The organism is Staphylococcus sp. HMSC055C03 (assembly GCF_001809385.1).
Classification (GTDB): Bacteria; Bacillota; Bacilli; order Staphylococcales; family Staphylococcaceae; genus Staphylococcus; species Staphylococcus simulans.
Map to the genome: position 1 here is coordinate 1 of NZ_KV797487.1, position 57,671 is coordinate 57,671.

The 57,671-nt window shown below is 35.7% G+C and carries 54 protein-coding genes (1 of these 54 running past the window's edge); 44 read left to right on the forward strand and 10 right to left on the reverse strand.

Going from position 1 to position 57,671, the window contains the following annotated elements; genetic code table 11:
- Positions 1-44 precede the first annotated feature (44 nt).
- Entirely contained in the window at positions 45-335 is a 291-nt protein-coding gene (locus HMPREF2603_RS04720; protein ID WP_002480648.1) for a hypothetical protein, read from the reverse strand.
- A 189-nt stretch (positions 336-524) separates the two neighbouring features.
- Here HMPREF2603_RS04720 and HMPREF2603_RS04725 point away from each other — a divergent pair, with 189 nt between their 5' ends.
- The 9 genes from HMPREF2603_RS04725 (at position 525) to HMPREF2603_RS04765 (ending at position 9,421) form a co-directional block, all read left to right on the forward strand.
- Positions 525-1,013: a peptide deformylase gene (locus HMPREF2603_RS04725; protein WP_060803484.1), complete on the forward strand. Its 489-nt coding sequence runs from the start codon at positions 525-527 to the stop codon at positions 1,011-1,013.
- A complete protein-coding gene (gene fmt / locus HMPREF2603_RS04730; RefSeq protein ID WP_057511034.1) occupies positions 1,006-1,938 on the forward strand; it encodes a methionyl-tRNA formyltransferase in 933 nt (310 codons plus the stop codon). Before HMPREF2603_RS04725 ends, fmt begins: the two co-directional genes overlap by 8 nt.
- Positions 1,938-3,242 (forward strand): 16S rRNA (cytosine(967)-C(5))-methyltransferase RsmB, encoded by a 1,305-nt coding sequence (rsmB, locus tag HMPREF2603_RS04735; protein WP_060803485.1) that lies wholly within the window; start codon positions 1,938-1,940, stop codon positions 3,240-3,242. The genes fmt and rsmB overlap by 1 nt, the downstream gene beginning before the upstream one ends.
- Positions 3,243-3,245: 3 nt before the next feature.
- Complete coding sequence (rlmN, locus tag HMPREF2603_RS04740; RefSeq protein ID WP_060803486.1) at positions 3,246-4,340, forward strand: dual-specificity RNA methyltransferase RlmN; 1,095 nt, start codon at positions 3,246-3,248, stop codon at positions 4,338-4,340.
- Positions 4,341-4,346: 6 nt separating this feature from the next.
- A complete protein-coding gene (locus HMPREF2603_RS04745; protein ID WP_060803487.1) occupies positions 4,347-5,090 on the forward strand; it encodes a Stp1/IreP family PP2C-type Ser/Thr phosphatase in 744 nt (247 codons plus the stop codon).
- On the forward strand, positions 5,090-7,084 hold the full coding sequence (pknB, locus tag HMPREF2603_RS04750) for a Stk1 family PASTA domain-containing Ser/Thr kinase (RefSeq protein WP_060803548.1): 1,995 nt from the start codon (positions 5,090-5,092) through the stop codon (positions 7,082-7,084). Before HMPREF2603_RS04745 ends, pknB begins: the two co-directional genes overlap by 1 nt.
- A gap of 134 nt (positions 7,085-7,218) precedes the next feature.
- Entirely contained in the window at positions 7,219-8,094 is an 876-nt protein-coding gene (gene rsgA / locus HMPREF2603_RS04755; RefSeq protein WP_060803488.1) for a ribosome small subunit-dependent GTPase A, read from the forward strand.
- Complete coding sequence (rpe, locus tag HMPREF2603_RS04760) at positions 8,094-8,756, forward strand: ribulose-phosphate 3-epimerase (protein WP_060803489.1); 663 nt, start codon at positions 8,094-8,096, stop codon at positions 8,754-8,756. Before rsgA ends, rpe begins: the two co-directional genes overlap by 1 nt.
- A gap of 14 nt (positions 8,757-8,770) precedes the next feature.
- Positions 8,771-9,421: a thiamine diphosphokinase gene (locus tag HMPREF2603_RS04765; RefSeq protein ID WP_060803490.1), complete on the forward strand. Its 651-nt coding sequence runs from the start codon at positions 8,771-8,773 to the stop codon at positions 9,419-9,421.
- Positions 9,422-9,618: 197 nt separating this feature from the next.
- Here HMPREF2603_RS04765 and rpmB read toward each other — a convergent pair whose 3' ends face one another.
- Complete coding sequence (gene rpmB, locus HMPREF2603_RS04770; RefSeq protein WP_000517908.1) at positions 9,619-9,807, reverse strand: 50S ribosomal protein L28; 189 nt, start codon at positions 9,805-9,807, stop codon at positions 9,619-9,621.
- Between the two features lie 347 nt (positions 9,808-10,154).
- Here rpmB and HMPREF2603_RS04775 point away from each other — a divergent pair, with 347 nt between their 5' ends.
- From HMPREF2603_RS04775 to HMPREF2603_RS04870, 20 genes are all read left to right on the forward strand, one after another.
- Complete coding sequence (locus tag HMPREF2603_RS04775) at positions 10,155-10,529, forward strand: Asp23/Gls24 family envelope stress response protein (protein ID WP_070501966.1); 375 nt, start codon at positions 10,155-10,157, stop codon at positions 10,527-10,529.
- A gap of 12 nt (positions 10,530-10,541) precedes the next feature.
- Positions 10,542-12,188 carry a fatty acid kinase catalytic subunit FakA gene (gene fakA, locus HMPREF2603_RS04780; protein WP_060803491.1) on the forward strand — a complete coding sequence of 549 codons (1,647 nt, stop codon included), beginning with the start codon at positions 10,542-10,544 and terminating at the stop codon, positions 12,186-12,188.
- 239 nt (positions 12,189-12,427) lie between these two features.
- Entirely contained in the window at positions 12,428-13,090 is a 663-nt protein-coding gene (sdaAB, locus tag HMPREF2603_RS04785) for an L-serine ammonia-lyase, iron-sulfur-dependent subunit beta (RefSeq protein WP_060803492.1), read from the forward strand.
- A gap of 19 nt (positions 13,091-13,109) precedes the next feature.
- The gene (gene sdaAA / locus HMPREF2603_RS04790; RefSeq protein WP_070501968.1) at positions 13,110-13,979 is read left to right on the forward strand and encodes an L-serine ammonia-lyase, iron-sulfur-dependent, subunit alpha; all 870 of its coding nucleotides are present in this window, start codon (positions 13,110-13,112) and stop codon (positions 13,977-13,979) included.
- 1 nt (position 13,980) lies between these two features.
- Positions 13,981-16,035 (forward strand): ATP-dependent DNA helicase RecG, encoded by a 2,055-nt coding sequence (gene recG / locus HMPREF2603_RS04795; RefSeq protein ID WP_070463259.1) that lies wholly within the window; start codon positions 13,981-13,983, stop codon positions 16,033-16,035.
- Between the two features lie 177 nt (positions 16,036-16,212).
- A complete protein-coding gene (gene fapR, locus HMPREF2603_RS04800) occupies positions 16,213-16,770 on the forward strand; it encodes a transcription factor FapR (RefSeq protein ID WP_002480663.1) in 558 nt (185 codons plus the stop codon).
- Positions 16,771-16,777: 7 nt separating this feature from the next.
- Complete coding sequence (plsX, locus tag HMPREF2603_RS04805) at positions 16,778-17,764, forward strand: phosphate acyltransferase PlsX (protein ID WP_060803494.1); 987 nt, start codon at positions 16,778-16,780, stop codon at positions 17,762-17,764.
- The gene (gene fabD, locus HMPREF2603_RS04810) at positions 17,757-18,683 is read left to right on the forward strand and encodes an ACP S-malonyltransferase (RefSeq protein ID WP_002480665.1); all 927 of its coding nucleotides are present in this window, start codon (positions 17,757-17,759) and stop codon (positions 18,681-18,683) included. The genes plsX and fabD overlap by 8 nt, the downstream gene beginning before the upstream one ends.
- Positions 18,676-19,413, forward strand: coding sequence for a 3-oxoacyl-[acyl-carrier-protein] reductase (gene fabG, locus HMPREF2603_RS04815; RefSeq protein WP_057511044.1), 738 nt, complete (start codon positions 18,676-18,678; stop codon positions 19,411-19,413). Before fabD ends, fabG begins: the two co-directional genes overlap by 8 nt.
- Before the next feature lie 124 nt (positions 19,414-19,537).
- A complete protein-coding gene (locus HMPREF2603_RS04820; RefSeq protein WP_002480667.1) occupies positions 19,538-19,771 on the forward strand; it encodes an acyl carrier protein in 234 nt (77 codons plus the stop codon).
- 159 nt (positions 19,772-19,930) lie between these two features.
- Positions 19,931-20,638 carry a ribonuclease III gene (gene rnc, locus HMPREF2603_RS04825; RefSeq protein WP_371106790.1) on the forward strand — a complete coding sequence of 236 codons (708 nt, stop codon included), beginning with the start codon at positions 19,931-19,933 and terminating at the stop codon, positions 20,636-20,638.
- A 40-nt stretch (positions 20,639-20,678) separates the two neighbouring features.
- Entirely contained in the window at positions 20,679-24,248 is a 3,570-nt protein-coding gene (gene smc / locus HMPREF2603_RS04830) for a chromosome segregation protein SMC (RefSeq protein ID WP_060803495.1), read from the forward strand.
- Positions 24,245-25,480 (forward strand): signal recognition particle-docking protein FtsY, encoded by a 1,236-nt coding sequence (gene ftsY, locus HMPREF2603_RS04835; RefSeq protein ID WP_002480670.1) that lies wholly within the window; start codon positions 24,245-24,247, stop codon positions 25,478-25,480. The genes smc and ftsY overlap by 4 nt, the downstream gene beginning before the upstream one ends.
- Positions 25,467-25,799, forward strand: a complete 333-nt coding sequence (locus HMPREF2603_RS04840; RefSeq protein ID WP_002480671.1) for a putative DNA-binding protein — start codon at positions 25,467-25,469, stop codon at positions 25,797-25,799. The genes ftsY and HMPREF2603_RS04840 overlap by 14 nt, the downstream gene beginning before the upstream one ends.
- 13 nt (positions 25,800-25,812) lie before the next feature.
- Positions 25,813-27,180: a signal recognition particle protein gene (ffh, locus tag HMPREF2603_RS04845; protein ID WP_002480672.1), complete on the forward strand. Its 1,368-nt coding sequence runs from the start codon at positions 25,813-25,815 to the stop codon at positions 27,178-27,180.
- Between the two features lie 161 nt (positions 27,181-27,341).
- Positions 27,342-27,620: a 30S ribosomal protein S16 gene (gene rpsP, locus HMPREF2603_RS04850; RefSeq protein WP_002480673.1), complete on the forward strand. Its 279-nt coding sequence runs from the start codon at positions 27,342-27,344 to the stop codon at positions 27,618-27,620.
- 112 nt (positions 27,621-27,732) lie between these two features.
- Positions 27,733-28,236 (forward strand): ribosome maturation factor RimM, encoded by a 504-nt coding sequence (gene rimM / locus HMPREF2603_RS04855; protein WP_002480674.1) that lies wholly within the window; start codon positions 27,733-27,735, stop codon positions 28,234-28,236.
- Positions 28,233-28,970, forward strand: coding sequence for a tRNA (guanosine(37)-N1)-methyltransferase TrmD (gene trmD / locus HMPREF2603_RS04860; RefSeq protein ID WP_060803497.1), 738 nt, complete (start codon positions 28,233-28,235; stop codon positions 28,968-28,970). Before rimM ends, trmD begins: the two co-directional genes overlap by 4 nt.
- Positions 28,971-29,075: 105 nt before the next feature.
- Positions 29,076-29,426: a 50S ribosomal protein L19 gene (gene rplS / locus HMPREF2603_RS04865; protein ID WP_002480676.1), complete on the forward strand. Its 351-nt coding sequence runs from the start codon at positions 29,076-29,078 to the stop codon at positions 29,424-29,426.
- A 180-nt stretch (positions 29,427-29,606) separates the two neighbouring features.
- Positions 29,607-29,921 carry a YxeA family protein gene (locus HMPREF2603_RS04870; RefSeq protein WP_060803498.1) on the forward strand — a complete coding sequence of 105 codons (315 nt, stop codon included), beginning with the start codon at positions 29,607-29,609 and terminating at the stop codon, positions 29,919-29,921.
- A 316-nt stretch (positions 29,922-30,237) separates the two neighbouring features.
- Here the strand turns inward: HMPREF2603_RS04870 and HMPREF2603_RS04875 are convergent, their stop codons facing one another.
- The 5 genes from HMPREF2603_RS04875 to blaR1 all read right to left on the reverse strand — a co-directional run bounded on the left by HMPREF2603_RS04875 (position 30,238) and on the right by blaR1 (position 35,444).
- Complete coding sequence (locus tag HMPREF2603_RS04875) at positions 30,238-31,053, reverse strand: AAA family ATPase (RefSeq protein WP_000164963.1); 816 nt, start codon at positions 31,051-31,053, stop codon at positions 30,238-30,240.
- Complete coding sequence (locus HMPREF2603_RS04880; RefSeq protein WP_000790705.1) at positions 31,046-32,488, reverse strand: Mu transposase C-terminal domain-containing protein; 1,443 nt, start codon at positions 32,486-32,488, stop codon at positions 31,046-31,048. The genes HMPREF2603_RS04875 and HMPREF2603_RS04880 overlap by 8 nt, the downstream gene beginning before the upstream one ends.
- Entirely contained in the window at positions 32,460-33,053 is a 594-nt protein-coding gene (locus tag HMPREF2603_RS04885; RefSeq protein ID WP_000690628.1) for a recombinase family protein, read from the reverse strand. Before HMPREF2603_RS04885 ends, HMPREF2603_RS04880 begins: the two co-directional genes overlap by 29 nt.
- A gap of 263 nt (positions 33,054-33,316) precedes the next feature.
- Positions 33,317-33,697 (reverse strand): penicillinase repressor BlaI, encoded by a 381-nt coding sequence (blaI, locus tag HMPREF2603_RS04890; protein ID WP_001284656.1) that lies wholly within the window; start codon positions 33,695-33,697, stop codon positions 33,317-33,319.
- Positions 33,687-35,444, reverse strand: a complete 1,758-nt coding sequence (blaR1, locus tag HMPREF2603_RS04895; protein WP_070501970.1) for a beta-lactam sensor/signal transducer BlaR1 — start codon at positions 35,442-35,444, stop codon at positions 33,687-33,689. Before blaR1 ends, blaI begins: the two co-directional genes overlap by 11 nt.
- A 106-nt stretch (positions 35,445-35,550) precedes the next feature.
- Here blaR1 and HMPREF2603_RS04900 point away from each other — a divergent pair, with 106 nt between their 5' ends.
- Positions 35,551-36,396 carry a BlaZ family penicillin-hydrolyzing class A beta-lactamase PC1 gene (locus tag HMPREF2603_RS04900; RefSeq protein WP_000733283.1) on the forward strand — a complete coding sequence of 282 codons (846 nt, stop codon included), beginning with the start codon at positions 35,551-35,553 and terminating at the stop codon, positions 36,394-36,396.
- Between the two features lie 286 nt (positions 36,397-36,682).
- On the opposite strand, the gene HMPREF2603_RS13215 is transcribed toward HMPREF2603_RS04900, so the two are convergent.
- Positions 36,683-38,161: a hypothetical protein gene (locus HMPREF2603_RS13215; protein WP_060803500.1), complete on the reverse strand. Its 1,479-nt coding sequence runs from the start codon at positions 38,159-38,161 to the stop codon at positions 36,683-36,685.
- A 191-nt stretch (positions 38,162-38,352) separates the two neighbouring features.
- Positions 38,353-40,965, reverse strand: a complete 2,613-nt coding sequence (locus HMPREF2603_RS04910) for a YfhO family protein (protein ID WP_070501972.1) — start codon at positions 40,963-40,965, stop codon at positions 38,353-38,355.
- Positions 40,966-41,203: 238 nt separating this feature from the next.
- Between HMPREF2603_RS04910 and HMPREF2603_RS04915 the strand changes: the two genes are divergently transcribed.
- Positions 41,204-42,058 (forward strand): ABC transporter substrate-binding protein, encoded by an 855-nt coding sequence (locus tag HMPREF2603_RS04915; protein ID WP_002480680.1) that lies wholly within the window; start codon positions 41,204-41,206, stop codon positions 42,056-42,058.
- A 97-nt stretch (positions 42,059-42,155) separates the two neighbouring features.
- Here HMPREF2603_RS04915 and HMPREF2603_RS13005 read toward each other — a convergent pair whose 3' ends face one another.
- The gene (locus tag HMPREF2603_RS13005) at positions 42,156-43,145 is read right to left on the reverse strand and encodes a M48 family metallopeptidase (protein ID WP_142351480.1); all 990 of its coding nucleotides are present in this window, start codon (positions 43,143-43,145) and stop codon (positions 42,156-42,158) included.
- Positions 43,146-43,765: 620 nt separating this feature from the next.
- On the opposite strand from HMPREF2603_RS13005, the gene HMPREF2603_RS04925 reads away from it, so the two are divergent.
- The 13 genes from HMPREF2603_RS04925 to rpsB form a co-directional block, all read left to right on the forward strand.
- Positions 43,766-44,254, forward strand: a complete 489-nt coding sequence (locus HMPREF2603_RS04925; RefSeq protein WP_060803503.1) for a GyrI-like domain-containing protein — start codon at positions 43,766-43,768, stop codon at positions 44,252-44,254.
- 145 nt (positions 44,255-44,399) lie between these two features.
- Positions 44,400-45,269, forward strand: a complete 870-nt coding sequence (gene ylqF / locus HMPREF2603_RS04930) for a ribosome biogenesis GTPase YlqF (protein ID WP_023015701.1) — start codon at positions 44,400-44,402, stop codon at positions 45,267-45,269.
- Complete coding sequence (locus HMPREF2603_RS04935) at positions 45,269-46,039, forward strand: ribonuclease HII (protein ID WP_060803504.1); 771 nt, start codon at positions 45,269-45,271, stop codon at positions 46,037-46,039. Before ylqF ends, HMPREF2603_RS04935 begins: the two co-directional genes overlap by 1 nt.
- Positions 46,040-46,267: 228 nt before the next feature.
- Positions 46,268-47,434 carry an ADP-forming succinate--CoA ligase subunit beta gene (gene sucC / locus HMPREF2603_RS04940; protein WP_002480685.1) on the forward strand — a complete coding sequence of 389 codons (1,167 nt, stop codon included), beginning with the start codon at positions 46,268-46,270 and terminating at the stop codon, positions 47,432-47,434.
- A 20-nt stretch (positions 47,435-47,454) separates the two neighbouring features.
- Positions 47,455-48,369, forward strand: coding sequence for a succinate--CoA ligase subunit alpha (gene sucD, locus HMPREF2603_RS04945; protein ID WP_023015699.1), 915 nt, complete (start codon positions 47,455-47,457; stop codon positions 48,367-48,369).
- Between the two features lie 220 nt (positions 48,370-48,589).
- Positions 48,590-49,480 (forward strand): DNA-processing protein DprA, encoded by an 891-nt coding sequence (gene dprA / locus HMPREF2603_RS04950; RefSeq protein ID WP_070501974.1) that lies wholly within the window; start codon positions 48,590-48,592, stop codon positions 49,478-49,480.
- Positions 49,481-49,622: 142 nt separating this feature from the next.
- On the forward strand, positions 49,623-51,689 hold the full coding sequence (gene topA, locus HMPREF2603_RS04955; RefSeq protein ID WP_023015697.1) for a type I DNA topoisomerase: 2,067 nt from the start codon (positions 49,623-49,625) through the stop codon (positions 51,687-51,689).
- Positions 51,690-51,772: 83 nt separating this feature from the next.
- Complete coding sequence (trmFO, locus tag HMPREF2603_RS04960) at positions 51,773-53,080, forward strand: FADH(2)-oxidizing methylenetetrahydrofolate--tRNA-(uracil(54)-C(5))-methyltransferase TrmFO (RefSeq protein WP_060803506.1); 1,308 nt, start codon at positions 51,773-51,775, stop codon at positions 53,078-53,080.
- Positions 53,081-53,201: 121 nt separating this feature from the next.
- Positions 53,202-54,092 (forward strand): tyrosine recombinase XerC, encoded by an 891-nt coding sequence (gene xerC / locus HMPREF2603_RS04965; protein WP_060803507.1) that lies wholly within the window; start codon positions 53,202-53,204, stop codon positions 54,090-54,092.
- A gap of 2 nt (positions 54,093-54,094) precedes the next feature.
- Positions 54,095-54,634, forward strand: a complete 540-nt coding sequence (gene hslV, locus HMPREF2603_RS04970) for an ATP-dependent protease subunit HslV (protein WP_023015696.1) — start codon at positions 54,095-54,097, stop codon at positions 54,632-54,634.
- 78 nt (positions 54,635-54,712) lie between these two features.
- Positions 54,713-56,119, forward strand: coding sequence for an ATP-dependent protease ATPase subunit HslU (hslU, locus tag HMPREF2603_RS04975; protein WP_002480692.1), 1,407 nt, complete (start codon positions 54,713-54,715; stop codon positions 56,117-56,119).
- 33 nt (positions 56,120-56,152) lie between these two features.
- Positions 56,153-56,926, forward strand: coding sequence for a GTP-sensing pleiotropic transcriptional regulator CodY (codY, locus tag HMPREF2603_RS04980; protein ID WP_070501976.1), 774 nt, complete (start codon positions 56,153-56,155; stop codon positions 56,924-56,926).
- Between the two features lie 186 nt (positions 56,927-57,112).
- Positions 57,113-57,671, forward strand: partial view of a 30S ribosomal protein S2 gene (rpsB, locus tag HMPREF2603_RS04985; RefSeq protein ID WP_002480694.1) — the 5' portion only. It continues 224 nt past the right edge of the window; 559 of the gene's 783 nt are visible here — the first part of the coding sequence; the start codon lies at positions 57,113-57,115; its stop codon lies beyond the right edge, outside the window.

Sequence of the window (57,671 nt, forward strand, 5' to 3'; positions counted from 1 at the left end):
TTAGAAGTCAGAACATTTATGTCCCGACCCCTTTACTGTTTGTTCTATTTACTTAATAAGTTCGTGTTCACTTCATCAAAGCCTTTGTCTGATAAGCGAACATCATTAATTTTAGTGCCGTCCCATTTACCGTCTACATATCCTTTATCAAATAAGACTTTCAAATCGTCTAAGAATGGGTCTCGATCCTTATCACAGAAATAGTTTTCTTGTAATGAATAAGAATCCTTGAAATCATTCGCTTGTTCAGGTGTCATGTCAGCGTTACGTTTTTCTGTATAATATTTATACAACACCGCAACGATGAATGCCTGATCACGTGTGATATCATCCAAGAATATTCACCACCTTTAATCAATACGCGTATAAACCCTAAATTTATACAATATTAATACTTTACCCATTTTGTTTTGTTTTAAATCTTAATTTTATTAGGAATTTGTTGTTTGTTTTTGTGGATGTATCGCTTTTCTGAGTGTTTTACGATATAATGATTAGATGAATTTTTTAAGGAGTCGATGAATGTGGCAGTGAAACCTTTAGTGTCTGCATCAAGCGCAATTTTGCGTCAACAAGCAGAGGATGTTAAAACGTTTGATAGTCAGTTGAAACAGTTATTATTAGATATAGAGGATACTTTATATGAAACAGAAGCATCTGCTTTGTGTGCACCACAAATTGGGGTTTCACAACAAGCAGCGATTATCGATATGGAAGCGGACGGATTACTTCAATTAATCAATCCAAGTATTGTCAGTGAATCAGAAACGAAAGTGACTGAACTAGAAGGCGATGTATCGTTTCCAGATATCTTTGGGACAGTTACACGCAGTCAAATGATTGTCGTTCAAAGTAATGATGTTGAAGGCAATACAGTAGAATTAACCGCATATGATGATATTGCACGCATGATTCTTCATATTATAGATCAATTAAATGGCGTGCCTTTTACAGATAAGATGGAAAAACAATTGACTGAAGAAGAATTGGAGGCGTATTTAGAAGATGAGTAGAATTATATTTATGGGAACACCAGATTTCTCCACAAAAGTATTAGAAATGTTAATCGCGAAAGAAGATGTGATTGCGGTTGTAACACAACCAGATCGTCCAGTAGGGCGTAAGCGTGTTATGACACCGCCGCCAGTAAAAGAAGTGGCATTACAAAATGGGATTGAAGTCTATCAACCTGAAAAAATTTCACAATCAGAAGATTTACAAACATTAATTGATTTAAAACCAGACTTAATCGTGACAGCAGCATTCGGTCAAATTTTACCGAAAGCATTGTTAGATGCGCCACGTTTAGGCGCAATTAATGTGCACGCTTCATTATTACCAAAATACCGTGGCGGTGCCCCGATTCATCAAGCGATTATCGATGGCGAAAAAGAAACAGGCGTTACGATTATGTATATGGCACCAAAACTAGATGCAGGCGACATCATTTCACAACAAGCCATTGACATCGAAGCGAATGATGATGTAGGTTCTATGCACGATAAATTAAGCTTCTTAGGTGCAGATTTACTTGCGAAAACTTTGCCAGACATTATTAATGGTACAAATGAACGTATTGAACAAAATGAGGAAGAGGCAACATTCGCTTCAAATATCAGTCGTGAAGATGAACGTATCGATTGGTCAAAATCTGCACAAGATATTTACAACCATATCCGTGGTTTATCACCATGGCCAGTGGCATATACAAAACTAGATGATAAAAATATGAAGTTATATCAAGCACATATAGTAGAAGGAAAAGAAGGCAAACCAGGTGAAATTATTGAAACGACAAAGAAAGCAATCATTGTCGGAACAGGTTCATCTGATGCGATTGCGTTAACAGATATTCAATTATCAGGTAAAAAACGTATGCCGACTGCGAACTTCTTAAGCGGCTACCAAGATGACTTAGTTGGGAAGGAATTAAATTAATGCAGACAGTGAGAACACTCGCATTTGACACATTACAAGCAATTATCCAAGACAAAGCGTACAGTAACTTAAAGATTAATGAAGTTTTAAAAGAAAATGAATTGAGCCGTACGGATAAAGGGTTATTAACAGAATTAGTCTATGGTACGTTGAAACATCAATATACACTTGATTATTATTTGAAGCCTTTCGTAAAAACGAAGATTAAAGGGTGGATGCGCCGTTTACTATGGATGAGTATCTACCAATATCAATATTTAGATAAAATCCCAGATCACGCAATTATCAATGAAGCAGTTGAAATCACTAAACAACGTGGTGGGCTGCATAACAGTAAAGTTGTGAATGGTATTTTACGTAATATGATGCGCAGTGATTTACCAAACCCTGCAGATATTGAAAATGACCAACAACGTATTGCGATTATGTACAGCTTGCCTAAGTGGATTGTTAAACATTGGGTGACACACTTTGGTTTAGAAACAACTGAAGCAATTGCTCAGTCGTTGCTTGAACGACCAGGTCAAACAGTACGTGTCAATACACATAGAACAACGATTGAAGATGCGATAGCACGCTTAGAAAAAGAAGATTATGAAGTATTACAAGATTACGATATTCACTATTGTTTACATGTGTCAGGACGTCCAGTAGTAGAAAGCCGTGCATTTAAAGATGGTTATGTTTCTATCCAAGATAAAAGTTCTATGTTTGTAGCTGAAATCTTAGCACCTGTTGAAGGTGAAAATATTTTAGATGCTTGTAGTGCTCCAGGTGGTAAAGCGTGTCAGACTGCTGAATTATTAAAAGGCAGCGGTCATGTCGATGCGACGGATATCCATGAGCATAAAATTGATTTAATTGAGCATAACATTCGTAAGTTGCGTTTAAAGAATGTCACAGCGTTTCAACACGATGCGACAAAGCCATATGACGCAAAGTATGATAAAATTTTAGTGGATGCTCCATGTAGCGGTTTAGGTGTGTTACGCCATAAACCAGAAATTAAATATACACAAAATCCGGAAACGGTCGATGGATTAGTCGACTTACAGTTAGAAATTATGAATAATATTAAAGATTCTGTAAAACCGGGTGGCGTGATTGTCTATTCAACATGTACAATAGAACAGATGGAAAATGAAAATGTGATTTATACATTTTTAAAACAAAACAAAGACTTTGAATTTGAACCATTCCCACATCCTAGAACAGGAGAGGAAGTAAAGACCTTACAAATCTTACCGCAAGACTTTGACTCAGATGGTTTCTTTATTACAAAGATTAGAAGAAAGGAAAGTTAATTCATGATTACACCTCAAAAGAAGAAAAAGAATCGTTTTCTTCCTGATTTTGAAAAGCAATCAATTTATTCACTACGCTATGAAGAGATGCAAGCGTGGTTAGTCGAACATGGCCAACAGAAATTCAGAGCAAAACAAATCTTTGAATGGCTCTACGAGAAACGTGTCGATACAATCGACGAAATGACAAACTTATCTAAAGACTTGCGCGCATTATTAAAAGACAACTTTACTATCACGACTTTAGAAACTGCCGTTAAACAAGAAAGTCGTGATGGGACAATCAAGTTCTTATTTGAATTACAAGACGGTTATACAATTGAAACTGTGTTGATGCGCCATGAATATGGTAATTCTGTCTGTGTAACAACACAAGTAGGTTGCCGTATCGGATGTACATTCTGTGCGTCTACACTCGGTGGATTGAAACGTAACCTAGAAGCAGGAGAAATCGTATCCCAAGTGCTTACTGTTCAAAAAGCCTTAGATGCGACAGATGAGCGTGTCTCTTCAATCGTAATTATGGGTATTGGTGAACCATTTGAGAACTATGATGAAATGATGGACTTCTTAAAAATCGTAAACCACGACAACGGTTTAAATATCGGTGCACGTCATATCACGGTTTCAACGTCAGGCATTATCCCTAAAATTTATGATTTCGCAGATGAAGAAATCCAAATCAATTTTGCGGTCAGCTTACATGCGGCGAACGATGAAATTCGTTCTAAATTAATGCCGATCAACCGTGCATATTCAATTGATAAATTAATGGAAGCTATTCAGTACTATCAAGAAAAAACGAATCGTCGTATTACGTTTGAGTATGGTTTATTCGGCGGTGTAAACGATCAGCTTACACATGCGAGAGAACTGGCACATTTAATTCAAGGCTTGAACTGTCATGTCAACTTGATTCCAGTGAACCATGTGCCTGAAAGAAATTACGTGAAGACATCTAAAGAAGATATCTTTAAGTTTGAAAAAGAACTCAAACGTTTAGGTATTAATGCGACAATCAGACGTAACCAAGGCTCAGATATCGATGCCGCATGCGGACAATTAAGAGCGAAGGAACGTCAAGTAGAAACGAGGTAGGAACCTATGTTAAATGCACAATTTTTTACAGACACAGGACACCATAGGGAAAAGAACGAAGATGCTGGCGGCATCTTCTACAACATGACTGATCAACAGCTGTTGGTTTTATGCGACAGTATGGGCGGACATAAAGCAGGCGAAGTTGCGAGTCAATTTGTAGTCAACCGCTTCCAAGAACTCTTCGAACAAGAAAACCTTGTCGAAGAATCTCAAGCGGAAGAATGGCTGCGCAGCACCCTGCAGCTCATCAACCGAGAGCTCTATAACTACGCCGCAGCTAACGAAGATTTTAGAGGCATGGGCACCACTACAGTTGTCGCCCTGATTTACGATAAGCGCGTCATCATCGCCAACATCGGCGACTCTCGTGCCTATCTCATCAACAGCCGTGAAATCGAACAAATCACAAGCGACCATTCCTTTGTCAATCATCTCGTGATGACAGGACAAATTACCGAAGAAGAAGCCTTTACGCATCCACAACGTAATATCATTACCAAAGTGATGGGTACAGATAAATTCGTAGTCGCAGATATCTATGTGAAACGTTTGAACTTCAATGATTACTTATTATTAAATTCAGACGGCTTAACAGACTTTGTCCGTCCGCATTTAATTCAAGAACAATTGAATCAAGATTTACCGCTAGAAACACAAGGTCAAGCCTTATTAGATTTAGCACAAGCCTATGATTCAACCGATAACGTCAGCTTCGTATTGGCAGAAATAGAAGGTGACCGCGTATGATGATTGGTTCAACTATCAGCGAACGTTATAAAATTATAGAATTCTTAGGTGGAGGCGGCATGAGTAATGTCTACCTCGCTGAAGATTTGATCTTAGAAACTAAAGTTGCGGTCAAAATGATTCATATTGCGCCACATGAAAAAGAAGACATGGTGAGACGATTTGAACGTGAAGTGCATAATACATCTCGTCTCTCTCATGATAATGTTGTCAGTGTCAAAAATGTCGGAGAAGACCACGAATATTTCTACTTAGTCATGGAATATATCGAAGGTCCGACACTCTCCGAATATATAAAAACACATAGTCCTTTAAGTATTGAAACAGCGGTTAACTTCGCACAACAGATACTTGAAGGCATTCAACATGCACATGAAATGGGTATCGTACATAGAGACATTAAACCTCAAAATATTTTAGTAGACCGACATAAGACATTAAAAATCTTAGACTTCGGTATTGCTAAAGCGTTAAGTGAAACAGCCATGACCCAAACCAGCCATGTGCTCGGTACTGTGCAATATCTTTCACCTGAACAAGCGAAAGGTGAAGCAACAGACAAACGTACGGATATTTATTCAATCGGGATTGTCTTATATGAAATGTTAGTCGGTGAACCGCCATTCACTGGAGAAACAGCTGTCAGTATCGCCATTAAACATATTCAAGATCAAATGCCGAACCCGACAGATATCCGTTCTAATATCCCGCAAGCACTCAGCAACGTGATTTTAAAAGCGACTGAAAAAGATAGAGACAAACGCTATCAAGATATTGAAAGTATGCAACGTGATTTAAGCAGTGCGTTAGAAAAATGTCGTGAAGATGAAACACCTTATGTTTCAGATGAAGCAGATACTAAAACCATCGCGATTGATAAAGCAGCAATCGCAAAAGAAACTAAAGATAATGAACCGATTCATCAAACAATGGAAATTCCAATTGTGAATCAACAACGTTTCCAAAGTACAGAAGGACCTGTTTACGAAGTACCTAAAAAACGTCGGTCTAAAAAGAAAAAGTTCTTCTTTGCGTTAATTTTCGCGTTATTGTTAATCAGTCTTATCAGCTTTATTGCGTACGGCTTATTAGGAAATAAATATATCGAAACACCAGACTTGCGCGGTAAAACAGAAGCACAAGCTGAACAGATTTTAAAAGAACATCACATTAAAGTAGGCAAAACAAAACGGGCTTATAGTGATAAGTATCAAGAAAATCAAATTATCACAACAGATCCAGCACCAGGTGAACGTGTAGAAGAACATGGCACCGTAAATATCGTGTTGTCTAAAGGTCCGCAAAAAGCACAAATGCCTAACTTATACGGTACAAGTAAAACGGAAGCATTGAAGCTATTAGATGAACTTGGTTTCAAACATATTTCAGTAGAACAAGCTTACTCTAAGACTAAATTAGAACGTGGTTTGATTGAAAACCAAAATATAGCGGCTGATACCGAAGTACCGATTAATGATACACATATCGTACTGACTGAATCTTTAGGTGTGAAACAAGTGTATGTCAAAGATTATACAGGTGAAAGCTATGACAAAGCAGAAAAAGAACTGCAAGATAAAGGCTTGAAACCAGTAAAAGAAAAAGAAGTACACAGTGATAAAGTCGAAAAAGGCAAGATTATTTCGCAATCACCTAAGAGTAAATCTATTGATGAGGATTCTACAGTAACGTTTGTCGTATCATTAGGAAAAGATGATGGTAAAGATGAAGATAAAGCTGACGACAATCCATCAGTCAAAGATGTGACACAAACGGTTCAAGTGCCATATTCTGGTGAAGATAAAGAACGTCAGAAAGTAGAAGTCTTTGTCAGAGATAAAGACCATGACGGTTCTTCAGCAGTTCAAACGTTTCATATCAACAGCAACCGTTCGATTTCAATTCCATTAAAAATCGAAAAAGGCAAAACTGCCGGTTATACCGTACGTGTAGACGATAAAATAGTCGCAGATAAAGACGTCGCATATGACTAAAATATCTCAAAATCCTATCTCATTCATTCAGTTGAATTGAGATGGGATTTTCTTTGTTTCAATCCGTTCGTTTATTAAGGGAACGTTTGGTATAATGTATTAGAGAAAATGAACGAAATAAGAGAGGTGTCTCGGTGAGAACAGGACGTATAATCAAGTCGATCAGCGGTGTGTATCGTGTGGACTCAGATGGTAAGCTTTTTGATACGAAACCGCGCGGCCTATTCCGAAAGAAGAAATTTTCTCCGATTGTCGGAGATATTGTAGATTTTGAAATTGAAAATGTGACAGAAGGCTATATTCATCATGTACATGAACGTCAAAATGAATTGAAAAGACCGCCTGTCAGTAATATTGACCATTTAATTATTGTGATGAGTGCAGTCGAACCTAATTTTTCAACACAATTAGTCGATCGCTTTTTAGTCATTGCGCATTCCTATGAATTGAGACCACGTATTGTGGTAACGAAAAAAGATATGGCATCAGAGACTCAAATCGCACAGATAGAAAAAGATTTAGCTGTATATCAAGCAATCGGCTATCAAACGCAATTTGTCGGAAAAGATGACGATGTCGAAGCGATTTTCGATGCGTGGGGCGATGGTTTAGCAGTATTGAGCGGTCAATCTGGTGTAGGTAAATCGACTTTATTAAATGCCTATCGTCCTGATTTACAATTAGAAACGAATCAAATCTCAAAATCATTAAATCGAGGTAAGCATACAACTCGTCATGTGGAGTTGTTTGAACGTAAGCGTGGCTTTGTGGCAGATACACCTGGATTTAGTGCACTTGATTTTGATCATATTCAAAAAGATGAAGTAAAAGATTATTTTTTAGAGATTCAAGAATACGGACAAGACTGCAAGTTCAGAAATTGTAATCATATGAAAGAACCGAAATGTAATGTAAAAGCGCAAGTAGAAGCTGGCAATATTGCGGAATTCCGTTATGCGCATTATGTACAATTATTTGAAGAGATTGCAGCACGAAAGGAAAGATATTAATGGTTAAAGTATTTCCATCCCTTTTATCAGCGGACTTTTTAAACTTACAACAGGAATTGAAAGACCTAGAAGCAGCAGGTGTAGACGGTGTACATTTTGATGTGATGGATGGTCAATTTGTGCCGAATATTTCAATTGGTCTTCCTATTTTAGAAGCAGTAAATGCGGGTACTGATTTACCGATTGATGTGCATTTGATGATTGAAAACCCAGAAGCATATATCGCAGAATTCGCTTCTAAAGGTGCAGATATGATTTCAGTTCATTTCGAAGCAACACCGCACATTCATCGTGCCATCCAACTGATTCATACACATGGTGCTAAAGCAGGTGTTGTGATTAATCCAGGTACTTCTGTTGCCGCAATTGAACCAATTTTACATGATGTAGACTACGTATTAATTATGACAGTGAATCCAGGCTTTGGCGGCCAAGCGTTTATCTCAAACAGTGTAGAGAAAGTGGTTGCGTTACAAGCATTTAAAGAGAAATTTAATTTAGACTTCGATATTGAAGTGGATGGCGGTATTAACGCGATTACTGGTAAGAAATGTGTAGAAGCAGGTGCGACAATGCTTGTGACAGGTTCTTATTTCTTTAAACAAGCGAGTTATCAATCTGTTGTAGAAGCATTGAAATCAACAGCACAACCATCAGAATAAGGCAGGGTGACGCTATGAAAATTAATCTATTATGCGGCAATCGTCATTTGCCGAAACATTTATTAGAAGATAAATCTGAAGAAGAGTGGGGCGGTATTGATCGCGGCGCTTTAATTTTAATAGAACATGAAATTGAACCGATCTTTTCATTGGGTGATTTTGATTCAGTGACGGACGAGGAACGTTCTGAATTAAAAACGAAGCTAGATATTAACCCAGTTAAAGCAGAAAAAGCGGATACTGATTTAGGGTTAGGTGTCAAAGAAGCAGTGGAATGCGGTTTTGACGAAATTGATATTTATGGTGCGACAGGCGGCAGACTGGATCATTTCTTAGGTGCCGTACAACTTCTGCAAGTGCCTGAATATGTAGAAGCGGGTATTGTGATTCGCATTATTGATACGAATAATGAAATTTCATATTTAGAAAAAGGCGAATATCATATGACGTATGATAAGCATATGCCTTATGTATCGTTTGTGCCGCAAAGACCTAATACAGTGATTTCGCTGACAGGCTTTAAATATCCGCTTCAAAACCAAACACTCCACCAAGGCTCAACCTTAACCATTTCAAACGAAATTGCAGCTTACCGAGGCACAATCGAGGTAGAATCTGGCGGTATCCTAGCTATCAGAAGCAGAGATGCACAACATTCATTATAAAATGAGTTGAATACAAATAAACACACAACCTTCTTTATGACAACACATCAATAAAAAACAGCGGATGATGCATAAACAAACCATCATCCGCTGTTTTTTCGTACAATATATCATTAAAAAGACTAAATCGCTGTTTTAAGACAAGAAAAAAACGACCCGCCACATACGAGTCGTTTTTGTCATGTGCTTAATATTTATTAAACTCTAGTTACTTTACCAGATTTTAAAGCACGTGCAGAAACCCAAACTTTTTTAGGTTTTCCGTCTACTAGGATTCTAACTTTTTGAAGGTTAGCATTCCATCTACGTTTAGTAGAGTTTAAAGCGTGTGAACGACGATTACCAGTCGAAGCTTTACGACCTGTTACGAAACATTGTTTACCCATGAAAGTACCTCCTTTAATAAATATAAACACACTGACTTATGATATACTTTCCTAATTTAGCATATATTTTTCAGATTGGCAACCAAAAATTATAGCTTTCAAGAATATTTTAAGTTATTCTAAACAAGGAACAAAATTGTGTTATAATTTGTAAATGTCTATGTATGCGTTTTTATTAAAAAGCGGCGACGTGGACTTATAACCACGCAATGATTTTATAAGGATGAGCCAAGAGTAAAATCCGGCATTTAAAAGGCAAAATTGTGTTATTCATTATATAATAGTATGTAATGAATCCAAAACATAAATCATAACTGATTAGACCTATATTTAAGGAGGAACTCATAATGACATTAGAAATTACCAATGAATACGGCAATATTGACGTTTCCAACGACGTGATCGCTTCAGTAGTAGGTGGTAAAGCCGTAGAATGTTATGGTATTGTCGGAATGGCATCCAAACAACAAGTCAGAGACGGCATTGCGGAAATTTTAGGTCATGAAAATTATGCACGCGGAATTGTGGTGCGTTCAAATGACAAAGCAATTGACGTTGATATGTATATTATAGTAAGTTATAGCATTAAGATTTCTGAAGTAGCGAATAATGTACAATCTACTGTTAAATATACTTTGGAAAAAACTTTAAATTTGAAAGTCAATTCAATCAACATTTATGTACAGGGTGTACGTATGAATAATTATGGCAAGAAACATTAGGAGGAAGACATGATGATCAGCAAAATAGATGGTAAATTATTTGCCGACATGGTGATCCAAGGGGCACAAAATTTATCAAATAATGCAGAGCTAGTCAATGCATTAAATGTTTATCCAGTGCCAGATGGCGACACAGGGACGAACATGAATCTTACGATGACTTCTGGGAGAGAAGAAGTCGAACAAAATGCTTCACATCACATCGGAGCCTTAGGAAAGACATTTTCTAAAGGTTTATTAATGGGTGCCCGCGGGAACTCAGGCGTGATTCTATCACAAATTTTCAGAGGCTTCTGTCAGAATATGGAAGACTTAGAAACACTAGATGCGAAAGCCTTCGCAGAAAGCTTTGAAGCGGGTATTGAAACAGCTTATAAAGCAGTGATGAAACCGGTAGAAGGGACAATTTTAACGGTTGCGAAAGAAGCGGCTAAAGCAGGTGTTGAGAAAGCACAATCGACTGAAGACTGTGTAGAAGTCTTAGAAGCGATTATCGCATATGGTCAGGTTGCCTTAGAAAACACACCGAACCAATTACCAGTACTTAAAGAAGTCGGCGTAGTCGACAGTGGCGGTAAAGGTTTAATGTGTGTTTATGAAGGTTTCTTAATTGCGATGAAAGGTGAAAAAGTCGAAGCGACAAAACCAAAACTAGATACTGAAACATTTGTGAATGACGAACATGATTTCCATGGTGTCATTAATACAGAAGATATCGTCTATGGTTACTGTACGGAAATGATGGTACGTTTTGACAAACATAAACGTCCATTCAATGAGCAGCAATTCCGTGAAGACATGTCTAAATTCGGAGATTCTTTACTTGTCATCAATGATGATGAAATTGTGAAAGTACATGTGCACTCTGAACATCCAGGTGAAGTCTTCAACTATGGACAAGAGTATGGTGAATTGATTAAAGTCAAAGCTGAAAATATGCGTGAACAACACCGCAATGTGGTCAATAAAGAAAAACAAAAATCTAACGATGAAACACCACAAGTAGAAACTGCGATTATTGCGATTTCTATGGGTAATGGTATTTCAGATATCTTTAAATCAATGGGTGCAACGTCTATTATTAATGGCGGTCAAACAATGAACCCATCAACAGAAGACATCGTTAAAGTGATTGAACAATCTGGCGCGAAAAAAGCTATTATCTTGCCGAATAACAAAAACATTCAAATGGCGAGTGATCAAGCAGCTGAGATTGTTGAAGCTGAAACAGTAGTTATTCCGACGAAATCTATTCCACAAGGGATTGCGGCGATGTTCCAATATCTACCAGATGCGTCATTAGAAGATAATCAATCAAATATGACACAAGCATTAGAAGATGTGACTTCTGGTTCTATTACGAACGCTGTACGTAATACTACAATTGATGGTGTAGAAATCAAAGAAGGCGAATTTATGGGCCTTAAAGAAGGTAAAATTGTTTCAAGTCAGAAAACACAAATAGAAGCAGCGAAAGCATTGTTAGCTGATATGATGGATGATGAAACTGAAATTGTTACAGTAATTACAGGTGAAGATGCTGATGCAGAAACAACTGAAGCATTAACAGAATGGTTAGAAGAAACTTATCCTGATGCAGAAGTCGATGAACAAGTCGGCGATCAACCGATTTATCCATATTTATTCTCTGTAGAATAACGTTGAAAATCATATAAAGTAATGTATATAAAAAAATTCACTTAGACTAAAGCGGTCTAAGTGGATTTTTCTGTGTGTAAGCATAAATATAGAAAACTTATAGTTTGTACATGACAAAAACGATGAAATACAAAAGTTTTGTAAGATTAGTGTAAAAATAAGTGCTTATTTACGAGGATAATTGTTATAATATTTAAAATAGTTGCAATAATCAAAAATTAATGCGAGGGGGAATTAACATGAAATTTAAAAGCGTCTTTGAAATTATCGGACCGACGATGGTCGGACCTTCATCGTCTCATACTGCAGGGGCAGTCAGAATCGGAATGGTTGCACGTGAATTATTCGGGGATTTGCCAGACCGTGTCGATATTTATTTATATGGTTCGTTTATGGAAACCTATCAAGGTCATGGGACAGATGTTGCATTAGTTGGAGGCTTGCTTGGTTATGATACAGACGATGACCGTATCAAGACCAGTTTACAGACGGCAGAAGAATTAGGAATGACTGTTAACTTTATTTCTATGCATGAAGATAAACCGCATCCGAATACGACGGTATTAAGTATGTCGAAAGGTGATCAAACGTTATCTGTTGAGGGTGTTTCTATCGGTGGAGGCAAAATTGAAATTGTCGCTATTAATGGTTTCCCAATCAGTATCTCAGGTAACTATCCAACATTATTAGTCTTTCATCGAGATACCTTCGGAACTATCGGACGAGTCACGAATATTTTAGGAGAAGCCAGTATTAATGTCGGTTCTATGCAAGTTGCGCGTAAAGAAAAAGGAGATTCTGCATTGATGACTTGTGAATTAGATGAAAGACCGGATGAAGCTATCTTAGATCAAATTAGAATGGTTAATGATGTTACAGCGGTATCCTTAATGGAAGATTAGAAAGAGAGGGGGATATAAGATGTTTCAAACAGTAGAAGAATTAGTAAAGAGATGTGAAACTGAAGACAAAGCGATTCATGAAATTATGTTAGAACAAGAAATGGACGTGACGGGTGCGACAGCTGAGGAAGTATATGCGGGGATGTCGCATCATTTTAAAACGATGGAAAATGCCTTAGAAGAAGGATTAAACGGGGTGACTTCTACAACGGGTTTAACGGGTGGCGATGCAGTACTGATTAAAAGATATTTAGAAAGCGGACAAGCTTTATCAGGTCCGATTTTATTAGATGCGGTGAGTAAAGCAGTGGCGACCAATGAAGTGAACGCGGCAATGGGAAAAATTTGTGCGACACCGACTGCGGGTTCTGCAGGGGTTGTGCCGGGTGTATTATTTGCGATTAAGCATCGTTTTAATCCTACGCAACGTGATATGTTGAACTTCTTGTTGACAGCAGGTGCATTCGGCTTTGTGGTTGCGAATAACGCATCCATTTCTGGTGCATCAGGCGGCTGTCAGGCAGAAGTCGGTTCTGCCGCTGCGATGGCTGCAGCCGCAACGGTTGAAATGGCTGGTGGTACGCCGCAGCAATCAGCTGAAGCTTTTGCAATTTGTATGAAGAATATGCTAGGTTTAGTATGTGACCCGGTAGCGGGATTAGTTGAAGTGCCTTGCGTAAAAAGAAATGCGGCAGGTGCTTCGAATGCGCTTGTGTCAGCGGATATGGCACTTGCGGGCGTGACGTCGCGTATTCCGACAGATGAAATGATAGAAGCAATGTATCGTATCGGGCAGACGATGCCTTCTGCACTGCGTGAAACAGGACGTGGCGGCCTCGCTGGAACACCAACCGGCCAACGCTTAAAACAACAAATATTTGGTGATTAACATGTCTAAAGTAAACCTCATTGATCAGCCGTATACGTTAGACCAAATCAAAGGTTTAGGTCCAAAACGTATAGCGGTGTTAAATGAATTAAATATTTATAACGTAGAAGATTTAGTGCTTTATTTACCTGTACGCTATGAAGATAATAGTGTGGTAGATTTAAACGAAGCAGAAGATCAATCAACTGTGACAGTGGTCGGCGAAGTTTACACAACGCCCACTGTCGCTTTTTTTGGCAGAAACCGTTCTAAAGTTACTGTCCATTTAATGGTCAACAATATAGCGGTTAAAGCTGTGTTTTTTAACCAACCGTATTTAAAAAAGAAAATTAATCTCCATGACCATGTGACAATTAAAGGTAAATGGAATCGCGCGAAACAAGAAATCAATGGTATGCGTCTCTTTACGACGAATCAGCCAGAACAAGCACAAGACGGCGAACAATTAGAACCCGTCTATCGTATTAAAGAAGGCATTAAACAAAAGACGCTTCGAGATATCATTCGTAAAGTGTTAGATGATATTGAGATCAACGAATGGCTATCTGAAGATTTACGTCAAAAATATAAACTAGAATCGTTAGCGTCAACAATTAGAACGTTGCATTACGCAGATAATAAAACAGCGTTATTAAAAGCGCGCAGAACATATGCTTTTACTGAGTTGTTTTTATTTGAATTGCGGATGCAGTGGTTGAATCGTTTAGAAAAATCGAGTGATGAAGCGATTGAAATTGATTATGATTTAGCACAAGTCAAAGATTTTATTGACAGTTTACCGTTTGAATTAACGGACGCGCAAAAAACTGCAGTGAATGAAATTTTCAGAGATTTGAAAGCACCGCTTCGCATGCACCGCCTCCTTCAAGGTGACGTAGGTTCTGGTAAAACAGTCGTAGCCGCTTTATGTATGTATGCCTTAAAGACAGCAGGTTATCAATCTGCCTTAATGGTACCGACTGAAATCTTAGCGGAACAACATGCGGAAAGTTTAACGGAGCTATTTGGCGACCGCATGAATGTTGCGTTACTGACAGGTTCAGTTAAAGGTAAGAAGCGAAAACTCTTACTAGAGCAACTTGAAAACGGCACAATTGATTGTCTAATCGGTACACATGCCTTGATTCAAGATGATGTCTCTTTCCAAAATGTCGGACTAGTGATAACCGATGAACAACATCGCTTTGGTGTTAATCAACGCCAAGCATTACGTGAAAAGGGAGCCATGACGAATGTGCTCTTTATGACTGCGACACCGATTCCAAGAACGTTAGCCATTTCTGTTTTCGGTGAAATGGATGTGTCATCGATTAAACAATTGCCTAAAGGGCGTAAACCAATTAAAACGATGTGGGCAAAACATGAAGCCTATGAAACGGTACTAAACCAAATGACAGCAGAGTTAAATAAAGGCAGACAAGCTTATGTGATCAGTCCGCTCATTGAGAGTTCGGAACACTTAGAAGATGTACAAAACGTCGTAGAGTTATATGAATCACTCGAACAACATTATGGTGTTGGTCGCGTCGGCTTACTGCACGGTAAAATGCCTGCAGATGAAAAAGATGATGTAATGCAGCGCTTTAACCAACATGACATTGATATTTTAGTTTCAACTACAGTGGTTGAAGTGGGTGTAAACGTACCGAATGCGACATTTATGATTATTTATGATGCTGATCGTTTCGGTTTATCTACACTCCACCAGTTAAGAGGTCGTGTCGGTCGTAGTGACCATCAAAGTTATTGTGTGCTGATTGCCTCTCCTAAAACAGAAACAGGGATTGAGCGTATGACTATTATGACGCAAACGACAGATGGATTTGAACTGAGTGAGCGTGACTTAGAAATGCGTGGACCTGGTGATTTCTTCGGGGTAAAACAAAGTGGTCTGCCTGATTTCTTAGTCGCAAACATTGTTGAAGATTATCGTATGTTAGAAGTCGCAAGAGATGAAGCGGCAGAACTTATTCAATCAGGTGTCTTCTTTACAGACCAATATGCGATTTTGCGCAACTTTGTAGAACAAAATCTCTTGCATACAAGTTTTGATTAAAAATGAACGCTTTAAATAAAGACAAATCCTTTTGATTTAACAATACATGACACAACAGACTAATTTCGATACACTATACTTAATTAGGCTGTTGTGTTTTTTGTTGAGCAAATTTAAGAGAAAATGATATGATATGTAGGTAGTCTTAAGACTTGGTACTAATTAGGGGGTAAAGCGATGAAGTTGAAGAAACAAGAACGACGTGAAGCTATCAAACAACGACTGCAGGAAAACCCCTTTATGACTGATAATGAACTCAGTGATTTATTTTCTGTCAGTATCCAAACCATCAGATTAGATAGAACGTTTTTGAAGATTCCAGAATTACGTAAACGTATTAAAACCGTTGCTGAGCACAACTATAAGCATATTCGTGCAATAGAAGGAAATGAGATTATCGGAGATTTAATCCGGGTAGAACCAGATGTGACTGCAGAATCTTTAATTTATATTACGGAAGATTCAGTCTTTACACGTAATGACATTGCACGTGGACATATTCTTTTTGCGCAAGCGAATTCATTATGCGTTGCTTTAATCCAAAAGAGTATGGTGCTGACAAGAGAAAGCCAAGTGACGTTTTTAAAACAAGTGAAACTGCATGATACAGTCCATGCCTTTGCGCAAGTGGTTGATTTCGGTTCGAAATATATTACTGTTGCGGTTTCTTCTTATGTGAAAGATAAATGTGTTTTTAAAGGTACATTTAAAATGTATTATTATAACGAGGAGTGATCACGAAATGGTGACATTAGCCATTGATATGATGGGCGGAGATGACGCACCGGGTATCGTGTTAGAAGCGGTAGAGCAAGCGTTGAATGACTTCCCAGATTTACATATAATTTTATTCGGAGATGAAGCACAGTGCACACTGAAACATGACCGTTTGGATTTCCGTCATACGACTGAAGAAATCGAAATGGAAGATGAGCCGGTTCGTGCCATTAAACGTAAGAAAGACAGTTCAATGGTCAGAGCTGCACAAGCAGTTAAAGATGGTGAAGCTTCTGGTTGTGTCTCAGCTGGTAATACCGGTGCTTTGATGTCAGCAGGTTTATTTATTGTCGGCCGTATTAAAGGTGTCGCACGTCCAGCATTAGTTGTAACTTTACCGACAGTTTCAGGTAAAGGTTTTGTGTTCTTAGATGTCGGTGCGAATGCGGATGCGAAACCGGAACATTTATTACAATATGCGCAACTCGGCAACATTTACGCTGAGAAAATTCGTGGTATCGGTGCACCGAAAGTTGCATTATTAAACATCGGAACTGAAGCGAAAAAAGGTAACAGTCTAACGAAAGCGACGTATGATTTAATGAAAGCTGATCCATCATTCTATTTCTCAGGAAATGTTGAAGCGAAAACTTTAATGGAAGATGCGGCTGATGTCGTGGTCACTGATGGCTTTACAGGCAATATGGTCTTAAAGAATTTAGAAGGCACTGCGAAATCAATCGGTAAAATGTTAAAGTCTACATTAATGGCAAGCTTTAAAAATAAATTAGCTGCCTTAGTCTTGAAAAAAGACTTAAGCAACATGAGTAAAAAAATGGATTACGCTGAATATGGCGGATCTGTATTACTTGGCTTAGATGGTATTGTGGTTAAAGCACATGGCAGTTCTAATGCGAGAGCTTTTTATTCTGCGATTCGCCAAGCGAAAATTGCAGGAGAACAACATATTGTTGAAGTAATGAAAGAGACGGTAGGTGAACAAAATGGGTAAAACAGCAATTATTTTTCCAGGACAAGGTGCACAAAAAGTAGGTATGGCGCAAGATTTGTATCAACAAGATACAAAAGCTACTGAAATTTTAGATGCTGCACAAGATGCGGCAGGCTTTGATTTATTAGAAACTATGTTTACAGATGAAGAAGGTAAACTAGGCGAAACTGAAAACACTCAACCGGCATTGTTAACACATAGTATTGCGTTATTAAACGCATTAGGTGATGTTGATGCGGACTATACAATGGGACACAGCTTGGGTGAGTATTCAAGTTTAGTCGCAGCAAAAGTCTTAGCATTCGAAGATGCGGTTAAAATCGTCCGTAAAAGAGGCGAATTGATGGCACAAGCTTTCCCAAGCGGTGTCGGCAGCATGGCAGCGGTACTTGGTTTAGATTATGATGATGTCGCAAAAATCTGTGAAGATTTATCAGAAGAAGGTTCTATTATTGAACCGGCGAACATCAACTCACCAGGTCAAGTTGTAGTTTCAGGCCATAAAACAGCGATTGATCGTATTGTAAAAGAAGGTAAAAGCTTAGGTGCGAAACGTGTCTTACCATTAAAAGTGTCAGGACCTTTCCACTCATCTATGATGCAAGTCATTGAAAAAGACTTCGAAGATTACATCAATCAATTCGAATGGCACGATGCTGAAATTCCGGTTGTTCAAAACTATCATGCGCAAGCTGAAACTGACGCAGAAGTGATTAAACAAAACATGGTCAAACAATTGTATTCACCAGTTCAATTCATTCAATCAACAGAGTATTTAATTGAACAAGGTGTCGATCACTTTATTGAAATCGGACCTGGCAAAGTTTTATCGGGCTTAATCAAGAAAATCAACAGAGACGTTAAATTAACTTCGATTCAAACACTCGAAGATGTTAAAGGATGGAATGAACATGAGTAAAAGTGCATTAGTAACAGGAGCTTCAAGAGGTATTGGGCGCAGTATTGCGTTACAGTTAGCTGAAGAAGGTTATAATGTCGCAGTCAACTATGCAGGCAATAAAGACAAAGCAGAAGCAGTTGTCGCAGAAATCAAGGATAAAGGTGTTGAAGCCTTTGCGATTCAAGCAGATGTCGCAAATCCTGATGAAGTTAAAGACATGATTCAAGAAGTCGTAAAACAATTCGGTTCTTTAGACGTATTAGTCAACAACGCAGGTATTACACGTGATAACTTATTAATGCGTATGAAAGAACAAGAATGGGATGACGTGATCAACACAAACTTAAAAGGTGTGTTCAATTGTATTCAAAAAGCAACACGTCAAATGATGAAACAAAGAAGCGGTGCAATCATCAACTTATCTAGTGTGGTGGGCGCAGTCGGCAACCCTGGTCAAGCAAACTACGTTGCGACTAAAGCAGGGGTTATCGGTTTAACAAAAACTGCAGCACGTGAACTTGCGTCACGTAACATTACAGTTAACGCAGTAGCACCAGGCTTTATCGTTTCTGATATGACAGATGCGTTGAATGACGACCTTAAAGATCAAATGAAATCACAAATTCCATTAGGCCGTTTCGGTGAAGATACAGACATTGCGAACACAGTAGCTTTCTTAGCTTCTGACAAAGCAAAATACATTACTGGCCAAACTATCCATGTTAATGGCGGTATGTTTATGGAATAATAACCATTAATTCACGAGAAGTAGTGGGATTACACTATTTTGTGGGGTAATCCTACTTGTATTCTTGATGATAAAATGGGAAAATAATAGAGTCGTATAGGCTTTTTAAAGGAGGTGAATCGACGTGGAAAACTTCGATAAAGTTAAAGATATCATCGTTGACCGTTTAGGTGTAGATGCTGACAAAGTAACTGAAGATGCATCTTTCAAAGATGATTTAGGCGCTGACTCACTTGATATCGCAGAATTAGTTATGGAATTAGAAGACGAGTTCGGTACTGAAATTCCAGATGAAGAAGCTGAAAAAATCAATACAGTTGGTGACGCAGTAAACTTCATCAATAACCTTGAAAAATAATAACAATATTATCTGAGTCGTCTTAATCAGCGACTCAGATTTTTCTTTTGTTTTGCATTAAATTCACGTAAAATGAGACACATAAGCGCATACAGCGCGATGTTGTATTCTGTAAAATTAAAAGGAGGTCATCTTTTGACCAAGCATAAGAAAGACGCTATGCTGCAGGCTTTTAATCAAAAGTTTGCACAAAAAATGGAGATGTTACATCTCACGTATGACCATTTACCTCTTTATCAACAAGCATTTTCACATTCTAGTTTTATCAACGATTTTAATATGGACCGACTTGCGCATAATGAGCGCTTAGAGTTCTTAGGAGATGCGGTATTAGAATTGACGGTTTCACGGTATTTATATGACAAATATCCAGGATTGCCTGAAGGGAATCTGACAAAAATGCGCGCGACCATCGTTTGTGAACCCTCACTTGTAATATTTGCGAATAAAATCAAATTAAATGAATTAATCCTACTTGGCAAAGGCGAAGAAAAAACTGGTGGACGCACACGTCCGTCGCTCGTATCAGATGCCTTTGAAGCTTTTGTAGGCGCTTTATACTTAGATCAAGGATTAGATGTGGTATGGCAATTTGCGCAAGAAGTTATCTTCCCATACGTTGAAGATGATGCGCTAATGGGTGTCATTGACTTTAAAACACAATTCCAAGAATATATTCATCGCTTGAATAAAGGCAGTGTCACATATCGTTTAATTCATGAAGAAGGTCCAGCACATCACCGTCTCTTTACCTCAGAAGTGTTATTAGAAGGTGAAGCGGTGGCAGAAGGCCAAGGCAGAACGAAGAAAGAATCAGAACAAAAAGCCGCAGAGAAGGCTTATAAAGTGATGAATCAGAAACAATGAACAAGCTGTGTCAAACAGTGATAGGGAGATCGAGTGAAGTATGGTTTATTTAAAATCAATCAATGCAGTCGGATTCAAATCGTTTGCGCAGCAAACTGAAGTCCACTTTGACCAAGGTGTGACCGCAATTGTAGGTCCGAACGGCAGCGGTAAAAGTAACGTAACAGATGCCATCAAATGGGTCTTAGGTGAACAGTCTGCGAAATCTTTACGCGGTTCGAAAATGGAAGATATTATCTTTTCCGGCGCAGAACATCGCAAAGCACAAAACTATGCGGAAGTTCGATTAAAATTAGATAATCATGCACATCAATTAAACGTTGAAGAAGACGAAATCATCGTTACACGCAGGCTGTACCGCAGCGGCGAGAGTGCGTATTATTTAAATAACGAACGTGCCCGTTTAAGAGATATCACAGATCTCTTTTTAGATTCAGGACTAGGTAAAGAAGCATTCAGTATTATCTCACAGGGCCGTGTAGATGAAATCTTGAATGCGAAACCCGCTGACAGACGTCAAATTATTGAAGAATCTGCAGGTGTATTAAAGTATAAAAAGCGTAAAGCAGCATCTGTTCAAAAGTTAGATCAAACAGAAGAAAACTTAAATCGTGTTGAAGATATTTTGTATGATTTAGAAGGTCGTGTAGAACCTTTAAGAGAAGAAGCTGCGATTGCGAAAGAGTATCAACATTTATCTAAAGAAATGAAGAAAAGCGATGTATTGGTGACGGTTCATGATATTAATGAGTATAACGAAGCTATCAGTAAAGCAGATGAACGCTTAAATATCTTAAAGAGCCAACAAGCACAAAAAGAAGCAGACCAAAATCGCTATTCTCGCACGCTAGCGAATTATAAAGCGGAATTAAATCAACAAAACGATGAAATTGAACGCTTGAATTATCAGTTAGTCCAAGCAACAGAAGCAGCAGAAAAATTATCAGGTCAGCTGAATGTATTAGAAGAACGTAAGCGTAACCAATCACAAACGAATGCGCGTTATGAAGAAGAACAAGAAGCATTGCAAGCACAACATGCGCAATTGATTGAAGATCAACAACAAGCTAAAGCAGATAAACAAACGCTGACTGAAAAACAACAAAGTTTAGCTGCAGAAGTGAAAAAGCTTGAAGACCAATTATATGTATCAGATGCAGATCATGAAGAGCAACTAGAAGAGATTAAAAACAGTTATTATGATTTAATGTCTGAACAATCAGAGGTTAATAACGATATTCGCTTCCTCCAACGCACTATCGAAGAAAACGAAGCCAAACAAAATCGTTTAGATAGTCGTTTATTAGATGCGTTCAATCAATTAAAATCAATTCAGTCTGAAATTAATCAAATCACAGCACAACAAAAAGAAAAACAACAACAATTAGCTTCCTTAGAGCAACAACAAAAAGACAATGAAGCACAACTGACTGAAACGAAAAATAAACAAAACGAATACGAAGAAAAGTTATACCAAGCGTATCGTTATACAGATAAATTGAAAGCTAAAATAGAAAGTTTAACCAGTCGTGAAGAAGACTATACGTATTTCTTCAATGGTGTAAAACATGTCTTGAAAGCGAAAAACAATCCATTGAACGGTATCCATGGCGCAGTAGCAGAAGTGATAGATGTACCCTCAGAATTAACCACAGCCATTGAAACAGCATTAGGCGCTTCTATGCAGCATATTATTGTGGATACTGAAAAAGATGGACGCCAAGCGATTGCTTATTTAAAACAAAACCGCTTAGGCAGAGCAACATTCCTACCGTTAAATGTTATTCAACCAAGACGTTTACAAACAGATATTATGAACACTGCCCAACAAGCAACAGGTTTTGTCGGGGTGGCTGCGGATTTAATCGGTGTAGATAACACCTATAGTGCGATTATTTATAATTTGATCGGCAATACCATTATTGTTGATGATTTAAAACACGCAAATGAATTAGCACATGCGATTCGTTATCGCACACGTATTGTGACATTAGAAGGCGATATCGTGAATCCAGGCGGTTCTATGACTGGTGGCGGTCAACGTCAGACGAAAAGCATTTTAGCACAACGTGATGAGTTGACGCAGTTGCGTGAACAGTTGAAACAATTTGAACAGCAGACAACTCAATTTGAAAAAGAAGTTCAAGCAGTCAAAGATGAAGCGAATCAATTGAGTGAAACATATTTAAAAATCAGTCAACAATATAACGAAGCTAAACAAGCGGTGCATAATATCGAACTAGAATTAGACCGTTTGAAGAAAAGTGAAGCACATATTAAGAGTGAACATGAAGAGTTTGAATTTGAGAAAAATGATGGCTATCAAAGTGAAAAGAGCCGTGAAACTTTAGAAGCGAAACAACAACAAAAAGAACAACTCGCGAAAAAGTTAGCCGATTTAGAGCAACAAATCGAAAGTTTGACGCAATTATCTAAAGAAGGTAAAGAAAGTACTGCACAATTACAGCAACAATTGCATCAAAAGCAATCAGATTTAGCTGTGTTGAAAGAACGTAGTAAAACACAACGTCAACAACTTGAACGTATTGATAATCAAATCAAACAAAATCAACTTCAACAAGAAAAATTAGCAGAAGATATTGAGCTGTTTAATTCTGATGAAGTGACAGGACAAAAAGCTTTTGAAACGATTCAAAAAGATATTGAAATCAAACAACAAGAAAAAGGGGATTTAAATGAACGCTTAGACGTATTAAAAGGTAAACGTCAAGAAACGAACGCTTCAATAGAAGAATTTGATGACAAACTTCAAGAAACACATCGTGATATCCTATCAATTGAAAACAGCTATCAAGATATCAAAGCAGAGCAATCCAAATTAGATGTGTTGATTTCACATAGTATGGATCACTTAAATGATGATTATCATTTAACGTTTGAAGCAGCAAAAGACCTCTATGAACAAGATGAGCCGATTGACACTTTAAGACAGAAAGTAAAATTGACTAAAATGTCGATTGAAGAATTAGGTCCAGTTAACCTTAATGCGATTGAACAGTTTGAAGAAGTGTATGAACGCTTTACTTTCTTAGATGAACAACGTACTGATTTAAGAGAAGCGAAAGCGACATTAGAACAAATCATTCGTGAAATGGACCAAGCGGTAATGGATCGATTCAAAACAACATTCCATGCGGTTCAAGGACATTTCTCAGAAGTGTTTAAATCGTTATTCGGCGGCGGCCAAGCTGAACTGAAATTAACAGATGATGACTATTTAACTGCAGGTGTTGAAATTATCGTACAACCACCAGGTAAGAAGCTGCAGCATTTGTCATTACTTAGTGGCGGAGAGCGTGCATTAAGTGCAATTGCTTTATTATTTGCGTTATTGAAAGTACGCTCAGCACCATTTGTTATACTAGATGAAGTAGAAGCAGCATTAGATGAGGCGAATGTGATTCGTTATGCGAATTACTTAAGACAATTATCTGAGAAGACACAGTTTATTGTGATTACACACCGTAAAGGAACAATGGAAGCGGCTGATAGACTATATGGTATTACGATGCAAGAATCTGGTGTATCTAAACTGGTAAGTGTGAATTTAAATACGATAGATGAAGTGTTGAAGGAGGAAGAAAAATGAGCTTTTTTAAACGACTAAAAGATAAGTTTGCGGGCAAACCAACGGAAGAAGAAAAAGAGCTTCAAGACTTAGACCAGACGGAATCGTCAGAAGAAGACAAGAAACCAGCTGAAAAAGAAGAAAAATCAACGTTACCTGAAGCAAAACCTAAAGAAGAACCGAAAGATGATTTCGATTTTGATGACGGTTTAATTTCTATTGAAGAATTTGAAGAAATTGAATCACAAAAATTAGGTGCGAAATTCAGACAAGGTTTAGAGAAATCACGTGAAAACTTCCAAGAGCAATTAAATAACTTGATTGCACGTTATCGTACTGTGGATGAAGATTTCTTCGAAGCTTTAGAAGAAATGTTGATTACTGCTGACGTAGGTTTCAACACAGTGATGGAATTAGTTGATGAACTACGTACAGAAGCACAACGACGTAACATTAAAGAAACAGAAGACTTAAAAGAAGTTATCGTTGAAAAAATTGTAGAAATTTATCAACAAGAAGACGATAATTCTGAAGTGATGAACTTAGAAGATGGCCGTTTGAATGTCATCTTAATGGTCGGTGTCAATGGTGTAGGTAAAACGACTACTATCGGTAAATTGGCACACCGTTATAAAGCAGAAGGCAAGAAAGTCATGCTTGCGGCAGGTGATACATTCAGAGCCGGTGCAATCAACCAATTAAAAGTATGGGGCGAACGTGTCGGAGTAGATGTTATCAGCCAAAGCGAAGGTTCAGACCCAGCAGCTGTGATGTATGATGCGATTAATGCGGCCAAACACCAAGGTGTCGATATTTTAATCTGTGATACTGCAGGACGTTTACAAAACAAAGCGAACTTGATGAATGAGTTAGAAAAAATGAAACGTGTCATCGGACGTGCGGTTCCAGATGCGCCACATGAAGTATTGCTTTGCCTTGATGCGACAACTGGACAAAACGCATTATCACAAGCACGTAACTTCAAAGATGTAACGAATGTCACAGGTATTGTATTAACAAAACTTGACGGTACTGCTAAAGGTGGTATTGTATTAGCCATCCGTAATGAACTGCATATTCCAGTTAAATATGTCGGTTTAGGTGAACAATTAGATGACTTACAACCATTCGATCCTGAAAGCTATGTTTATGGCTTATTTGCGGACATGATTGAACAAACAGTTGAAGAACATCAAGAAGAAGCAGCAGAAACAACAGAAAACGACGGTGACACACCTGATGAGCAAAAATGATTTAGTTAAAACATTGCGTATGAATTACTTGTTTGATTTTTATCAATCTTTATTGACGAAAAAACAACGTAATTATTTGGAATTATTTTATCTTGAAGATTACTCTTTGAGCGAAATCGCAGATACTTTTGATGTGAGTCGCCAAGCAGTATATGATAACATAAGAAGAACTGGTGATTTAGTAGAAGATTATGAAGCGAAATTAGCGCTTTATTCAAAATTTGAACAACGTCGTGAAATTTATACTCAAATGAAAGCATCTATTGAAGATCCGGATGCCTTGAAACAATATATTGAGAAACTAGAAGAATTAGAATAAGGAGGTCACTTGGATGGCATTTGAAGGATTATCCGATCGTTTACAAGCGACCATGCAGAAGATCCGAGGAAAAGGGAAAGTGACTGAAGCGGATATTAAAGCAATGATGCGTGAAGTGCGTCTTGCATTGCTTGAAGCCGATGTTAACTTCAAAGTGGTAAAATCATTTATCAAAACTGTTTCTGAACGTGCTTTAGGTTCAGATGTCATGCAATCTTTAACACCTGGCCAACAGGTTATCAAAATCGTTAAAGATGAATTAACACAATTAATGGGCGGCGAAAATGCGACGGTTAATATGGCAAATAAACCGCCGACAGTTGTGATGATGGTTGGTCTGCAAGGTGCAGGTAAAACGACAACTGCAGGTAAATTAGCATTATTAATGCGTAAAAAATACAATAAGAAACCATTGTTGGTTGCAGCCGATATCTATCGTCCAGCAGCGATTGACCAACTTCAAACAGTCGGTAAACAATTAGACATTCCAGTCTATAGTGAAGGCGACCAAGTCCAGCCGCAACAAATCGTTGACAATGCATTGAAACATGCTAAAGAAGAACATTTAGACTTTGTGATTATCGATACAGCAGGTCGTCTGCATATTGATGAAAAACTGATGAACGAATTAGCTGAAGTTAAAGAATTGTCTAAACCAAATGAAATTATGTTGGTTGTAGATGCGATGACTGGTCAAGATGCAGTCAACGTTGCGCAATCATTTGATGATCAATTAGGTGTAACAGGTGTTACTTTAACAAAACTTGATGGTGACACTCGAGGCGGTGCAGCTTTATCTATCCGTTCTGTTACGCAAAAACCGATTAAATTTATTGGTGTCAGTGAGAAACTTGACGGTTTAGAATTGTTCCACCCAGAACGTATGGCGTCGCGTATCTTAGGTATGGGTGATGTGTTAAGTTTAATCGAGAAAGCTCAACAAGATGTAGATGAATCTAAAGCAAAAGATTTAGAGAAGAAAATGCGTACTGCTTCATTTACATTAGATGATTTCTTAGAACAATTAGACCAAGTTAAAAATCTTGGACCATTAGATGAAATCATGAAAATGATTCCAGGTATGGGCAAAATGAAAGGTATGGATAAGTTGAATATGAGCGATAAACAAATCGATCATATCAAAGCAATTATCCAATCTATGACTTTAGCTGAACGTGAAAGACCAGAAATCTTAAACGTATCTCGTAAGAAACGTATCGCAAAAGGATCAGGTCGTTCACTTCAAGAAGTTAACCGTTTGATGAAACAATTCAATGACATGAAGAAAATGATGAAACAATTTACTGGCGGAGGCAAAGGTAAAAAAGGCAAACGCAGTCAAATTGAAAATATGATGAAAGGCATGAACTTGCCGTTCTAATCGAAAAAGGTGTTGTGAGTAGCGACTTACAACACCTTTTACTGTGTATTAGAGATAAAAAATAAAATTGGTAAAGAGAAACCTCTTTACAAACTTTCTGATACCTGTTATTATTATTTCTTGTAGAAAAGAAAACAAAGACTCAAAGGAGAGAATTATACATGGCAGTTAAAATTCGTTTAACACGTTTAGGCTCAAAAAGAAATCCATTCTACCGTATCGTAGCAGCAGATGCTCGTGCGCCACGTGATGGTCGTATCATCGAACAAATCGGAACTTATGATCCGGTTACTAAAGATGCGTCACAAACAGTTAAAATCGACGAAGAGTTAGCACTTAAATGGTTAGCTAACGGCGCGAAACCAACTGATACAGTTCACAATATCTTATCTAAAGAAGGTATTTTGAAAAAATTCGACGACCAACGTCAATCTAAGTAATTTAAGCTATAAGTTGCTTTAATCTCATAACCCTGAGACAATACACTTGTCTTAGGGTTATTGTTAAGTATTGGAGCTTTTTTCACGAGACCAAATATTGGAGGCAATGTGCATGAAAGTAGAAGTCGGTAAAATTGTAAATACACATGGGATAAAAGGTGAGGTACGTGTGAAATCTAACTCAGATTTTACAGACACACGCTTTCAACCTGGTGAAGTTTTGACATTGAATCACAAAGGCGAAGAAATTGCGTTAACAGTCGCTTCTTATCGTATGCACAAAGGGTTCCATATGTTGACATTTGAAGGTATCAACAACATTAATGATGTGGAGCACTTTAAAGGTGATATTCTGACACAAGAGCGTGATCATGAAGCAATTGAACTTGATGAACATGAGTTTTACTATTCCGACATTATCGGCTGCACAGTTTTTGATGGTGAAACACCGATTGGTCGTGTGAAAGAAATTTTTGAAACAGGTGCCAATGATGTATGGGTCGTTCAAGGTGATAAAGAGTACTTGATTCCCTATATCGCAGATGTTGTCCAAGAAGTAGATGTCTCTGGGCGCCGTATTCAAATTACGCCATTGGAAGGAATGTTCGACGAGTGAAAATTGATTATTTAACGCTGTTTCCAGAAATGTTTGGTGGCGTATTAAATCATTCTATTTTAAAGCGTGCACAAGAGAAAGAGATTCTAACAGTGAACACCGTCAATTTCAGAGATTATGCGGTTAATAAACATAATCAAGTTGATGATTATCCATTCGGCGGCGGTCAAGGTATGGTATTGAAACCAGAACCTGTCTTTAATGCGATGAAAGACCTTGAGACGACAGAAAATACACGTGTGATATTAATGTGCCCACAAGGCAAACCCTTCTCACAAGCAGTGGCAGAAGAATTGAGCCAAGCAGAACACTTAGTGTTTATTTGTGGTCATTATGAAGGCTATGATGAACGTATCAGAGAACATTTAGTGACTGATGAAATCTCAATTGGAGATTATGTATTAACAGGTGGAGAATTGCCTGCGATGAGCATGACAGATGCGATTGTACGCTTGATTCCAGGTGTACTCGGCAATCAACAGTCACATCAAGATGACTCATTCTCTGATGGTTTATTAGAGTTTCCGCAATACACACGTCCAAGAGAATTTGCAGGTATGAAAGTACCAGACGTCTTATTATCAGGTAATCACGCAAACATTGATGCATGGCGACATGAACAAAAATTAATTAGAACATTTGTCAAAAGACCCGATTTACTAACAAAGTATCCATTAACATCAGAAGATGAAAAAATACTTGAAAACTACAAAAACCAATTGAAAACCAAATAGCAGTGTGCTAATATTATTTAAGTGTGCTAAGCACGAAAAATCACTATGATCCGCTGCTATTTTGTTGTCGAGGCAAGAACATAGTTTGAAGGAGAGAATAATAAAATGAGTAATCACAAATTAATCGAAGCAGTTACTAAATCACAATTACGCACAGACTTACCAAACTTCCGTGCCGGTGACACTGTACGTGTACACGTACGTATCGTCGAAGGTACTCGTGAACGTATCCAAGTCTTCGAAGGTGTCGTAATCAAACGTCGCGGTGGCGGAGTTTCAGAAACTTTCACAGTTCGTAAAATTTCATCTGGTGTAGGTGTGGAACGTACATTCCCATTACACACACCAAAAATTGAAAAAATCGAAGTAACTCGTCGCGGTAAAGTTAGACGTGCTAAACTTTACTACTTACGTAACTTACGTGGTAAAGCTGCTAGAATTAAAGAAATTCGCTAATTTTAGACAGATAGACATACGAGTAGACAAGGCTGTTCCTAATCATGGAACAGTCTTTTTTTATGTAAATTGTCGTATGAAAATTCTGAAAAATTAGGTATAATGAAAGCATTCTATAAAATGAAAATCATTATTTTTACAAGTACAACAAGAAAATCATCATAGAAGGAGTAGAAGTAAATGAAAAAGAAGGTTTTAGTAACGATTGCGATATTGTTATTCTTTGCGGTTGTCGCATTCAGTATTGTCAGGAATGAATACACAGATCGTGTTAATCCGTTTCTAACTACAGAAAAATCATATGCGAAGGTTGAAAAAGGTACGCAATACTATGAAAATGTTCAAGCATACTCAAAAGATGGAGAACGTGTGCCTTATAAGCTGACATTCAATGGTTTTGATCCTCAAAAGGAGAATGTTGTGATTATCCATAAAGGCAAGTATGTGAAAGAAATCCATTATCTCGATACATTGCCTAAAGATGTAAAAGAATAAGAACGATAAAAGAATCGCCATTTTAATAGAGAAGGCGATTCTTTTATTTATATAGTTTAGATAGAATTGTCACTATTCCAATCATCTGCACTTGGCTTTTGATGTGTGTGATATTGATGAATGATTTCATTGTATTCTCGTTGGTTATGTCCTCTGTATGCCCATAGTCTCACTTTAGAATAAACAATTTTGACATGTTTTAAAACATGTTTCGTTTTTACATTGTTATACTGTTACTTTACTTGATATATGAGAATGATTTTACCTAGTAAATGAGAAAAGCAATGTCCTATATTAAAGTACATTGCTTTTTCTATTAACGAATACCTATGACTAAACTATCTCTAGCTGTTTCTACAACTTCTGTACTGATTTTATCTAAGCCATTTATATCCATAATTCTATCTATCTGTGCAAATAAACGATGAATCAGCCTAAAATTCCCTTTTGTAATTTTAATAATCGTCGTTATTGCCTCATAATCAGTAAAATCTTCGAGTTTTAGATCAAATCCTAAATCTTGCCACTTATATTCTAATATATGATGCGTCTCGTCTTTACTTAGATTATCAAATTCATGTGCAAAACCTATACGCGAATATAGTTGAGGATAACGAGATAGTTTTTTCTCTATACCTGGCATACCAATAAATATCATTGCTAAATTATGTTCATCATAAATAGCTCTTAATTGCTCTAAATGTTGCACTTTAAGGCGATCAATCTCATCTACTATAATTAAATCAATATATTTAAACATATCACTATAATGTTTACTATGATCATGACCATACTTATTTACGATGTGTAATTTTTGACCCAAATCAATACTTGCACTAATACTATATAGATCATTACTTAATCTTGTTTGTTTTTCAGCCGGTGCAGTATAAAATATCTTATTCACCGATAATATATCATCAGTCGTTTTACTAGCTAGATCTTCCCACCCTCTATGATTAACTTGCTTTTCAATAGTATTCCAATTTGTGTAATACCTAGAAGATAAAGTTTTTCCGACACCAGGTTGACCATAGCAGATCCCAATATATTGATATTTGATACAAGCATCGCAAAATTCAGCAAATCGTTTATACTCTTTCGTTTCAATGAAATTCTGATTTTTAGTCATTACGATACCTCTTTAATTTTTTGACGTTTTTGGTCGTTTCTTGAGGTGAGTAACCATAACTTTTTTCTTCCTTAATTAAATCAGTGGTGCTTGGACTAGCAATGTTTTGTTTTAAGTGTTTTCTTCTCTGACTACGTGCGTGTTGTATCTCTTTTATATCAATTGAATAATCAGCTAAATCAGGGGATATTGCTGTACAAAGAAATTCATCTCTATAAAAAACGCGTATTTCAGCCATATCATTGGGATTGTAACGAATTAATACATACTCACCTACATAAGCAGTTAGGTTTGTATTACTGTATCTAAAGCCTTGAAAATGAATACCATCTGAATGAATTTTTCTAGATTTAGGTATTTCTAATAATAATAAATCAAGTTGTTCTAAACTGCTTGGCATATTAGGAAAAAAATGATTACTGTTCCACCGATTGATAGGAGTGCTCTGGATAGCACTGTGCTCTTTTTGATTATAATCTTCAATTAAAAAGTATCGTAATTTTTCTTCGAAATTTTGAAAATCTATTAAATCGCTAGAAGTATCATTATTGTTTATATATCCAGGAAGTTGTTCTAAGAAAGTTTGGTTAACTGTCTGAAAAAACCGTTCTATTTTCCCGCGACCACGAGGGACACCAACTTTTGAAAACATCAAGTTAATTTTCAAATCAATAGCGACTTGTTCCATGTGGTGCGAGGTAAAGTCACTCCCGTGATCTGTGTAGAATTTTTCGGGTATACCACATACTGGCCAATTGGTATTATTCTTATTCCATATTGCTTGGTGTAGTGTTAATGCTGTGTTTTGAGCATTAGGAGCATCAAAACTTATAAAGTAGCCTGCAATTGCACGACTATAGTCATCCATAATAATGGTTAGCCATGGTCTATTGATATTACCTTTTTGATCTAATATATAAATATCTAGCAAAGTATGGTCGGCTTGCCATATTTCATTGGGTCTTGAGGATTCTCTTATTTGTATTAAATCGTACTTATTTTGATAGTATTTTTCACCTTGGTGAGAGAAATCAATAACAGACTTAGGCATTGCTTTAATAATACTATAAACTTGTTTATAACTTGGTTTATAAAAATTATTCTCTATACAATAATTAGCGATTTTCCTATGAATCGTAGCAATACTATTTCTTTTATTCTTGAGTGCAAGGCGTTTAATCTCGTCTATTATGTTTTGTTTTAATTTATGCTCACCTTTATCAACTCTTGTATTATGAATTAGACCAGTAAGACCTTGTTCCTTATATAATTTATTCCACCTATAAAGTGTACTTAACGCAATACCTTTGCTTTTAGAAATGCTTGATAAAGATTGCTTGCCCAAGATAAAAGGTTTTATAATATTGTACTTTTGAGTAGCTTCTTTACGTTTGGCTTCAGAAAAATTAGTTAGATACTTCTCCTTGTTTTTCATCTTCCTTTTCCTCCAATTTATTGAGGTAACGATAAATCGTTGTACGTGAAACTTGCCACTGCTCTGCAATTGTCTTAATTGGCGTGCCATTATCATAAAGTGTCTTAAGTAAGTTTAAATCTTTTTGATTTAATTTTTCGGGTCTACCTCCATAGCGTCCTCTAGCACGTGCTGCAATTCGGCCAGCTGAAGAACGTTCTAAAATTAAATTTCGTTCAAATTCTGCAAACGCTGCGAATAAATGAAATAATAATTGTCCTGTAGAACTTGATTTATCCATCGTTATATTTTCTTCTAAACTATGGAAACTTACACCTCGTTCGTTAAGCTCATTAACTAATGTGATTAAATCCTCCATATTACGTCCTAGTCTGTCGAGTCTCCAAACAACAATCGTATCTCCTGATCTCGCAAATTCAATTGCTTTATCTAATCCAGGTCTTTTACTTTTTGAACCACTAATATGGTCGCTAAATATCTTTTCACAACCATATGCGTTTAATCGGTCCTCCTGTAAATTCAGATTTTGTAATCCAGTTGAAACTCTTGCATAACCTATTTTCAAAATACAAACCTCCTATATACATATACAGTGTACCATAACTTAATTTCAAGGTCTTTTGTGAACATAGATTTTTTGTTGGGTTTTTGAACACGAAAATATATGTATTACTCACTTATTTCGGCATAAAAAGAGAGTGTACAGAAAATGGTTATTTTCTGTACACTCTCATCTTTAATAATATATTTTAAATGTTATTAACAAAACTAATTTAATAAGAGTCAAGCATAGTTTACATATGTATTATGTTTGAAACATATCTCTAATTACTTTTTACTAATATCATTTAAAATGTCTCGCAATTCTTCAATTTCTTTGTTATTTAATTCTTCATTTTTCGCAAAATTCAGCACTAAACTTTTCATGTCCCCTCCATACAGTTTATTAAGAAAGGTTTTAGCAGTTTTCATTTTAATATCGTCTTCTTTAATATTTGATGAGTAAAAATAAATATTCTCTGATTTGTATCGTTTTATAATCTCTTTTTTATATAGTCTTGTGATTAATGTTCTAATCGTTTTATCGCTAACTTCTTTATATTTTTGAATTTCAACTACAATTTCATTAGCTGATACTGATTTTTTACCCCATATTATATTCATAACATCCCATTCAGCCATAGATATTTCAACTTGCTTATTGGCCATTTAAAACACCCATTTCTTTTAATATTTTTTCACTGATTAATTCAGCATTTTTCCCAGATGGCTTTCCATCTGATAAATGTGTAGCAAAATAATACTTATCATGATTTGTAATTACGTAACCTACAAACCACCCATTATTATACTTCCCGTTTACTATACCTGTACCTGTTTTCCCATACAGTTCATACTTTTCATTTTTCTTAATCAATAATGAAGAAGATAATTGATTCTTTGCTTTTTTACTAAAATGGTTATTTTGTTTCATCATATTTTTAAAAACTATTACTTGTTCAAGATTAGATATTTTCAAACTATCTTCCATCCAATAGCTTTTATAACTTCCCAAATTTTTATTACCATAATTTAATTGCTTGAGTTGAGTCGCAGTATAGTTCTTTGGTATTTGATCGCTAATACGTTCGAAGTACCAATTAACTGAATTTTGCATTGCTGTATTTAAATCTTGTTCCTTATTCCAAGCATCAAAAGGGTAATGCTTATGATTCCATGACATACGTGAATTTTCATCATTTATAATATGTCGGTCAAGTCCAAACATAGCTAAATAAATTTTATAAGTTGAATTAGGAGAATACCTTTTTCTACTTTCTTTTTCGTTATAAATATAGTATTTGTCTTTCTTCATGCTGTACATGACGAAAGATCCACTATTTGAACCAAAAATTTTACTTTTATCTAAAATTTGGTAATCGTTGTGTAAGGGCTTTTTATAATTATAATCAGTTATGGATTGCCCCATCAAAAACTGGCTTTGAATTACCATGAGCAAAAAAGTAAAAATACAAATAAAAATTAGAATTAATTTGGACTGTTTTTTCAGATTGGCTTCTTTTATATTAATTAATCTTCTTTTGAGTAATGACTTTTTACCATTAAATGAATGGCTTAATATATTTTTATTAAAAAATGGAACATTTAATACGGAGTCCATAATAGATTCCGCATAAGTTTTAAATTCATTTTTGTTAATATTATTAAGGACAAATCTATCGGCTTCTACTTCATTGTCATGAATTATCTTTCTTTTTACAATATGTACTAATGGATTGTAACTCATAATAATAGAGAAGATATTAAAGATAATTAAATGTAAAGTATCTCTATTTTTAGCATGAGCATATTCATGCAATATTATATATTTTAGTCTTTTGTCAATTACACTTTTAAAATATGAACTAGGAATCAAAATAATATATTTCCCATACCAAAAAGTTATTGGAGATTGAATAGTCTCTGCTTTTCGAATCACAATATTTTTTTTATATTGATGGTTGAAAAGTATCGTATCTATTTTATTTTTTTCATTTTCGTTTAGATAAAGTGACTGTTTCTTTAAATATTTAAGATATAATAAGGCTTTCAAAAATTTAAAACTTAAAATAATAACTAAAACTATCCAAATAACTGTGCAGATATTATCAATTGAATCCCAATTAAACTTATGGATATCTGTTGCGAACTCTTGAATAGGTTTGGTGGTATTTATGTTATGGTTCAAGTCGTGTGACTTACTTTCAACTGTGGGCGCTTGATTATTCACATTATTAAATTTAAAAAGAGAGAATTTAATAGGAATGAAAGGAATTAATCCTGCAAGAAGAGTTAGATACCAAACTTTATAATTTAACATATAATTAAAATAGCGTTTTAATATGTACCTAAAAAATAATAACAATAGAAATATAAAACAAAAGCTTACTATGCTCATTATTAATAACTTAGCCATTTCAACACCTTCTTTCAAATATTTATAATAAACTATTGACACCGATATTACAATTGTAATATTATTGATTTATAAAAATTACAACTGTAATATCGGAGGGTTTATTTTGAAAAAGTTAATATTTTTAATTGTAATTGCTTTAGTTTTAAGTGCATGTAATTCAAACAGTTCACATGCCAAAGAGTTAAATGATTTAGAAAAAAAATATAATGCTCATATTGGTGTTTATGCTTTAGATACTAAAAGTGGTAAGGAAGTAAAATTTAATTCAGATAAGAGATTTGCCTATGCTTCAACTTCAAAAGCGATAAATAGTGCTATTTTGTTAGAACAAGTACCTTATAATAAGTTAAATAAAAAAGTACATATTAACAAAGATGATATAGTTGCTTATTCTCCTATTTTAGAAAAATATGTAGGAAAAGATATCACTTTAAAAGCACTTATTGAGGCTTCAATGACATATAGTGATAATACAGCAAACAATAAAATTATAAAAGAAATCGGTGGAATCAAAAAAGTTAAACAACGTCTAAAAGAACTAGGAGATAAAGTAACAAATCCAGTTAGATATGAGATAGAATTAAATTACTATTCACCAAAGAGCAAAAAAGATACTTCAACACCTGCTGCTTTCGGTAAGACTTTAAATAAACTTATCGCAAATGGAAAATTAAGCAAAGAAAACAAAAAATTCTTACTTGATTTAATGTTAAATAATAAAAGCGGAGATACTTTAATTAAAGACGGTGTTCCAAAAGACTATAAGGTTGCTGATAAAAGTGGTCAAGCAATAACATATGCTTCTAGAAATGATGTTGCTTTTGTTTATCCTAAGGGCCAATCTGAACCTATTGTTTTAGTCATTTTTACGAATAAAGACAATAAAAGTGATAAGCCAAATGATAAGTTGATAAGTGAAACCGCCAAGAGTGTAATGAAGGAATTTTAATATTCTAAATGCATAATAAATACTGATAACATCTTATATTTTGTATTATATTTTGTATTATCGTTGACATGTATAATTTTGATATCAAAAACTGATTTTCCCTCTATTATTTTCGAGATTTATTTTCTTAATTCTCTTTAACAAACTAGAAATATTGTATATACAAAAAATTATAAATAATAGATGAATAGTTTAATTATAGGTGTTCATCAATCGAAAAAGCAACGTATCTTATTTAAAGTGCGTTGCTTTTTTCTCATTTATAAGGTTAAATAATTCTCATATATCAAGCAAAGTGACAGTTATACAATCCTTGTGCTTTCCACATTTGTACAGCATCCTTCAAGTCATCTTCTTTTGGCACCATTTTGATATTAGGAAGTATGACATCTTCGAAAATAGCGATTTCAACCATATATATAGGAATATCAAAGGATTCTCCTTGAAGGTTGATACTACTTCTTAGAAATAGCAGACTGTCTTCGAAATTCTTATTTTCTATCCAGTCCTCTGAAGTAGCGGCTTTAAACAATGTCATAAGTGTTGAAGGTAAATAATAAGGGACAGTTTCATATAATGCATTTAGGGTTTGGTAAGCTTCTTTTAACGTCGTATGTGTAAGATAATTATCGCTGATAGCAACCATGTGACTTTTATAATCTGTGTTTATCTTATCTTTTATAGATGCGCTGGTTTCATGTGCTTCAAAGTATGAATTATAAAGTTTGACCACAATTTTAATAGGGATAAATCCATATAAGTTTACAAGTGCTTCAAAGAATTTGATTTTAGTTTCAGTGTTTAAATCAGTAAGAATATTTGCCTGGATTTTATTATGCATCAAAGCTGGTAGAACCTTTTTGGCTTCCCCGACTGATAATCGATTATGGCACAAATCTTTTAATAACGCTTGTTGAAGGTCTTCATCTAAGGCTTGATCTGTAAAATCTTCAATCGACTGTTTAAGTATTTCTTCAGGCTGCAGACCACGTAAACTAAAATAACACTTTAAATGTTCAAATAAGTCACAAGGTAAATAAATCATACTGAGTTCAATGTCGCTAAACAAAATAAAGACCGCAATATTTTCACCAGGGAGTTCTGCACCTACAAAACTGTTTCTATCCTCATAAACCATATACGCAAAAAGTATACGTAAAGGTGGCACGATTTGAATTAGTTTTTCAAATAAGCCATAATCTCTTATCACTTTTTTGGTGATTAAGGTACACTTTTCAGTATCAGTCAGTTTATCATAATTTTTAATATTAGCCATCACACATATAAAGTCTAAATTTTTTGTGCTATAACGATCAGCTAAACATGTTTCAAAATCCATGGTTTCATATGATCTACGCTTTTCTTCTATTGAAGCTAAAGTTTCGATTTTTGTATGAACCCAATCTTCAAGCAACGGTAAGGAGGAATATTTTTCATTTAAACAACAGTGGTTATAATCATTTAAAAATTCTGGTGAGAGGTAGTAGCGGTCTTTAGCAATAGGGATGACATAGTGTGTCACTTTCAAATGAGTGAGTTGATAATAATCTTTTCTAGAAAGTGTGATTATCGTAAGTGTGGAATTTAAAACAGACTCAAGTAATGCTTTTTCAGAAGCATTTAGAAGATGATCGAAATGATTCATTAATGTCTGATAGGAAATAGAGTTACTTTGAAGTGCTTTAGTAGAAAGTGAAGTGTTAAATTTTGGAAGTATGTGACTCAGATATTCGTGATTGGTGCTTTGGTAGTTACGTTCTTTCATGTTGTGTTATCAAACCTTTCTAGGCGAATGTTAATGGAGTAGAGATATAAAAATAGTATAAGTAAGAAGATAATAGGCTGTATATGCATAATCACAGACAGTAAAAAAAGCGTAAGTCATTGGTAAAAATAGTGTTGGGGATTAAAAAAACAGTGCGTATCCAAAATATAGAAGGATACACACTGTTTGTTTTATTGTTTCGTTTTGTTTCGTCTGAGTAGATAACGGCACCAGACCACGCTCAACACTAAACCAATTCCTGTGATGACGATTAATGGTTTTAATAATGGCGGTTCATATTTTAAATAAATATCTGTTTGACCTTTCTTAGTTGGAATTACTGTCATAATGCCATTACCTTGTTTAACTTCATGTTTCTTACCATCGATTAACGCATACATTCCATTTCTATAGGCAGCAGGTAAGACAATATAACCTTGTGCTGATTTTGGTTTTTGAATGTGTAAGTTACGGTTATTCTTAGTAACTTTGACAGGTGTTAAAGTATCTTTAGTACGATTTAAAGTACTGTAATCTTCACCATAAATACCTTTAAGCTGTAGACGGTATTTACCTTTTGGTAGTTGTAACTTCAGTTCTGGTGAAGCTTTAATACGCATAGTCACAGGGCTGACAAATCGTCGGTATTTGTAGTCTAAGCGATTACGTTTTTGTTTATATTCATTGATTTTTACGTAGTGTTCTGAAGTTGGTGCGATACGTTCAATATCCATTTCTACATACATATCTTGATACTTATTCGCAACGGATTCAGGCAGCTGCATAGTTAAACCACCATTGTTCTTTTGAACTTGAATATGTTTTTGATCTATTTGTTTTGCATCGCGTAATGTTGTCTTTGCTTTTGGTAGTAAGTTAGGGTTCGTTTTGAATGTTGAATTACCTTTTTTATCATCCCAAACAACGCCTTCTAACATGGCTTGTTCACGATCTAACGGTGATTTTAATTGGTCCATACTAAATGTTTTGTTGGTAATATGTGCACTTGGATAATCAATTTGATTTTTTGAATGAACAAAGATTCTATCATCATGTTTGATTTTATCTTTTAGTTCGAAACCGTATGGTATGTTTTTATCTGATTCCATTTTGAAGTGGTCTGTGACATCCCATAAAACCATTAAGTTAGCTCGGTTATTAAATAAACGATAAGTACTGTTTTTATCAATCGGCATATTAATCTGCATCACATTATCATAATAATTAAGAATTTCACCATCAAAGATGCTTGAATAAAGCGAGATGCCATTGTAGTTGTAAATGAACGGTGAGTTTAAACCATAAACACTCATATAATCAATACGCATTAAATCATCTTGATTTTCTTTTTGAATGGCTTTGATTTTTTTATTTAGCGGGCGACTGAAGTAATCATAATTTGTGACTTGTTTTACTTCTGCTTCATACTCAGACAAGATATTTTCTTTATATTCTTTTAACTGCCAGAATTGTTGGACTAAAATCAATGCGATTAACATAAGTTTCATCCAATGCTTCATCTGACCATTATAGATAATTAATATCAATGCCAATACTGCAATGATGACAGCTGTGCTGATCCACCAATGCCATTCGCCTTCAGCATAACGTGATGAAATGATTAAGACTAAAACAGCTGGAATTGTTGCGGCAATTAAAGAAATGATAGACATTTCCGCTAAATATTGAATCATCAAAGCAACCAATATTGCGGCACTCATTGCCAGCATATAGACCCATCTGCGTTGCGGGATAGAAAAGCCGTTAAAGAAACTATCAAATGGGTTGGTAAATGAACCTAATAAGAAAATCCATGTCATAATCGCAAATAAACGATAGAAATAATGTTTGTATAGTTTAAATTGCAGTAGGGCAATCAAAACTAAAATCGACAATAAAATATGAAAACCTGATATAAATGTTTGTTTATCTGTGTTCAATAAATCTACAAAGAATGGATACTCTAATAATGGATTTTGTTTACGATCATTATGCAAGAATGAGCTGACACCTGTGTAAAATCCAAAACTAGCGACCATCAAACTTAGTAGTATAGTTACCACTGTAATATAAATCTTCTGTATGCGGTTTAAGATATCCTCTTTATAAACTGCGATAGTTCTATAAATTAAATAAGCACCGATAATAATAGCTTCATAGTAACTGAAATAAAAGTTCGACATCAGTGTTAAGCCTAAACCGATAATCAATAAAGCGGCTTTACGTTCTCTAAATAACTTTTCTACACCTAATATTGTCAACGGTAAGTAAATCAATACATCACCATAAAATGACCAAGTGAAGTTGAAATACATCATGACATTAGAAGCGGTGTATAAAATTGTAGCGATCAGTTCGGTATAACGTTTTAATTTAAAATAGCGCATCATATAGTAAGCAGCAATAAATGTCAAAATAGCTTTGACAATCGCAAAGAATAATTGGTTTCCTGGCCAAAATTCAATACTGCTTGGATTCATATGTAAGAGATGTTCGCCTAACCACACAAATAAAAAGTTTAAGTAGGTAAGTGGAGAGGTTGAATAATAATAAGCTAAATCTGCGATATAATCTCCGCCTAAACCGAAAGAAATATCGTAGAAACTTGAAAAGTGTGTGACGTGTTCATATAAGTATTTTTGAAATGGCATCATTTGTCTGAAACCATCGCCTGCACCACTGAATACAATTTGATGTTTCGTATAAGCGCGGATTGCAGGATAGAAAATAATCAGCATTATTAATGTGCCGATACCAGCAATTTTTAAAAAACGCACTAGGTTATGTTTTAGGGTGAATTTCATTTTTTGTCTCTCCTGAAATTAAAATGCATATGTAGAATTAGGTAATATACTACATATACCCTTTTTAATTTTAGCAGTAACGCGATTATAAAGGGAAATAAATCAACTAATATTAAAATTTTGTAAAGTATCATATTAACTTAATATGAATAATGTCTAACATATAGGGAATATAACTACCGGTAACAATTATATGGGAGTACTATCAATAACAAATCAATTTGGAGGTCTTAATCATATGGTTGAAGTAAGAAATGAATCAGGCATCACTCAAGTTGCGGAGAATGTGGACAGAGTTGCCGCATTAGAATTTTCATTCGTAGATGATTTATTAGCTTTAGATATTAAACCAGCTGCGATTGCTGATGATGGGAATAAAGAGAATTTATTTGAAGCAGTCAGAACACAGATTGGTGAATATGTTTCTTTAGGAGATAGAAACAATCCTGATTTAGATGCTTTAAGAGAAGCGGAACCACAATTAATTATTGCTGACGGTGAACGTCATCACAAAATCTATAGAGATTTAGAAAAAATTGCACCGACAATTTTACTTGAAAGCTTTGATGGCGATTATAAACAAAACTTAGAGTCATTCGAGTTAATCGGTAAAGCTGTATCAAAAGAACAAAAAGCGAAAACACGTGTCGCAGTGCATGAACAAAAGATTAAACAAATCGAAGAGGGTATTACGTTAGATAAAAGTTTAGGCACATTGGCTGCAGTAGTGACAGATAATCATATTGTAGGACATGATGCGAACAGTTATGTTGGTCAATTCTTAAAACGTCTTGGCTTCAAAATGGCAATCACTCAAGCGGACTCAAAAACGTATCCAGAATATAAAGATGGGCCATATCTAAAATTAACGGATGAACAATTAAAAACATTAAATCCAGAACGTTTAATTTTAATGGTTGATGATGAAAATGCAGATGCATTAGAAGAATTACGTCAATCAGAAGTTTATAATTCAATCAATGCGAAGAAAAACGGACGTATTCATTTCGTAAACCGTGAATTATGGGCAAAATCACGTGGTTTAGTAGCGTCTGAACACATTGCAGAAGACTTAGCGAAATTCGAAGAATAAGTCTAAGTGAGATTAATACAAGTACCGAAAACATCTACCTTTTTCGGTACTTGTATTTTTTTATGATTTTATTGTAGTTTATGTAATGCATTGTATATTATGAGCGATTGTCGTTATTAATATTTATGTTTAAATTATTTAGTCGCTCATCTAAACTAGGATGACTTGATAAAATACTTCTACTTTTATAGTCAAATATGCCTAACTCAATAAATTTTTCGAATGCACTTTTTATATACTTAGTATTTACATACTCAGATGCATAAGTGTCACATTTTAATTCGCAATTTCTCTTGAACTTAAAGTTCAATGCTATAATGATAAAGTAAACCAGAATAAACAGAAAAACTACAATGAGTAACAAAATAATATTACTAGGCAGTTTGATTATAGGCATTAATAGAAAGAACACAAAAGGTGTTAAAGTGAAAGCACTTAATGAAACCAAATGCATTTTTAATGAGTCATTATCTTTTATATGACTATACTCATGTAAAAGAAAAAATCTGAGTTCATTTTCATTTAATTTTTGAATTAATGAGTCATCAATAATAATAACGGATTCCTTTTTTTTAACAGCGAATAGATTAGGTTTGAAGGGCATACTGACAGAATAAAAACTAATTTTTTTGTTTGTTAATTCAGGAACATACTCCGTTACAAACTTACTAGTAAGTCTCTTTTTGTTTACAAATATCAAATCGACATGCGGTTTTAAAAATGCATAAAAAAATAATCCAAAAGAAAAAGCAAACATATATTTTTTTAAATTGTAACTTAAAAAAGGAGTGCTTAAAACGTCGAATTTTAATAATACAGCTAGTATTAATAATAGCAATGAAATTATTCTCATATATATCAACTCCTTATCTAAATTGATCTTAATTGTAAAAAAAGGGGTTATATAGGTTTCAAATGCGCCTGCGAATATAATCAGTATAATTCCTAAAATAAACAATGATAGGTATTGATTATAATTATTTTTAATATCACCCCAATTTGATAAACCGATATAAGCTCCAATAAATAAACCGAGCATTTCTGGAGTAGCATGAATTAAAAAGCTAAGACCTCCATATTTAATCAAAATAGGTGAAAAACTATGTATTCTTTCGTATTTATCTCTTAATCAAAGTATTCAATAACTATTTGTTGTTTGAACATTTTTCACAGAAAACTTTTTGACTTTTCGCCCAGTTGCTAAGCATTGTATACCCTTTTAATTTGCTTTCGTTTATTTTTATAGTAATTACTTCATTTTCATTTATCTCTTTGTTACAGTTACTGCATCTTAATTTCTCAAGAAACATTAAATCTCCTCCTAATAATATAATATGAATAAGTAATAAGTAGTGAGGTGTCTTATACTTGCAGACTTGTCGATCGTTATAATGAAATAAGAAGGCAAGTGAAACTTTTTAAGTTTCCATAATGGTATTACACTGATTGATATGATGATGATGAAAAGGTATATTACGTTAAACGGATTGTATAAATGATTATTAAAATATAAAGGTACATTGTTAAAGTATAAAATTATTACTTATTAGTCAAGTTATATTTGTATACAAATTTGTGGTTTTATTAAGGTTATGGTAGTAATTTGAATACTGCCTTTTTCGGTGCTTGTTTTTTTATGCCATATTATAGAGAATATAGGGTATTAAACACTAATCAAGTTTAATTGAAATGACGGGAGTGGCGTATATGGAATACGAAGTAAAGCATTTAAATGAATTAAAGGTTATTGGTTATTTGAGTAAATATGCGACGTTGCAAGACGCACAACAAAATTTACCGAAAGCATGGCAAAAATTTCATGAATCAGGTGAAGAACAAACTTTATCTGAATTAAGCAACCACCAATTAGAAGGATACTTAGGAGTGATTGTACCTACAGAAGCAGGGATGAATTACTTAATTGCGGTAACTTCTGATAATCAATTTGGATCAGGCTTGCATCCTTATGCTTTACCTCAAGGCGATTATCTGGTTGTAAATGCTAAAGGACCTGTACCAGAATCAATCCAGCAAGTATGTCAAAAAGTGTTTAACCCTGAGTTCTTAGCAAGCGAAGGTTATCACATGGCTGAAGGACCAGCTTTTGAATTCTATCCACATGGAGATGTGACTTCATCAGATTATGAAGCACAAGTGTATGTGCCGGTGGTAAAGAAAGAAGAATTAAACAACTAATATAAATTTAATTATTGATGTAAGAAACTCAAGCACTTAATCAGTTGTTTGGGTTTCTTTTTTTCATTTTTTCAAGACTTCCAAAATATAGTATAATAGAGAGAATGTAAAATAGAGTAAAGCGATGAATGAAAGGTGATGAAACATGGTTATTCAATGGTATCCAGGGCATATGGCGAAAGCTAAACGTGAAGTGTCCGAACAGTTAAAGAAAGTGGATGTGGTCTTTGAATTAGTAGACGCACGTATTCCTTACAGTTCAAGAAACCCGATGATTGATGAAGTGATTCAAAATAAACCACGTGTGGTTATTTTAAATAAAAAAGATATGGCGAATTTAAATGAAACAGCCAAATGGGAAGACTATTTCAGAAGTAAAGGTTATTTCCCAGTATCAGTAGATGCGAAGCATGGTAAAGGCTTGAAATCAGTAGAACAAGCGGCTGTACAAGCGACAAAAGAAAAATTCGAACGTGATAAAGCGAAAGGCTTAAAACCACGTGCAATTCGTGCCATGATTGTAGGTATTCCAAATGTAGGTAAATCTACGTTAATCAATAAACTTGCGAATAAAGCTATTGCGAAAACAGGTAATACACCAGGTGTAACGAAACAACAACAATGGATTAAAGTAGGTAAGTCACTGCAATTATTAGATACACCAGGGATTTTATGGCCGAAGTTCGAAGATCAAATAGTTGGTAAGAAATTAAGTTTAACAGGTGCGATTAAAGACAGTATCGTACACTTAGATGACGTTGCCATTTTTGGTTTAGAGTTCTATAAAGCACACGCGCTTGAAGCATTACAAAAACATTATAATGTTGATTTAGATGCAGAAGCTGAAAATATTGAATGGTTTGATGCGATTGGACGTCGACGTGGTCTATTACAACGCGGCAATGAAGTGGATTATGAATCAGTCATTGAATTAATTATCAATGATATTAGAAATGCGAAACTTGGTACACAAAGTTTTGATATTTATAAAGAGATGGCAGATGAAATTAAATAATGGGACAGTCAATCAAAGCAATTAAAGAAGCGTTAAAAGATGTTAAAACTTTAGCTGAACTCGAAACACTTCAATGGCATCAAGATGAAAGAAAAGGTGTACAACAAGCTTTATTAAGTCGTAAAAGACAATTAGAAAAGGAAGCGGCACTTGTTGAGCAGTACCAAGAGATGTCGTTATATGAAAATGATATTTTAGCGCATGACAATAAGGCGATTATTTGCGGTATAGATGAAGTCGGCAGAGGACCTTTAGCTGGTCCAGTAGTCGCATGTGCTGTGGTATTAAATGAAGGACATGCATATTATGGCTTAAATGATTCAAAGAAAGTTTCAGCTGCTAAACGTGCACAGCTGAAATCTGCGCTAGAAGCAGAAGCGACATATGCTTACGGAATTGTGACTCCAGAAGAAATCGATGATTTAAATATTTATCAAGCAACGCAAGTGGCGATGATACGTGCGATTGAAGCTTTATCTATCAAACCGACGCATTTATTGATTGATGCGATGGAATTACCGTTAGATATTGAACAAACTTCTATCATTAAAGGTGACGCAAAAAGTGTGTCCATAGCAGCAGCCAGTATCATGGCAAAAGAATACCGTGATGCTTATATGCGTGAACTCGCAAAACAGCATCCAGGATATGATTTTGAACATAATGTCGGTTATGGCACAAAAGCACATTTAGCAGGAATTGATAAATTAGGTGTGATTCCAGAACATCGTAAATCATTTGAACCGATTAAATCTCTTACAATAAAATAGTTTTAAAAATAAGGTTGGTGCAAATTGTAATATTTGTTTCCAACCTTGTGTAATATTCAGGTTAATTTGAAAAAAGCTAGAATAGTTGCAATATCACACTTCGCGAGGATTCGAGATAAAGTCTAAAAGTTAACAAAATTGACAAAAATAGCCGCTTTCAGTTTACAATAGCGCTTACATTTTCTATAATTAACAGTGTACTTAACCTAAGAAACAGGAGGATGGAGAATGAATATCCACGAGTATCAAGGAAAACAAATCTTTCGTTCAATGGGCGTTCCAGTTCCAGAAGGACGTGTAGCATTCACTGCTGAAGAAGCAGTAGACAAAGCTAAAGAATTAGACACTGATGTTTATGTTGTAAAAGCACAAATCCACGCTGGGGGTAGAGGTAAAGCTGGCGGTGTTAAAATCGCTAAGTCATTATCTGAAGTGGAAGCTTACGCTAATGAATTATTAGGTAAAACACTTGTAACTCACCAAACAGGTCCACAAGGTAAAGAAGTTAAACGTTTATACATTGAAGAGGGCTGCGATATTCAAAAAGAATATTATGTCGGATTCGTTATCGACCGTGCAACAGATCGTGTAACGTTAATGGCATCTGAAGAAGGCGGTACTGAAATTGAAGAAGTAGCGGCTAAAACGCCAGAAAAAATCTTCAAAGAAACAATCGATCCTGTTGTTGGTTTAGCACCATACCAAGCACGTCGTATTGCATTCAACATTAATATTCCAAAAGAATCAATCAACAAAGCGGCTAAATTCTTAATCGCTTTATACAATGTATTTATCGAAAAAGATGCATCAATCGTTGAAATCAACCCATTAGTTACAACTGGTGACGGTGATGTTTTAGCATTAGATGCGAAAATCAACTTTGACGATAACGCATTATTCAGACACAAAGACATTTTAGAATTACGTGATTTAGAAGAAGAAGATCCAAAAGAAATCGAAGCTTCTAAATATGATTTATCATACATCGCTTTAGATGGCGACATCGGCTGCATGGTTAACGGTGCAGGTTTAGCGATGGCTACAATGGATACAATCAATCATTTTGGCGGAAATCCGGCTAACTTCTTAGACGTAGGCGGCGGCGCTACGAAAGAAAAAGTTACTGAAGCATTCAAAATCATCTTAGGTGATGATCATGTTAAAGGTATCTTTGTTAATATCTTCGGCGGAATCATGCGTTGTGATGTTATCGCAGAAGGTATCGTAGCAGCAGTTAAAGAAGTCGACTTAACATTACCTTTAGTAGTTCGTCTTGAAGGTACAAATGTTGAAATCGGTAAACAAATCTTAAAAGATTCAGGTTTAGCAATTGAGCCAGCAGCAACTATGGCTGAAGGCGCTCAAAAAATTGTCAAACTTGTCAAAGAAGTCTAAGGAAAGGATGAGACACTAAGATGAGCGTATATGTAGATAAGAACACAAAAGTAATTGTACAAGGTATCACTGGGTCTACAGCCCTTTTCCATACGAAACAAATGCTTGAATATGGTACTCAAATCGTTGCTGGGGTAACTCCTGGTAAAGGTGGTCAAGTTGTTGAAGGTGTACCAGTATTCAACACTGTAGAAGAAGCGAAAAAAGAAACAGGTGCAAACGTATCAGTTATTTACGTACCAGCACCATTCGCAGCTGATGCAATTTTAGAATGTGCTGATGCTGAATTAGATTTAGCAATCTGTATTACAGAACACATTCCTGTATTAGATATGGTTAAAGTTAAACGTTATTTAGAAGATAAACACACTCGTTTAATCGGACCAAACTGCCCAGGTGTTATTTCACCAGATGATTGTAAAATCGGTATTATGCCTGGCTACATCCACAAAAAAGGCCACGTAGGTGTTGTATCTCGTTCAGGTACATTAACTTACGAAGCAGTGCATCAATTAACTGAAGAAGGCATTGGCCAAACTACAGCAGTAGGTATCGGTGGCGACCCAGTCAACGGTACAAACTTTATCGATGTATTAGATGCATTCAATAAAGACGAAGACACTAAAGCTGTCGTAATGATCGGTGAAATCGGCGGTACTGCTGAGGAAGAAGCGGCTGAATGGATTAGTAAAAATATGACAAAACCAGTTGTAGGATTCATTGGTGGTCAAACAGCACCTCCAGGAAAACGTATGGGTCACGCTGGTGCGATTATTTCTGGTGGTAAAGGTACTGCTAAAGAAAAAATCAAAACATTGAATGACAATGGTGTTAAAACTGCAGATACACCTTCTGAAATTGGTTCAACATTAATTGAAGCAGCTAAAGAAGCAGGTATCTATGAAGAGTTATTAACAGTTAAAAAAGACGCGTAATTCACTGCGTTTTATAAATCAGGCATGGATTTGTACTTAGGTATAAGTCTGTGCCTTTTTTCATGTTAAAGTTGAGTATTCACATAGTCATTGAAACATAACTTGATTTTTCATATATAATAGTAGAAACTCTGAATAAGCTTTTGTATAGAAAAGTATTGTTTCCATTATATAAAAGGTCGTATAATAACGAAAAAACCACAAGAAAGCAGGTAAACGATTGAACCTCAAAGAATTAGATTTAGAACTCCTCAGATTACGCTACGCAGGTTACTCCACAAAGCAAATATACGCACTTTTAATTAGGTATCCAGACTATTTTGAACTAAATTTACCAGAAAGAATGACAAAACTTCGACAATTTTCACAAAGTGCTGCTTCTAAAACTATGCTTCTGCATTATCAAACATATTGTCAGATAGAGCCAAATGACATTTATCAATCTTTGGTCTCTCGAAACATCTACTTAATTTCCATTTTTCATCCTGATTATCCTCACTTACTTAAACACATTTATGCACCTCCATTATTATTATTATGTAAAGGCAATAGAACTTGCTTAAAAACACCTCACTATTTAAGCGTCGTTGGTTCTAGAGAAGCGACAAAGTATACACAAAATGTATTAGAATACCTCTTTAAAAATGAAGCATTACATGAGCTCGTTATCGTTTCAGGTTTAGCTAAAGGCGGAGATGCATTTGCACATGAAGCGGCTTTACACTATAATATGGCAACGATTGGCGTTTTAGCATTTGGTCATTATCATCATTATCCTAAAGAAACGCGTGCATTACGAAAACGAATAGAACAAACAGGTTTAACCCTCTCAGAATATATCCCCACAGATAGACCTGCCAGATATAAATTTCCGGAACGTAATCGTATCATTAGCGGTTTATCGCAAGGCGTACTGATTACTGAGTCTAGAGAAAGAAGCGGCGCACAAATCACAGTAGATTTAGCTTTAGAACAAGACAGAAATGTTTATGTGTTGCCAGGTAGCTTATTTCAAAAATTGACCATTGGAAATTTAAAACGCGCACAAGAAGGCGCGAAAATCGTTTTGAGTGCGCAAGATATTATGGAAGATTATGAAACATTAAATTGATTGAAAAAATGAAATAAAGACTTAAATGAAATGATGTCTGTTCATTTTCAGGTGAATTAAAATATTGACAAATGTAAAATAAACCGTTTATCATTTATCTTTGTAACAAGGAACATTTTATTGAAGCAGAGGGGGATCTACTTTGGCAGATAATTTAGTCATAGTTGAGTCGCCTGCAAAAGCTAAAACAATTGAAAAATATTTAGGGAAACGATATAAAGTTATCGCTTCAATGGGGCATGTCAGAGATTTGCCAAGAAGCCAAATGGGCGTTGATGTTGAAGATGATTTTGAACCCAAATATATTACGATTCGTGGTAAGGGACCAGTCGTTCAAGAGTTGAAGAGACATGCTAAAAAAGCAAAGAAAATCTTCCTAGCAAGTGACCCGGACCGTGAAGGTGAAGCAATTGCATGGCACTTAGCAAACATTTTGAAATTAGATGAACATGCGAAAAACCGAGTAGTATTTAACGAAATTACAAAAGATGCAGTTAAAGAAAGTTTTAAAACGCCGAGAAGTATTGAAATTAATTTAGTGGATGCACAACAAGCACGTCGTATTGTAGACAGATTAGTGGGCTATAACATTTCTCCGGTATTATGGAAAAAAGTTAAAAAAGGACTTTCAGCAGGACGTGTTCAATCTGTCGCATTACGTTTAGTCATTGATCGTGAAAATGAAATCCGTAACTTCAAACCAGAAGAATACTGGAAAATAGAAGGGAAATTCCGTTATAAAAAATCTACGTTTACAGCGAAATTCCTTCATTATAAAAACAAACCGTATAAACTACAAAAAAATGAAGACGTTAAATTCATTACAGACCAATTAAATGGTAATGAGTTTGAAGTGACTAAAGTCACACGTAAAGAGAAGAAACGTAATCCAGCAAATCCATTTACAACGTCTACTTTACAACAAGAAGCTTCAAGAAAATTAGGCTTCAAAACAAGAAAGACTATGATGGTTGCACAACAACTTTATGAAGGTATTGACCTTAAACGTCAAGGTACAGTTGGTTTGATTACGTATATGCGTACTGACTCTACACGTATTTCTGCAGATGCGAAAGCAGAAACAAAAGATTTTATCACTGAAAAGTACGGTAAAGAATATGTATCTCATCGTAAACAAACAGGTAAGCAAGGGGATCAAGATGCACACGAAGCTATTCGTCCTACAAAGACTCTGCGTACACCTGACGAAATGAAATCATTCTTAACAAAAGACCAACACCGTTTATATAAATTGATTTGGGAACGTTTTGTCGCAAGTCAAATGGCACCTGCTGTAATTGACACAGTTGCGATGGATGTTGAACAAGGTGATATTAAGTTCCGTGCGAATGGTCAAGCAATCAAATTCAAAGGATTCATGACATTATACGTTGAATCTAAAGATGAAGAAGAAGAACAAAACAAACGCTTGCCGATTATTGATGAAGGTGAAACTGTAATCGCAACAGATATCGAACCTTCTCAACACTTCACACAACCACCTCCAAGATATACAGAGGCGCGTTTAGTTAAAACGTTAGAAGAATTGAAAATCGGTAGACCATCTACGTATGCGCCGACAATTGATACGATTCAAAAACGTAATTATGTGAAGTTAGAAAGTAAACGTTTCGTACCTACTGAATTAGGTGAAATTGTTTATGAGCAAGTCAAAGAATACTTCCCGGAAATCATCGATGTTGAATTTACAGTCAATATGGAAACATTGCTGGATAAAATCGCTGAAGGCGATGAAAACTGGCGTAATGTTGTCGGCAACTTCTACAATGGATTCAAAGACGATGTAGAACGTGCTGAAAAAGAAATGGAAAAAATTGAAATCAAAGATGAGCCTGCTGGTGAAGATTGTGAAAAATGCGGTTCACCAATGGTGATTAAAATGGGACGTTACGGCAAGTTTATGGCTTGTTCAAACTTCCCAGATTGCAGAAACACGAAAGCCATCGTTAAAGAAATCGGCGTGAAATGTCCGAAATGTAAGGATGGCGAAGTGGTAGAACGTAAATCGAAGAAAGGTAGAATCTTCTACGGCTGTTCAAACTATCCAGAATGTGACTTTATCTCATGGGATAAACCAGTCGGCAGAGATTGTCCGAAATGTGATCATCATTTAGTTGTTCGTAAAAAAGGACGTTCTAGTCAAGTCGTATGTTCGAACTGTGATTATAAAGAAGAAGTACAAAAGTAAAGTAAGAGCTGAGAGGTTGGACACAAAAAGCACAACGCTGCTTGCGTCTCGCCTCTTTTCATCTGAATGAGGAGGATTTATTTATGACAGAGACAGTTAACGTGGTCGGTGCAGGTTTAGCTGGTTCAGAAGCTGCATATCAGCTTGCGCAACGAGGCATCAAAGTTAATTTAATTGAAATGCGTCCAGTAAAACAAACACCAGCCCACCATACAGATAAATTCGCGGAATTAGTTTGTTCGAACTCATTACGCGGCAACTCACTGACAAATGCGGTAGGTGTGTTAAAAGAAGAAATGCGTCGCTTAGATTCATTGATTATTAGAGCGGCTGATAATGCACGTGTGCCAGCTGGCGGTGCGTTAGCAGTAGATAGACATGACTTTGCAGGTTATATTACTGATACTTTGAAATCACATCCGAATATTACAGTTATCAATGAAGAAATTGAGAAAATCCCTGAAGGTTATACAATTATTGCGACAGGTCCATTAACGACAGAAGGGCTTGCGAAAGAAATTGTGGATATTACAGGTGAAGATCAACTTTACTTCTATGATGCGGCAGCACCGATTATCGAAAAAGATACGATTGATATGGATAAAGTCTACCTGAAGTCACGTTATGATAAAGGTGAAGCGGCTTACTTAAACTGTCCGATGACAGAAGAAGAATTCGACCGTTTTTATGATGCGGTGTTGGAAGCGGAAGTTGCGCCGGTAAATGAATTTGAAAAAGAAAAATATTTCGAAGGCTGTATGCCATTTGAAGTAATGGCTGAGCGCGGACGTAAAACATTACTATTTGGGCCAATGAAACCTGTAGGATTAGAAGACCCTAAAACAGGTAAGCGTCCATTTGCGGTGGTTCAATTACGTCAAGATGACGCAGCAGGCACACTTTATAATATTGTCGGATTCCAGACGCATTTAAAATGGGGTGCACAAAAAGAAGTTATCCGTTTAATCCCTGGTTTGGAAAATGTTGATATTGTACGTTATGGCGTTATGCACCGTAATACATTTATCAACTCACCGGATGTCTTAAGTGAAACATATCAACTTAAAGGACATGATCAAGTTTACTTTGCAGGTCAAATGACTGGTGTAGAAGGTTATGTGGAAAGTGCTGCCAGCGGTTTAGTGGCTGGTATCAATGTGGCGCATAAACTACAAGGCAAAGCAGAAGTGATTTTCCCGCGTGAAACAATGATCGGCAGTATGGTATATTATATTTCACATGCGAAGAATAATAAGAACTTCCAACCGATGAATGCAAACTTCGGTTTAGTGCCGTCACTTGAGAAAAGAATTAAAGATAAAAAGGAACGTTATGAGCAACAAGCGAATCGTGCTTTAACGTACTTAGAAAACTTTAAGCAAACATTGTGATAAATTATGAATATTTTGATAAAATAGATTTGTGTTTAGAAAACGTTTGCGGTTTCGAGACTTAAATCACTGCAGCTCCCTCTGTCTATATGCTACAATGCAAATGATGGAGGGGTTTTTATTGAATAAAATCCAAGATTCTTTTTTATACATGTTAAAGGTAGAACGCTTTTTTTCTAAACATACTTTGAAATCATATCACGACGATTTGATGCAGTTTAATTCTTTTTTAGAACAGGAGCATTTACAATTAAAATCTTTTGAATATAAGGATGCAAGAAATTATTTATCTTATTTATATTCAAAAGGCTTGAAAAGAACAACAGTTTCTCGTAAAATTTCAACGTTACGGTCTTTTTATGAATACTGGATGACGCAAGATGACACAGTAGTAAATCCTTTTGTTCAACTTGTGCATCCAAAGAAAGAGCAATATTTGCCTCATTTTTTCTATGAAGAAGAAATGAGTGCGTTATTTGAAACAGTTGAAGAAGATGAACATAAAGGCATGCGTGATCGTGTCATTTTAGAATTATTATATGGTACGGGCATTCGTGTTTCAGAATTAGTGAACATTAAGTTAGAGGATTTAGATTTAAATTCACCAGGTGTGAAAGTGCTTGGGAAAGGTAATAAAGAACGCTTTATTCCTTTTGGAAATATGTGCAGTGAGAGTATTGAACGTTATCTTTCAGAATTTCCTCCGCTCAAAAAAGCGTCTCATGATTATTTGCTTGTAAATATGAATGGGCGACCGATTACTGAACGGGGCGTTCGTTATGTGTTGAATGATATTGTGAAACGCACATCGGGCGTGACGGATATTCACCCGCATAAATTGAGACATACTTTTGCGACACATATGTTGAATGAAGGTGCGGATTTAAGAACAGTGCAATCTTTGCTTGGTCATGTCAATCTTTCAACGACAGGGCGATATACGCATGTTTCCAACCAACAATTGCGCAAAGTCTATTTAAATGCACATCCTCGAGCTAAAAAGGAGAAATAGGAATGAATAATTCAATTCATGCGACAACAATCTTTGCGGTCAGACAAAATGGTCATGCTGCAATGGCAGGCGACGGTCAAGTGACATTAGGACAACAAGTCATCATGAAACAAACAGCAAGAAAAGTTCGTAGACTGTATGATGGCAAAGTCTTAGCTGGCTTCGCTGGTAGTGTGGCAGATGCCTTTACACTTTTCGAAAAATTCGAAACTAAGTTGCAAGAATTCAGCGGTAATTTAGAACGTGCTGCAGTTGAACTTGCACAAGAGTGGAGAGGCGATAAACAGCTGAGACAACTTGAAGCAATGCTGATTGTAATGGACAAAAACGCAATATTAGTCGTCAGCGGTACAGGTGAAGTAATCGCACCTGATGATGATTTAATTGCGATCGGTTCAGGCGGTAATTATGCTTTAAGTGCTGGACGTGCTTTAAAACGTCATACAGACATGTCAGCAAAAGATATGGCTTATGCAAGTTTGAAAGTTGCTTCAGAAATTTGTGTTTTCACAAATGACAACATTATTGTCGAAGAATTATAAGTACAACGAAAATTAAGACAACATTATTTTTCCAAAACATTGGAAGAGGTAAATTATATATTGGAGGTTGATCAACGAATGGATGCTAGCGCAATCAAACTTACCCCAAGAGACATTGTATCGCGTTTGAATGAATACATTGTCGGTCAAGATGACGCTAAGAAGAAAGTAGCCATTGCTTTGAGAAACAGATATCGCCGAAGTCAGTTGGACGAAGAATTAAAACAAGAAATCGTTCCGAAAAACATTTTGATGATTGGTCCAACTGGTGTGGGTAAAACTGAAATCGCAAGAAGAATGGCCAAAATCGTCGGCGCACCATTTATTAAAGTTGAAGCAACTAAGTTCACAGAGGTAGGCTATGTTGGACGTGATGTTGAAAGCATGGTACGTGACTTGGTTGATGTTGCTGTCAGACTTGTTAAAGAAGCTAGAAAAGAACAAGTTAAAGACGAAGCGATTAAAAAAGCGAATGAAAAATTGGTTAAATTGCTCGTACCGAGTATGAAGAAAAAAGCGAACCAAAATGCAGGTAATCCTTTTGAATCATTATTCGGCGGAATGATGCCGAACTTTGGCAACCAAGATGATGAAGATGAAGAACCGCCAACAGAAGACGTTAAAACAAAACGTTCTGAAATTCGCCGTCAATTATTAAATGGTGAATTAGAAGAAGAAAAAGTTCGTATCAAAGTTGAACAAGACCCAGGTGCAATGGGAATGTTAGGTACAAACCAAAACCAACAAGTTCAAGACATGATGAATCAATTGATGCCTAAGAAAAAAGTGGAGCGTGAAGTTCCAGTGAAAACTGCACGTAAAATTCTAGCTGATGATTATGCAGATGAATTAATCGATCATGAAACAGCAAACCAAGAAGCGCTAGAATTAGCAGAACAAATGGGCATTATCTTTATCGATGAAATTGATAAAGTAGCCAGCAATAATCATGCAGGCGGCCAAGACGTATCAAGACAAGGTGTACAACGTGACATCTTACCGATTGTCGAAGGCAGTGTCGTTCAAACGAAATATGGTAGTGTCAACACTGAACACATGCTCTTTATCGGAGCAGGTGCTTTCCATGTGTCAAAACCAAGTGATTTGATTCCTGAGTTACAAGGACGTTTCCCAATTCGTGTTGAACTTGAAAGTTTATCAGTTGAAGATTTCGTGAATATTCTTAAAGAACCAAAACTTTCACTGATTAAACAATACGAAGCATTATTACAAACAGAAGAAGTAACGGTTAACTTCACAGACGAAGCGATTACGCGCTTAGCTGAAATTGCTTTCCAAGTTAACCAAGACACTGATAATATCGGTGCACGTCGACTTCATACGATTTTAGAAAAAATGCTGGAGGATCTTTCATACGAAGCACCTGGAATGCCGAATGCGGTGGTAGAGATAACAGCACAATATGTTGATGATAAATTGAAATCTATTTCTACAAACAAAGATTTAAGTGCATTTATCTTATAAACTTATAATTACAAATACAAAAGGAGAAGAAAAATGAGTTTACTTTCAAAAACAAGAGAATTGAATACACTGTTGCAAAAACATAAAGGAATTGCTGTAGATTTTAAAGACGTAGCGCGTAAAATTAGTGAGGTAACTGTAACTAATGTATTTATCGTTTCACGCAGAGGTAAAATCCTAGGAGCAAGCTTAAATGAATTGTTGAAAAACAGTCGAATCAATCAAATGTTGGAAGACCGCTATATTCCAAGTGAATATACTGAAAAATTAATGGACGTTAAACAAACAGAATCAAACATTGATATCGATGATGATTTATCTGTATTCCCTCCAGAAAACAGAGATGCGTTCATTGATAGTAAAACAACAATCTTCCCAGTATTAGGTGGTGGAGAACGTTTAGGTACTTTAGTACTTGGCCGTGTATCTGATGAGTTTAATGAAAACGACTTAGTACTAGGTGAATATGCAGCAACAGTATTAGGTATGGAAATCTTACGTGAAAAACACAGTGAAGTAGAACAAGAAGCACGTGATAAAGCAGCAATCAACATGGCGATCAACTCTTTATCATACTCAGAAAGAGAAGCAATCGAGCACATCTTTGAAGAGTTAGGCGGTAAAGAAGGATTATTAATCGCATCTAAAGTTGCTGACCGTGTCGGCATCACGCGTTCAGTTATCGTAAATGCATTACGTAAACTTGAAAGTGCTGGTGTTATCGAGTCACGTTCACTTGGTATGAAAGGTACTTTCATCAAAGTTAAAAAAGAACAATTCTTAGACGAATTAGAAAAAACAAAATAAGACGATAGAACGCTGACAACTTAAATTTTAAATATTGCTTTATTGACGGCAGTATGTTATATTTAATGACGGCTATAAAGCCGATAACACACATAAAGAGTTGAAATGTAATTGGTGCGATGTTATTGCGTCGTTATTACATGAGCTATTTATGGAGGAAAATAACCAAATTGGAGGATTTTAATCATGGCAGTAATTTCAATGAAACAATTGCTAGAAGCAGGTGTTCACTTCGGTCACCAAACACGCCGTTGGAACCCAAAAATGAAAAAATACATTTTCACTGAAAGAAATGGTATCTATATCATCGACTTACAAAAAACAGTGAAAAAAGTTGACGAAGCTTACAACTTCCTTAAACAAGTATCAGAAGACGGCGGTAAAGTCTTATTCGTAGGTACTAAAAAACAAGCTCAAGAATCAATTAAAAATGAAGCTGAGCGCGCTGGTCAATTCTACGTTAACCAAAGATGGTTAGGCGGAATCTTGACTAACTACAAAACAATCTCTAAACGAGTAAAACGTATTTCTGAAATTGAAAAAATGGAAGAAGACGGCTTATTCGAAGTATTACCTAAAAAAGAAGTAGTTGAAATCAAAAAAGAATACGACCGTTTAATCAAATTCTTAGGTGGTATTCGTGATATGAAATCAATGCCTCAAGCATTATTCGTAGTTGACCCTCGTAAAGAGCGCAACGCGATTGCTGAAGCACGTAAATTACACATCCCAATCGTAGGTATCG

Coding starts and splice junctions, on each gene's coding strand:
- rpsP (WP_002480673.1), top strand. CDS start 27,342: ATGGCAGTTAAAATTCGTTTAACACGTTTAGGCTCAAAAAGAAATCCA.
- hslV (WP_023015696.1), top strand. CDS start 54,095: ATGAATAATTCAATTCATGCGACAACAATCTTTGCGGTCAGACAAAAT.
- rimM (WP_002480674.1), top strand. CDS start 27,733: ATGAAAGTAGAAGTCGGTAAAATTGTAAATACACATGGGATAAAAGGT.
- sucD (WP_023015699.1), top strand. CDS start 47,455: ATGAGCGTATATGTAGATAAGAACACAAAAGTAATTGTACAAGGTATC.
- HMPREF2603_RS13215 (WP_060803500.1), bottom strand. CDS start 38,161: ATGAAAGAACGTAACTACCAAAGCACCAATCACGAATATCTGAGTCAC.
- pknB (WP_060803548.1), top strand. CDS start 5,090: ATGATTGGTTCAACTATCAGCGAACGTTATAAAATTATAGAATTCTTA.
- ylqF (WP_023015701.1), top strand. CDS start 44,400: ATGGTTATTCAATGGTATCCAGGGCATATGGCGAAAGCTAAACGTGAA.
- rsmB (WP_060803485.1), top strand. CDS start 1,938: ATGCAGACAGTGAGAACACTCGCATTTGACACATTACAAGCAATTATC.
- HMPREF2603_RS04915 (WP_002480680.1), top strand. CDS start 41,204: ATGGTTGAAGTAAGAAATGAATCAGGCATCACTCAAGTTGCGGAGAAT.
- HMPREF2603_RS04840 (WP_002480671.1), top strand. CDS start 25,467: ATGAGCAAAAATGATTTAGTTAAAACATTGCGTATGAATTACTTGTTT.
- rlmN (WP_060803486.1), top strand. CDS start 3,246: ATGATTACACCTCAAAAGAAGAAAAAGAATCGTTTTCTTCCTGATTTT.
- fapR (WP_002480663.1), top strand. CDS start 16,213: ATGAAGTTGAAGAAACAAGAACGACGTGAAGCTATCAAACAACGACTG.
- ftsY (WP_002480670.1), top strand. CDS start 24,245: ATGAGCTTTTTTAAACGACTAAAAGATAAGTTTGCGGGCAAACCAACG.
- HMPREF2603_RS04775 (WP_070501966.1), top strand. CDS start 10,155: ATGACATTAGAAATTACCAATGAATACGGCAATATTGACGTTTCCAAC.
- smc (WP_060803495.1), top strand. CDS start 20,679: ATGGTTTATTTAAAATCAATCAATGCAGTCGGATTCAAATCGTTTGCG.
- HMPREF2603_RS04935 (WP_060803504.1), top strand. CDS start 45,269: ATGGGACAGTCAATCAAAGCAATTAAAGAAGCGTTAAAAGATGTTAAA.
- rnc (WP_371106790.1), top strand. CDS start 19,931: ATGCTGCAGGCTTTTAATCAAAAGTTTGCACAAAAAATGGAGATGTTA.
- HMPREF2603_RS04870 (WP_060803498.1), top strand. CDS start 29,607: ATGAAAAAGAAGGTTTTAGTAACGATTGCGATATTGTTATTCTTTGCG.
- fakA (WP_060803491.1), top strand. CDS start 10,542: ATGATCAGCAAAATAGATGGTAAATTATTTGCCGACATGGTGATCCAA.
- HMPREF2603_RS04745 (WP_060803487.1), top strand. CDS start 4,347: ATGTTAAATGCACAATTTTTTACAGACACAGGACACCATAGGGAAAAG.
- rpe (WP_060803489.1), top strand. CDS start 8,094: ATGGTTAAAGTATTTCCATCCCTTTTATCAGCGGACTTTTTAAACTTA.
- HMPREF2603_RS04880 (WP_000790705.1), bottom strand. CDS start 32,488: ATGAAAAACAAGGAGAAGTATCTAACTAATTTTTCTGAAGCCAAACGT.
- ffh (WP_002480672.1), top strand. CDS start 25,813: ATGGCATTTGAAGGATTATCCGATCGTTTACAAGCGACCATGCAGAAG.
- HMPREF2603_RS04765 (WP_060803490.1), top strand. CDS start 8,771: ATGAAAATTAATCTATTATGCGGCAATCGTCATTTGCCGAAACATTTA.
- codY (WP_070501976.1), top strand. CDS start 56,153: ATGAGTTTACTTTCAAAAACAAGAGAATTGAATACACTGTTGCAAAAA.
- hslU (WP_002480692.1), top strand. CDS start 54,713: ATGGATGCTAGCGCAATCAAACTTACCCCAAGAGACATTGTATCGCGT.
- fabD (WP_002480665.1), top strand. CDS start 17,757: ATGGGTAAAACAGCAATTATTTTTCCAGGACAAGGTGCACAAAAAGTA.
- rplS (WP_002480676.1), top strand. CDS start 29,076: ATGAGTAATCACAAATTAATCGAAGCAGTTACTAAATCACAATTACGC.
- sucC (WP_002480685.1), top strand. CDS start 46,268: ATGAATATCCACGAGTATCAAGGAAAACAAATCTTTCGTTCAATGGGC.
- HMPREF2603_RS04875 (WP_000164963.1), bottom strand. CDS start 31,053: ATGACTAAAAATCAGAATTTCATTGAAACGAAAGAGTATAAACGATTT.
- recG (WP_070463259.1), top strand. CDS start 13,981: ATGTCTAAAGTAAACCTCATTGATCAGCCGTATACGTTAGACCAAATC.
- HMPREF2603_RS04910 (WP_070501972.1), bottom strand. CDS start 40,965: ATGAAATTCACCCTAAAACATAACCTAGTGCGTTTTTTAAAAATTGCT.
- sdaAB (WP_060803492.1), top strand. CDS start 12,428: ATGAAATTTAAAAGCGTCTTTGAAATTATCGGACCGACGATGGTCGGA.
- rpmB (WP_000517908.1), bottom strand. CDS start 9,807: ATGGGTAAACAATGTTTCGTAACAGGTCGTAAAGCTTCGACTGGTAAT.
- fabG (WP_057511044.1), top strand. CDS start 18,676: ATGAGTAAAAGTGCATTAGTAACAGGAGCTTCAAGAGGTATTGGGCGC.
- fmt (WP_057511034.1), top strand. CDS start 1,006: ATGAGTAGAATTATATTTATGGGAACACCAGATTTCTCCACAAAAGTA.
- trmFO (WP_060803506.1), top strand. CDS start 51,773: ATGACAGAGACAGTTAACGTGGTCGGTGCAGGTTTAGCTGGTTCAGAA.
- sdaAA (WP_070501968.1), top strand. CDS start 13,110: ATGTTTCAAACAGTAGAAGAATTAGTAAAGAGATGTGAAACTGAAGAC.
- blaI (WP_001284656.1), bottom strand. CDS start 33,697: ATGGCCAATAAGCAAGTTGAAATATCTATGGCTGAATGGGATGTTATG.
- blaR1 (WP_070501970.1), bottom strand. CDS start 35,444: ATGGCTAAGTTATTAATAATGAGCATAGTAAGCTTTTGTTTTATATTT.
- plsX (WP_060803494.1), top strand. CDS start 16,778: ATGGTGACATTAGCCATTGATATGATGGGCGGAGATGACGCACCGGGT.
- HMPREF2603_RS04925 (WP_060803503.1), top strand. CDS start 43,766: ATGGAATACGAAGTAAAGCATTTAAATGAATTAAAGGTTATTGGTTAT.